Annotated in this window: 52 protein-coding genes; 25 read left to right on the plus strand and 27 right to left on the minus strand. The window is 65.1% G+C overall.

The features are described from left to right. Positions 1-159, plus strand: a 159-nt coding sequence (locus RCJ92_RS04940; RefSeq protein WP_446753936.1) for a 16S rRNA (uracil(1498)-N(3))-methyltransferase, incomplete at its 5' end; no start/stop codon positions are given. A gap of 125 nt (positions 160-284) precedes the next feature. Here RCJ92_RS04940 and RCJ92_RS04945 read toward each other — a convergent pair. Then, positions 285-1202, minus strand: a complete 918-nt coding sequence (locus tag RCJ92_RS04945) for a GerMN domain-containing protein (RefSeq protein ID WP_446753918.1) — start codon at positions 1200-1202, stop codon at positions 285-287. Between the two features lie 293 nt (positions 1203-1495). Here RCJ92_RS04945 and RCJ92_RS04950 point away from each other — a divergent pair, with 293 nt between their 5' ends. The 7 genes from RCJ92_RS04950 to RCJ92_RS04980 all read left to right on the plus strand — a co-directional run bounded on the left by RCJ92_RS04950 (position 1496) and on the right by RCJ92_RS04980 (position 9032). Continuing rightward, positions 1496-2500, plus strand: a complete 1005-nt coding sequence (locus tag RCJ92_RS04950) for a PhoH family protein (protein WP_249354253.1) — start codon at positions 1496-1498, stop codon at positions 2498-2500. Between the two features lie 46 nt (positions 2501-2546). Next, a complete protein-coding gene (ybeY, locus tag RCJ92_RS04955; RefSeq protein ID WP_054821529.1) occupies positions 2547-3020 on the plus strand; it encodes an rRNA maturation RNase YbeY in 474 nt (157 codons plus the stop codon). Between the two features lie 3 nt (positions 3021-3023). Then, a complete protein-coding gene (locus tag RCJ92_RS04960) occupies positions 3024-4319 on the plus strand; it encodes a hemolysin family protein (protein ID WP_138174029.1) in 1296 nt (431 codons plus the stop codon). Then, positions 4306-5268, plus strand: a complete 963-nt coding sequence (gene era / locus RCJ92_RS04965) for a GTPase Era (protein WP_138174027.1) — start codon at positions 4306-4308, stop codon at positions 5266-5268. Before RCJ92_RS04960 ends, era begins: the two co-directional genes overlap by 14 nt. A gap of 307 nt (positions 5269-5575) precedes the next feature. Next, complete coding sequence (leuA, locus tag RCJ92_RS04970; protein WP_138926226.1) at positions 5576-7318, plus strand: 2-isopropylmalate synthase; 1743 nt, start codon at positions 5576-5578, stop codon at positions 7316-7318. 140 nt (positions 7319-7458) lie between these two features. Further along, entirely contained in the window at positions 7459-8208 is a 750-nt protein-coding gene (gene recO, locus RCJ92_RS04975; protein WP_138174023.1) for a DNA repair protein RecO, read from the plus strand. After that, entirely contained in the window at positions 8205-9032 is an 828-nt protein-coding gene (locus tag RCJ92_RS04980) for an isoprenyl transferase (protein ID WP_446753919.1), read from the plus strand. Before recO ends, RCJ92_RS04980 begins: the two co-directional genes overlap by 4 nt. Before the next feature lie 36 nt (positions 9033-9068). Here RCJ92_RS04980 and RCJ92_RS04985 read toward each other — a convergent pair whose 3' ends face one another. Continuing rightward, on the minus strand, positions 9069-10103 hold the full coding sequence (locus tag RCJ92_RS04985) for an alpha/beta hydrolase (protein ID WP_446753920.1): 1035 nt from the start codon (positions 10101-10103) through the stop codon (positions 9069-9071). A 62-nt stretch (positions 10104-10165) separates the two neighbouring features. On the opposite strand from RCJ92_RS04985, the gene RCJ92_RS04990 reads away from it, so the two are divergent. Beyond that, on the plus strand, positions 10166-11230 hold the full coding sequence (locus RCJ92_RS04990) for a quinone-dependent dihydroorotate dehydrogenase (protein ID WP_446753921.1): 1065 nt from the start codon (positions 10166-10168) through the stop codon (positions 11228-11230). A 340-nt stretch (positions 11231-11570) separates the two neighbouring features. Here the strand turns inward: RCJ92_RS04990 and RCJ92_RS04995 are convergent, their stop codons facing one another. Then, complete coding sequence (locus tag RCJ92_RS04995; RefSeq protein WP_138174015.1) at positions 11571-12158, minus strand: DUF3043 domain-containing protein; 588 nt, start codon at positions 12156-12158, stop codon at positions 11571-11573. Positions 12159-12230: 72 nt separating this feature from the next. On the opposite strand from RCJ92_RS04995, the gene RCJ92_RS05000 reads away from it, so the two are divergent. The 7 genes from RCJ92_RS05000 (at position 12231) to RCJ92_RS05030 (ending at position 19137) form a co-directional block, all read left to right on the plus strand. Then, positions 12231-13640 (plus strand): M20/M25/M40 family metallo-hydrolase, encoded by a 1410-nt coding sequence (locus tag RCJ92_RS05000; RefSeq protein ID WP_446753922.1) that lies wholly within the window; start codon positions 12231-12233, stop codon positions 13638-13640. A 150-nt stretch (positions 13641-13790) separates the two neighbouring features. Then, on the plus strand, positions 13791-14165 hold the full coding sequence (locus RCJ92_RS05005) for a HesB/IscA family protein (RefSeq protein ID WP_054820879.1): 375 nt from the start codon (positions 13791-13793) through the stop codon (positions 14163-14165). 213 nt (positions 14166-14378) lie between these two features. Beyond that, positions 14379-15269 (plus strand): aa3-type cytochrome oxidase subunit II, encoded by an 891-nt coding sequence (gene ctaC, locus RCJ92_RS05010; RefSeq protein WP_138174273.1) that lies wholly within the window; start codon positions 14379-14381, stop codon positions 15267-15269. A 6-nt stretch (positions 15270-15275) separates the two neighbouring features. After that, a complete protein-coding gene (gene ctaD / locus RCJ92_RS05015) occupies positions 15276-16994 on the plus strand; it encodes an aa3-type cytochrome oxidase subunit I (protein WP_054820880.1) in 1719 nt (572 codons plus the stop codon). Between the two features lie 2 nt (positions 16995-16996). Continuing rightward, positions 16997-17398 (plus strand): cytochrome c oxidase subunit 4, encoded by a 402-nt coding sequence (locus RCJ92_RS05020; RefSeq protein WP_054820881.1) that lies wholly within the window; start codon positions 16997-16999, stop codon positions 17396-17398. A gap of 131 nt (positions 17399-17529) precedes the next feature. Continuing rightward, positions 17530-18312 carry a GntR family transcriptional regulator gene (locus RCJ92_RS05025; protein WP_138174011.1) on the plus strand — a complete coding sequence of 261 codons (783 nt, stop codon included), beginning with the start codon at positions 17530-17532 and terminating at the stop codon, positions 18310-18312. Positions 18313-18417: 105 nt separating this feature from the next. After that, positions 18418-19137: a hypothetical protein gene (locus RCJ92_RS05030; RefSeq protein ID WP_446753923.1), complete on the plus strand. Its 720-nt coding sequence runs from the start codon at positions 18418-18420 to the stop codon at positions 19135-19137. Between the two features lie 244 nt (positions 19138-19381). Here the strand turns inward: RCJ92_RS05030 and qcrB are convergent, their stop codons facing one another. The 4 genes from qcrB to ctaE all read right to left on the minus strand — a co-directional run bounded on the left by qcrB (position 19382) and on the right by ctaE (position 23682). Next, a complete protein-coding gene (gene qcrB / locus RCJ92_RS05035; protein ID WP_138926220.1) occupies positions 19382-21055 on the minus strand; it encodes a cytochrome bc1 complex cytochrome b subunit in 1674 nt (557 codons plus the stop codon). Between the two features lie 2 nt (positions 21056-21057). After that, complete coding sequence (gene qcrA, locus RCJ92_RS05040) at positions 21058-22107, minus strand: cytochrome bc1 complex Rieske iron-sulfur subunit (protein ID WP_138174005.1); 1050 nt, start codon at positions 22105-22107, stop codon at positions 21058-21060. 69 nt (positions 22108-22176) lie between these two features. Further along, positions 22177-22968, minus strand: coding sequence for a cytochrome bc1 complex diheme cytochrome c subunit (qcrC, locus tag RCJ92_RS05045; RefSeq protein WP_138174003.1), 792 nt, complete (start codon positions 22966-22968; stop codon positions 22177-22179). Between the two features lie 75 nt (positions 22969-23043). Next, positions 23044-23682, minus strand: a complete 639-nt coding sequence (gene ctaE / locus RCJ92_RS05050; protein WP_138174001.1) for an aa3-type cytochrome oxidase subunit III — start codon at positions 23680-23682, stop codon at positions 23044-23046. A 288-nt stretch (positions 23683-23970) separates the two neighbouring features. Here ctaE and trpD point away from each other — a divergent pair, with 288 nt between their 5' ends. Next, positions 23971-25044, plus strand: coding sequence for an anthranilate phosphoribosyltransferase (trpD, locus tag RCJ92_RS05055; protein ID WP_343830647.1), 1074 nt, complete (start codon positions 23971-23973; stop codon positions 25042-25044). Positions 25045-25141: 97 nt separating this feature from the next. Here trpD and RCJ92_RS05060 read toward each other — a convergent pair whose 3' ends face one another. Beyond that, complete coding sequence (locus tag RCJ92_RS05060) at positions 25142-25423, minus strand: Lrp/AsnC family transcriptional regulator (protein WP_054820817.1); 282 nt, start codon at positions 25421-25423, stop codon at positions 25142-25144. A gap of 162 nt (positions 25424-25585) precedes the next feature. Between RCJ92_RS05060 and RCJ92_RS05065 the strand changes: the two genes are divergently transcribed. Beyond that, positions 25586-26182 (plus strand): hypothetical protein, encoded by a 597-nt coding sequence (locus tag RCJ92_RS05065; RefSeq protein ID WP_343830648.1) that lies wholly within the window; start codon positions 25586-25588, stop codon positions 26180-26182. After that, positions 26179-26721 (plus strand): hypothetical protein, encoded by a 543-nt coding sequence (locus RCJ92_RS05070; protein WP_446753924.1) that lies wholly within the window; start codon positions 26179-26181, stop codon positions 26719-26721. Before RCJ92_RS05065 ends, RCJ92_RS05070 begins: the two co-directional genes overlap by 4 nt. Here the strand turns inward: RCJ92_RS05070 and RCJ92_RS05075 are convergent. From RCJ92_RS05075 to RCJ92_RS05085, 3 genes are all read right to left on the minus strand, one after another. Beyond that, complete coding sequence (locus RCJ92_RS05075; protein WP_138926216.1) at positions 26704-27084, minus strand: DUF3054 domain-containing protein; 381 nt, start codon at positions 27082-27084, stop codon at positions 26704-26706. The genes RCJ92_RS05070 and RCJ92_RS05075 overlap by 18 nt on opposite strands. A gap of 173 nt (positions 27085-27257) precedes the next feature. After that, positions 27258-28136, minus strand: coding sequence for a class II glutamine amidotransferase (locus tag RCJ92_RS05080; protein ID WP_446753925.1), 879 nt, complete (start codon positions 28134-28136; stop codon positions 27258-27260). Positions 28137-28735: 599 nt separating this feature from the next. Next, positions 28736-29095 carry an ArsR/SmtB family transcription factor gene (locus RCJ92_RS05085; protein ID WP_446753926.1) on the minus strand — a complete coding sequence of 120 codons (360 nt, stop codon included), beginning with the start codon at positions 29093-29095 and terminating at the stop codon, positions 28736-28738. Positions 29096-29410: 315 nt separating this feature from the next. Between RCJ92_RS05085 and zapE the strand changes: the two genes are divergently transcribed. The 6 genes from zapE (at position 29411) to RCJ92_RS05115 (ending at position 34098) form a co-directional block, all read left to right on the plus strand. Then, positions 29411-30469, plus strand: a complete 1059-nt coding sequence (gene zapE, locus RCJ92_RS05090) for a cell division protein ZapE (RefSeq protein ID WP_421015511.1) — start codon at positions 29411-29413, stop codon at positions 30467-30469. 5 nt (positions 30470-30474) lie between these two features. Further along, the gene (locus RCJ92_RS05095) at positions 30475-31116 is read left to right on the plus strand and encodes a peptide deformylase (RefSeq protein WP_446753927.1); all 642 of its coding nucleotides are present in this window, start codon (positions 30475-30477) and stop codon (positions 31114-31116) included. Continuing rightward, positions 31116-31952, plus strand: coding sequence for a putative RNA methyltransferase (locus RCJ92_RS05100; RefSeq protein WP_446753928.1), 837 nt, complete (start codon positions 31116-31118; stop codon positions 31950-31952). Before RCJ92_RS05095 ends, RCJ92_RS05100 begins: the two co-directional genes overlap by 1 nt. A 118-nt stretch (positions 31953-32070) precedes the next feature. Continuing rightward, positions 32071-32541, plus strand: coding sequence for an NfeD family protein (locus RCJ92_RS05105; RefSeq protein ID WP_054821414.1), 471 nt, complete (start codon positions 32071-32073; stop codon positions 32539-32541). A 114-nt stretch (positions 32542-32655) separates the two neighbouring features. After that, complete coding sequence (locus RCJ92_RS05110) at positions 32656-33579, plus strand: SPFH domain-containing protein (protein ID WP_138926210.1); 924 nt, start codon at positions 32656-32658, stop codon at positions 33577-33579. Between the two features lie 171 nt (positions 33580-33750). Next, on the plus strand, positions 33751-34098 hold the full coding sequence (locus tag RCJ92_RS05115; protein ID WP_054821413.1) for an RNA polymerase-binding protein RbpA: 348 nt from the start codon (positions 33751-33753) through the stop codon (positions 34096-34098). 192 nt (positions 34099-34290) lie between these two features. Here the strand turns inward: RCJ92_RS05115 and RCJ92_RS05120 are convergent, their stop codons facing one another. The 16 genes from RCJ92_RS05120 to RCJ92_RS05195 all read right to left on the minus strand — a co-directional run bounded on the left by RCJ92_RS05120 (position 34291) and on the right by RCJ92_RS05195 (position 53041). Next, positions 34291-35025, minus strand: a complete 735-nt coding sequence (locus RCJ92_RS05120) for a polyprenol monophosphomannose synthase (RefSeq protein ID WP_054821412.1) — start codon at positions 35023-35025, stop codon at positions 34291-34293. A gap of 369 nt (positions 35026-35394) precedes the next feature. Next, positions 35395-36996: an amidohydrolase gene (locus tag RCJ92_RS05125; protein WP_446753929.1), complete on the minus strand. Its 1602-nt coding sequence runs from the start codon at positions 36994-36996 to the stop codon at positions 35395-35397. 33 nt (positions 36997-37029) lie between these two features. Beyond that, a complete protein-coding gene (locus RCJ92_RS05130) occupies positions 37030-39807 on the minus strand; it encodes a DEAD/DEAH box helicase (protein ID WP_446753930.1) in 2778 nt (925 codons plus the stop codon). Positions 39808-39845: 38 nt separating this feature from the next. Further along, positions 39846-40604 (minus strand): twin-arginine translocase subunit TatC, encoded by a 759-nt coding sequence (gene tatC, locus RCJ92_RS05135; RefSeq protein WP_054821779.1) that lies wholly within the window; start codon positions 40602-40604, stop codon positions 39846-39848. A 74-nt stretch (positions 40605-40678) separates the two neighbouring features. After that, positions 40679-40897: a Sec-independent protein translocase subunit TatA gene (tatA, locus tag RCJ92_RS05140; protein ID WP_054821780.1), complete on the minus strand. Its 219-nt coding sequence runs from the start codon at positions 40895-40897 to the stop codon at positions 40679-40681. 35 nt (positions 40898-40932) lie between these two features. Continuing rightward, positions 40933-41292: a hypothetical protein gene (locus RCJ92_RS05145; protein ID WP_446753931.1), complete on the minus strand. Its 360-nt coding sequence runs from the start codon at positions 41290-41292 to the stop codon at positions 40933-40935. Beyond that, positions 41293-43305 carry a helix-turn-helix transcriptional regulator gene (locus RCJ92_RS05150; protein ID WP_446753932.1) on the minus strand — a complete coding sequence of 671 codons (2013 nt, stop codon included), beginning with the start codon at positions 43303-43305 and terminating at the stop codon, positions 41293-41295. A 95-nt stretch (positions 43306-43400) separates the two neighbouring features. Next, positions 43401-43796 carry an FKBP-type peptidyl-prolyl cis-trans isomerase gene (locus RCJ92_RS05155; RefSeq protein WP_138173973.1) on the minus strand — a complete coding sequence of 132 codons (396 nt, stop codon included), beginning with the start codon at positions 43794-43796 and terminating at the stop codon, positions 43401-43403. A 36-nt stretch (positions 43797-43832) separates the two neighbouring features. Further along, positions 43833-44762 carry an FKBP-type peptidyl-prolyl cis-trans isomerase gene (locus tag RCJ92_RS05160; RefSeq protein ID WP_138926206.1) on the minus strand — a complete coding sequence of 310 codons (930 nt, stop codon included), beginning with the start codon at positions 44760-44762 and terminating at the stop codon, positions 43833-43835. A 138-nt stretch (positions 44763-44900) separates the two neighbouring features. Then, the gene (pafA, locus tag RCJ92_RS05165) at positions 44901-46274 is read right to left on the minus strand and encodes a Pup--protein ligase (protein ID WP_446753933.1); all 1374 of its coding nucleotides are present in this window, start codon (positions 46272-46274) and stop codon (positions 44901-44903) included. Positions 46275-46364: 90 nt separating this feature from the next. After that, complete coding sequence (locus tag RCJ92_RS05170) at positions 46365-46550, minus strand: ubiquitin-like protein Pup (protein ID WP_138173967.1); 186 nt, start codon at positions 46548-46550, stop codon at positions 46365-46367. A 118-nt stretch (positions 46551-46668) separates the two neighbouring features. After that, positions 46669-48294 (minus strand): depupylase/deamidase Dop, encoded by a 1626-nt coding sequence (gene dop, locus RCJ92_RS05175; RefSeq protein ID WP_446753934.1) that lies wholly within the window; start codon positions 48292-48294, stop codon positions 46669-46671. Next, positions 48291-49970, minus strand: coding sequence for a proteasome ATPase (gene arc / locus RCJ92_RS05180; RefSeq protein ID WP_421015501.1), 1680 nt, complete (start codon positions 49968-49970; stop codon positions 48291-48293). The genes dop and arc overlap by 4 nt, the downstream gene beginning before the upstream one ends. A 127-nt stretch (positions 49971-50097) precedes the next feature. Then, the gene (locus RCJ92_RS05185; RefSeq protein WP_138174265.1) at positions 50098-51108 is read right to left on the minus strand and encodes a tRNA (adenine-N1)-methyltransferase; all 1011 of its coding nucleotides are present in this window, start codon (positions 51106-51108) and stop codon (positions 50098-50100) included. Between the two features lie 101 nt (positions 51109-51209). Further along, the gene (locus tag RCJ92_RS05190) at positions 51210-52331 is read right to left on the minus strand and encodes a site-2 protease family protein (RefSeq protein WP_396278538.1); all 1122 of its coding nucleotides are present in this window, start codon (positions 52329-52331) and stop codon (positions 51210-51212) included. Next, complete coding sequence (locus tag RCJ92_RS05195; RefSeq protein ID WP_446753935.1) at positions 52328-53041, minus strand: HAD family hydrolase; 714 nt, start codon at positions 53039-53041, stop codon at positions 52328-52330. Before RCJ92_RS05195 ends, RCJ92_RS05190 begins: the two co-directional genes overlap by 4 nt. Positions 53042-53108 lie beyond the last annotated feature (67 nt).

The following is a 53108-nucleotide window of genomic DNA, read 5'->3' on the forward strand; positions in this document are numbered from 1 at the left end:
CTGATCGTGGGTCCCGAGGGCGGGATCAGCGACGGGGAACTGGCGGTGCTCACCGCCGCCGGTGCCCGGGCCGTGGTTCTGGGCCAGCATGTGCTGCGGGCCTCCACCGCCGGCCCGGCCGCCCTGGTGCTGGTCCGTCACCTGCTCGGGGACCTGTAGGGGGCTTGGAAAAACTTCACCCAGCCATCGCCGGTGGACGCGATTTCGCGTCTGCCGGCGATGGGCGGGTTCGTGGTTAAGCGTGGTTCGCGGGGGCTTTGCGGCCCGGTTCTTTGGCTGCCCGGTTAGCTGACGTTGAACATGCTGGTGGTGCGCGCGATCTTCGCGCCCGAACCGTTGTTCTGGCCCCACAGGGTCACCCGGTATTCGCCGGGGGAGAGCGCCAGCTCGCGGCTGAGCGCCCCGTCCTCATCCAGCTCGGTGGCCTTTACCCGTTGGGCCTCGTCCACCGGCTGCCAGTCCCCGGCCGTGTTCTTGCGCTCCACCCGGTAGTACAGCCCGTCGCTGAAGGCGACGGATCGGGCGTTGAGCTTGACCTTCCCGGCGGCGAACTGGCGGGAGTTCTGCGGGTCGATGATCCAGATCGGGGCCATGAAGCTGGAGTTGCGTTCGTATTCGCTCTCCAGGCGGTAGTCGTCGAACACGGTGGCGTTCGCGGCCCCGTCCACCAGCAGGCGCAGCTTCGGCGGCTGGCTGCCGTTCAGTACCCCGGCGTTGGCGGCCGCGGCGGTGGCGGTGAACACCAGCTGCTGGATGCTGCGCTGGGCCAGGCCCTCATCCAGGCGGGCGCCAAAGACCTTCTTCGGCAGGTCCAGGGTGATCACGTTCTCGGAGCTGATCGACACCCCGATGTCGGTGCTGGGCTTCAGGTAGGTGAACCACCCGTCCTTGGCCGGCTTGTCGTTGAGCATGTAGCTGATGGCGTCGGTGACCGGGTCCCCGCTGGCCTTGGCCCGGGCGTACTCGCGGTACAGGTAGACCCCGTCATTATCGGCCTGCAGCCAGTAGACCGGGATCAGTTCCTTGTCTGAGGGGGTTTCCACCCAGCCCGAGGCCCTGGGCAGGCCCTGGTGGGCGCTGTTCGAGGTGTCGGGCATGCGGTGTTCCTCATTGCCGGTGCTCGCCCCACAGCCCACGGCGACGGCCAGGCCAAGGGCCAGGGCCGCCGCTGTTGCGCGCCGCGAAAACTTTCCTAGAGGCAATCAATACACCTATCCACATGGTCCACCTGTGACGTGGAACTCACCAGTAACATTTGTAGCTGACGGTTCAACACAATGCCATACCCAACTGGGCTAAAGGGCGAAAAACCGTACAGGATAGCGATCTGTAACCAAATCTATACCTTCAGCATCCAAAGTGAGGGGTAGATTTGGGGATTTATCCCACGGCGCATGCCCCAAAACAGCCTTCGCTCGCTAGACTGGAAGATGCAACATTTTCTCGTTTACGCCTAAGGGGCCCACAACACCGTATGCAGGTAGAAAAAGATCGGATGCCATCCGAAGCCGAACGCGCATCCCTGACCGTCACCTTCGACAATCCCGAGCATATGATCTCCACTCTGGGACCCAATGACGAGCTGCTGCGGATCCTGACCGGAGCCTACCCCTCGCTGGAACTGCGCCCCGCCGATTCCCGGCTGACCCTGCTGGGTGAACCCGGCCAGGTGCGCCGCGCCCAGCGGGTGCTGGAGGAGGCCCGGCAACTGGCCGGCCGCGGCTCGCGCATGAGCGTGGAGACCATCGAGCAGATCATCAAGATGGTCTCGGGCAACGGGGAGCAGTCCGCCTCCAATGTGCTGGGGTTGAAGATCCTCTCTGGGCGCGGCAAGTCGATCCGCCCCAAGACGGTGAACCAGAAGTCCTACGTGGACGCGATCGACGACTCCACCATCACCTTCGGCATCGGCCCGGCCGGCACCGGCAAGACGTTCCTGGCCATGGCCAAGGCGGTCGCCGCGCTGCAGGACAAGCAGGTCAACCGGATCATCCTCACCCGCCCGGCCGTGGAGGCCGGGGAGAAGCTGGGCTTTTTGCCCGGCACCCTGTCCGAGAAGATCGACCCGTACCTGCGCCCGCTCTACGATGCGCTGCACGACATGGTGGACCCCGAGTCGATCCCGCGACTGCTGGAGGCCGGCACCATCGAGGTCGCCCCGCTGGCGTACATGCGCGGACGCACCCTGAACGACGCGTTCGTGATCCTGGACGAGGCGCAGAACACCACTGCGGAGCAGATGAAGATGTTCCTCACCCGCCTGGGCTTCGGCTCGAAGATGGTGGTCACCGGGGACATCACCCAGGTGGACCTGCCGGGAAACGCGGTCTCCGGGCTGCGCCTGGTCACCGAGGTCCTCAAGGACATCGACGACATCAGCATCTGCCGCCTGGACGCCACCGACGTGGTGCGCCACCGGCTGATCTCCGACATCGTCTCGGCCTACGACCGCTGGGACGCCGCCCAGCGCCAGCCGCATCGTGAACGGCGTGGCAAGTGAACCCCGCCCACCGATTTAGCCTCCAGGAACCAGTGAGCAGCAATAGATGAGCATCGAAGTCAATAACGAAACCGAAGCGCAGGTCGACCTGCAGGCCGTGGAGAAGCTGGCACGCTTTGTGCTGGAGACCATGTACCTGCACCCCAGCACCGAGGTCTCGGTGGTGTTCGTCGACGAGGAGGCCATGAGCCAGCTGCACGTGGAGTGGATGGACCTGGAAGGGCCCACCGACGTGATGAGCTTCCCGATGGACGAGCTGCGTCCGGGCAGCGCCAACACCCCGGCCGAGAGCGGGATCCTGGGAGATGTGGTGATCTGCCCGGCCGTGGCCGCCGAACAGGCCGCCGCCGGCGGGCACAGCGTCCAGGACGAGGTGCTGCTGCTGACCACCCACGGCCTGCTGCACCTGATGGGCTTCGACCACGACGAGGAGGCCGAACGCGCCGAGATGTTCGGCCTGCAGCGCAAGCTGCTGGAATCCTTCCTGGGCCGCCCGGCCCCGAAGGAGACCGTGGAGTAGCCGGTGAGCACCGTTTTAGTGATCGCTGCCCTGATCTTCCTCGCCTGTGCGGCGGTTCTCACGGCAGCGGATTCGGCCTTTTATGCCCTCTCCCGCCACACGGCGGAAAAACTGCGCAACGACTCGAACTCCAAGGCGCTGACCCGGATCCTGGACGACAGCGAATCCCACGCCCAGTCCATCCGCTTCTGGCGGATGTGGTTCGAAACCGCTTCCGCGGTGGCCATCGCCCTGGTCTTCTCCCGCTTTATCCACAACATCTGGCTGGCCGGGCTGCTGGCCACCATCACCATGGCGGGGCTGGGCTTCGTGCTGGTCTCGGTCTCCCCGCGGCGCTACGGGCGGGCGAACGCGGCCTCCGTGGTGCGCAGCACCGCCCCGCTGGTGCGCCTGCTGCGCGTGCTGCTGGGCCCGGTGACCAACTGGCTGGCCTCCATCGGCAAGGCGCTGGCCCCCTCGGGCTCCAGCCATGAGGACACCTACCTGGACAAGGACCGGCTGCGTGACATCGTGGACCGGGCCAGCGAGGGCGCGGACCTGGAGGAGGAATCGGCGGAGCTGATCTCCTCGGTGATGGACCTGGAGGAAACCAATGTGCGCTCGGTGATGGTCCCGCGCACCGACATGGTCTACTTCGACGCGGACACCACCATCCACCGGGCCCTGGACTTGTTCATGGCCTCGGGCTTCTCCCGCATCCCGCTGGCCGGGGAGGACGCCGATGACATCCGCGGGATCATCTACCTCAAGGACGTGATCCGCGAGGTGCACGGGCTGCAGCGCGCCGAATCGCTGGGCGAACTGGCCCGCAAGGTGCGCTTCGTGCCCGAATCGAAGAATGCGGCCGAGCTGATGCAGGAACTGCAGCAGGAGTCCATCCACCTGGCCATCGTGGTCGACGAGTACGGCGGCACCGCCGGGCTGATCACCCTGGAGGACCTGCTGGAGGAGATCGTGGGGGAGATCGACGACGAATACGACCGCTCCCGCCCGGACGTGGTGGAAAACCCGGACGGGACGCTGACCGCCCAGGCCGGCACCTCCATCGACGACGTGGCCGACTTCTTCGACATGGACATCGAGGAGGAGGACGTGGACACCGTGGGCGGGCTGATCTCCAAGGCCCTGGAATCGGTGCCGGTGCTCGGCTCGGTGGCCGAGATCCACGGGCTGCGACTGGAAGTCGTCTCCCTGTCCGGGCGGCGCAACCGCGTGGGCAAAATTCATGTAGAGCGCCTGCACCACGGCGCGTCCGACCAGAGAGAAACCATAGAGGAATCACCCAATGGCAGAGACTAACAACCTTCCCGCCTCCGGCAGCTGGCCCGAGGACTTCCGTTCGGGCTTCACCTCCTTCGTGGGCCGGCCCAACGCCGGCAAGTCCACGCTGACCAACGCCCTGGTGGGGCAGAAGATCGCGATCACCTCCGCCAAGCCGCAGACCACCCGGCACACCATCCGCGGGATCGTGCACCGCCCCGACGCGCAGCTGATCCTGGTGGACACCCCCGGGCTGCACCGCCCGCGCACCCTGCTGGGGCAGCGGCTGAACGATCTGGTCGCCGAGACCCTCTCCGAGGTCGACGCGATCGGCTTCTGCCTGCCGGCCAACGAGAAGATCGGCCCCGGGGACCGCTTCATCGCCAGCCAGCTCGCCCAGCTCAAGCGCAAGCCCATCGTCGCCCTGGTCACCAAGGCCGACCTGGTGGACCGCGAGACCCTGGCCGCGCAGCTGATCGCGGTCACGGAGCTGGGCAACGAAAACTTCGGGCCCGACGGGTTCGCCGCGATCATCCCGGTCAGCGCCGTGAAGGACTTCCAGGTGGAGCAGGTGGCCAACGTGCTGGTCGAACAGCTGCCGCTGGGCCCGCCGCTGTACCCGGACGGGGAGCTGACCGACGAGCCGGAGAGCGTGATGGTCGCCGAGCTGGTGCGCGAAGCCGCGCTGGAGGGGGTGCGCGATGAGCTGCCGCACTCGCTGGCCGTGGTCGTCGAGGAGATGGCCCCGCGCGAGGGCCGCTCGAAGGAGAACCCGCTGGTGGACATCCACGTGAGCCTGTACGTGGAGCGGCCCAGCCAGAAGGCGATCGTGATTGGCAAGGGCGGCGCCCGGCTGCGTGAGGTCGGCACCCGCGCCCGGCAGGGGATCGAGAAGCTGCTGGGCACCAAGGTGTACCTGGACCTGCACGTGAAGGTGGCCAAGGACTGGCAGCGCGACCCGAAGCAGCTGGGCCGCCTCGGCTTCTAGCCCGCCGCCACGGGCTGCCGCGCCGGCGAACAACCCCTGTCCGACCTGGTCGGGCAGGGGTTGTGGCATGTCCGGGAAAGGCGCGGCGCACGGCCCGGCGTCCGGAATGTGACACAAACGTGCAACAACTGCGCCGCATCCCACCGGCGGTGCTATGTTTGAAAAATGCATTTCGAGCTACTACTGCTACTTAGCCGCTGCGAGGATCCAACGGACCGCTAGTGGTCCCACGGCCGACCCCTCGTCGCGGAGTTCGCCCTCATCCGGCCCCATACAAACAACCACCAATTGTCCAGGGGATACCGAAATGCAGAACATGCAAAAGCCTTCGAACATGCCAATCCACAAGTATGTTCCCTTCCAGGACCAGATCGAGGTCAACCTGCCCGATCGCACCTGGCCAGACAAATACATCACCAAGGCCCCGCGCTGGTGCGCGGTGGATCTGCGCGACGGCAACCAGGCGCTGATCGACCCGATGAGCCCCGAGCGCAAGCACAAGATGTTCGACCTGCTGGTGCAGATGGGGTTCAAGGAGATCGAGGTGGGCTTCCCCTCGGCCTCGCAGACCGACTTCGACTTCGTGCGCCAGCTCATCGAACAGGACCGCATCCCCGAGGATGTGACCATCCAGGTGCTCACCCAGTCCCGGGAACACCTGATCGAGCGCACCTACCAGGCGCTGGAGGGCGCCAAGCAGGCGATCGTGCACCTGTACAACTCCACCTCGATCCTGCAGCGCGAAGTGGTGTTCCGCCAGGACGAGGACGGGATCGTGGACATCGCGGTGCAGGGTGCGCGGCTGTGCAAGAAGTACGAGGAGCAGCTTAGCGGCACCAAGATCACCTACGAATACTCCCCGGAGTCCTACACCGGCACCGAGCTCGAGTTCGCCAAGCGCATCTGCGAGGCGGTGGCCGAGGTGCTGGAGGCCAGCCCGCAGAACAAGGTGATCCTGAACCTTCCGGCCACCGTGGAGATGGCCACCCCGAACGTGTACGCCGACTCGATCGAGTGGATGCACCGCAACCTGGCCAACCGGGAGTCGATCATCCTCTCCCTGCACCCGCACAACGACCGCGGCACCGGGGTGGCCGCCGCGGAGCTGGGCTACCTGGCCGGCGCGGACCGCATCGAGGGCTGCCTGTTCGGCAACGGGGAGCGCACCGGCAACGTGGACCTGATCACCCTGGGCATGAACATGTTCGGCCAGGGCGTGGACCCGCAGATCGACTTCTCCGACATGGACCACATCCGACGCACCGTGGAGTACTGCAACCAGCTGCCGGTGCCCGAGCGCAGCCCGTACGGCGGGGACTTGGTGTTCACCGCGTTCTCCGGCTCCCACCAGGACGCCATCAAGAAGGGCCTGGAGGCGATGGACGCCAAGGCCGCCGCCCAGGGCAAGGACATCAACGACCTGGTCTGGGCGGTGCCCTACCTGCCGGTGGACCCCAAGGACATCGGGCGCAGCTACGAGGCCGTGATCCGGGTGAACTCCCAGTCCGGCAAGGGCGGGGTCTCCTACCTGCTGAAGAACGACTACAACCTGGACCTGCCGCGCCGCGCCCAGATCGAATTCTCCGGGGTGATCCAGAAGAAGACCGACTCCGAGGGCGGGGAAGTCTCCTCGCAGACCATCTGGCAGGTCTTCCAGGACGAGTACCTGCCGGTGGCCGAGGGCAATGGCCTCAAGCCCTGGGGGTACTACAAGATCGCCTCGGCAACCGCCGAATCCGCAGAGGACGGCAGCTTCGTGCTGCACACCAAGCTGCTGGTGGACGGCGCCGCCCAGGAGCGCAGCGCCGAGGGCACCGGCCCGATCTCCGCACTGGTAAAGATGCTCAACGAGGACGGGGTGGATTTGCGGGTGCTGGACTACACCGAGCACGCGCTGAGCGAGGGCGGCAACGCCCAGGCGGCCGCCTACGTTGAATGCGCGGTCGGGGACCGGATCCTGTGGGGGGTGGGCATGGACGCGAACACCACCATCGCCTCACTGAAGGCCGTGGTCTCCGCGGTGAACCGCGCCATCCGCGACGCCAAGTAGCCCCACCGGCCAACGGCACGACCACCAACACGGCGCCCCGCAGCGTTGCAACGCTGCGGGGCGCCGTGCCGTGCGGCCCCAGCCCCGGGCAGGCGAGCCGTGGTGCGCGGGAGCGGTGCAAAAGTGCGATAATTGGGGGTGTGGCAAGATCTGGATTCGCATCACGCAGTTACCGCACCCGCGGCATTGTTCTGCGTACCCACAAGCTTGGCGAGTCCGACCGCATCATCACCCTGATCACCCCCAACGGGCTGGTCCGGGCCGTGGCCAAGGGGGTGCGGCGCACCTCCTCGCGGATGGGCGCCACCCTGGAACCGTTCATGGAAGTCGACGCCCAGGTGGTGATGGGCCGCAGCCTGGACATCATCTCCCAGGCCCAGCTGCGCCACCCCTACGGGCAAAAGCTGGTCGGCGACTACTCCGCCTACACGGTGGCCACCGCGATGGTGGAAACCGCCGAACGGCTGCTGGAGGCGGACGCCGACTCCACGATGCGCCAATACCGGCTGCTGCACGGGGCGATCGCGCTGCTCGCCCGCGGCAGCGTGGACCCCGGACCGATTCTGGACTCCTACCTCCTGCGCGCCCTGTCCGTGGCAGGCTGGGCCCCCTCCTTCACCGACTGCGTGCGCTGCGGTGAACCGGGTCCGCATTCGGCGCTGAACATCCAGCTGGGCGGCGTGGTCTGCCCGGCCTGCCGCCCGCCGGGCTCCACCTCCCCGCACCCGGTCACCGTCAGCTACCTGCAGGCGCTGCTGACCGGGGACTGGGACACGGTGGCCACCGCCGGGCCCAAGGCGCGCGACCAGGGCGCCAAGATCGTAGCCAACTACCTGCAGTGGCACCTGGAACGTGCCGTGAAGTCCCTACGCCATGTGGAGAGAACATGAAGAAGCTCGCCCCGATCACCGGCCAGCGCGGCCCGGTCAGCCCCTATGCGCACCCCCGGAACCCGCAGGTGCCCTCCATCCCGGCCGCCGTGCTGCCCCAGCACGTGGCGATCGTGATGGACGGCAATGGCCGGTGGGCGAACCAGCGCGGGCTGCCGCGCACCGAGGGACACCGGGCGGGGGAAGCCGCGCTGCTCGATGTGATGGCCGGGGCCGTGCAGCTGGGGATCAAGTACGTCTCGGTGTACGCGTTCTCCACCGAAAACTGGAAGCGCAGCCCCGAGGAAGTGCGCTTCTTGATGGGCTTCTCCCGCGACGTGCTGCGCCGCCAGCGCGACACCCTGAACTCCTGGGGCGTGCGCATCCGCTGGTCCGGGCGTGAACCGCGGCTGTGGAAGAGCGTGATCAACGAGCTGAAGGCCGCCGAGGAACTCACCGAAGACAACCTGGGCTGCCAGCTGACCATGTGCGTGAACTACGGGGGACGGGCCGAACTGGCCGACGCCATGATTCTGATGGCCCAGGACGTGCAGGCCGGACGTCTGAAGCCCTCCGGGATCAGCGAGAAAACCATTGGCCGCTACCTGCACGCCCCGGAACTGCCGGATGTGGATTTGTTCATGCGCACCTCCGGGGAGCAGCGCACCAGCAACTTTTTGCTCTGGCAGTCGGCGTACGCCGAAATGGTGTTCCTGGACGAGCTGTGGCCGGATGTGGACCGCACCACCTTGTTCAAGGCCGTCGCACAGTACGCACAACGCGACCGCCGCTACGGTGGCGCAGTGGACAAGCCCCAGCCCGAGGCCACACCGGTCCACAGCTAAACGCGTTCCGCCAGGGGAAACCTGGCGCGGCGCCGGCTAGCTTGCGCCCTGCAGCAGGTGCAGCCAGCGCCGGACCTTCGCATAGGATTCGGCGCGCGGCCCGGCGGATGAGGTGAACACGTCGTGCATCGCGTCGGTGATGATCGCATTGGTGATGAAGCTGCCCAGCTTCAGGCTGCGCTGGCGCACCAGGTTCACGTCCACCACCGAATCGGTGCGCTGCATCAGCGGATCATAGCTGGCCCCGAAGTGCGACTGGGCGCTGGTGAGCACCAGCACCGGCAGCTCCAGGTCCAGCCCCTTGGCCACCTTCGCGTGCGCCTCGAGCACCGTGCGCATCCAGCCCACGGTGGGACGGAACGCGTGCCGGGGACGCCACAGCGGGTGGATGTCCCATTCCCCGTGCCCGTCCTGGGAGAGCGAGAGCCAGTAGTGGTCCAGTTCGGGCAGGTGCAGGGTGCGTGTGGGGGAGCGCCGGGCCATCGCCTCCATCAGCCCCTGGGCCGGTATCCTCAGGAACTGGGTGCCCTGGAATTCCAGCCACGGGGCGTTGAGCACCAGCCCGGCCAGCCTGGCGGTGGACTGCTGGGCCCAGAGGCTGATGATCAGCCCGCCCAGGGAATGGCCCTGCACCAGCAGCGGCAGCCCCGGGTGCTCGGCCGTGAGCAGATCCGCGGCCGCGTCCAGCTCCTGGTGGTATTCGGCCAGGTGCTCCACATAACCGGGACGCTGGTGCTCGCTGCGCAGGCTGCGCCCATAGCGGCGCAGGTCCAGGGCGTAGAAACGGTAGCCGGCGGCCCGCCAGAATTCGGCCAGCTCGCGATTGTAGAAGTAGTCGCTCCAGCCATGGACACTGAGCAGGATGCCGTGCTCTTCCGGATTGCCCGGGGGCGGCTGCTTTGGCACATAGCGGACCAAAGTGCCTAACACCGGGCCCTCCCCATCAACGCCAAGGTCCAAGGTGGTGTGCTCAAAGTCCTCGCCCAACGGGTCGGCGGCCCAACCGCCGGGATCCGTGCTGGTCAAGAAATCCGGCCACTGGCTTGATGGAATACCGTGCAGACCGCTCATGGCACCAGCCTAGCCGGTAAAGAATTTGGCAAGCGCACTGGCCAGCGGCGAAAATTGAAACCATGCGCATCTACCCCCTGGTTTTCAAGCACGTCTTCACCAAGATGGATCCGGAGAAGGCCCACCACTTCGCCTTTGACGCCATCAAGCTGGCGCAGCGTGTCGGATTGAGCAAGCTGACCCGCAAGTTCTTTGCTCCCGACCCGAAGCTGCGCCGCACGGTGATGGGCATCGACTTCCCTTCGCCCTTTGGCCTGGCCGCCGGCTTCGACAAGGGCGCCACCGGCATCCTGGCGCTGAGCGACATCGGGTTCGGGCACGTGGAGATCGGCACCGTCACCGGTCAGGCCCAGCCGGGCAATCCGACCCCGCGGCTCTTCCGCCTGGTGGAGGACCGCGCGGTGATCAACCGGATGGGGTTCAACAACGAGGGCGCCGAGGTCGTCGCCGCCCGGGTGGCCACCGCCCGGCAGCAGCTGAAGGCCGATTACCGCCGGCACCGTCCGGTCGTTGGCGTGAACATCGGCAAGACCAAGCTGGTCAAGCTGGAGGACGCGGTCGGCGACTATCTGGAATCCACCCGCCAGCTGGCGAACCACGCCGACTACCTGGTGGTGAACGTCTCCAGCCCGAACACCCCGGGGCTGCGTTTGCTGCAGAGCGTGGATTCCCTGCGTCCGCTGCTGGAGCAGGTGGGGGCCAAGGCCGATGCGGTGGCCGGCCGGCACGTGCCGTTGCTGGTGAAGATCGCCCCGGACCTCAGCGACGAGGACGTGGCCGATGTGGCACGCCTGGCCATTGAACTGGAACTGGACGGCATCATTGCCACGAACACCACCATCGGTCGCGAGGGGCTGGTCAGTGACTCGGCGCGCGTCGAGGACATTGGGGCCGGGGGACTGTCCGGTGCCCCGCTGAAGGAACGCTCCCTGCAGGTGCTGCGCCAGCTGCGCGAACTGGTACCCGCCGAAATGGCGATCATCTCCGTGGGTGGGGTGAGCGATGCGAAGGACGTCAGGCAGCGTCTGGATGCCGGAGCGGACCTGGTGCAGGGATACACGGCGTTCCTGTATGAAGGACCGTTCTGGGCCCGGAACATCAACCGGGAACTGGCGCAGATGCTCTAGGAGTTCTCACCAGCTCGCCGTGCCCAGATACGGCCAGCCGAGTTGAAGATGACGGCGGGTGCCAGCGGGCACCCGCCTTTTCTTGTGCCCGGATACCGCCCGGGCGCCTGAGGCCGATTATCGGTAGTCCTCGGGGGAGCAGCGATACCGAGCTCAGGCCGTGCACAAAGCTTGCGGTTTGTACCGAGCGATACAAAGCTGTGGGCTTGTGCATAAAACGCGTGTTCGCCGGGCAGTCCTAGGCCGGAGGCACAAGGTGGGCATGATCCTCGCCCCAAGGCCAAAAAACAAGGAGGATTCCACTAGGAACCCTCCTTGTTTTAATGTCTGAGTGCTTGGATCAGCTCAGCTTCGCACCGCGCTTGACCTGCGGCTTGGGCAGGCGCAGCTTGCGGAACTGCATGCCGCGCATGAAGGCGTAGAGTCGGACACCGCGCTCGAGCTTGCCAAAGCGCTTGACCAGCTCGCGCTTGAGCAGCCATCCGGTGAGGATTCCTTCGATGATCACCACACCCAACACGATGTACAGGCCGAACTGCACGTAGACCTGCAGTGTCAGGTTCTGGCTGAACACCAGGGAGGCGACCAGGAACAGCAGGATGATGAACATCATGAACTCGCTGAACATCCAGCGCGAGTCGATGAAGTCGCGGGCAAAACGCTTCTGCGGACCCTTGTCACGCGGCATCAGATAGCGCTCATCACCGGTTTCATTGGCGATACGCAGTCGCTGCTGAGCCTCGATGCGGCGCTTGCGCTCCATCTCCTTGGCCTGCTTGCGGTCATTGGGCACCAGTGGACGCTGGTGGCGTGCCTGCTGCTGGCTGCGCTTCGGGGTCGGGCCGCTCTTGCGGCCATCGGGCGAGGCCAGCGTCTCTGGGGCCTGCTCTTGCGGGGGCTGAGGTTCTTCCTTCTTACGTCCAAACACCCGCCCATCCTATCGGTTCCGCGGCTGTGACGTGACATTGGCCGGACTTGATCGGTTGTTAGGCTTGGAAGCATGACTAGTAACACTTCGGCCGCAGCGGCCGCCCACGGGGTGGACATCGCCGGCCTGCGCGAGCACGTCGAGGCCAACTTCGAGAAGATCCTCACCGAACTGACCGAGCTGGTGGCAATCCCCGGCATCGCCTGGGAATCCTTCGATCCGGCAAACCTGGAGCAAAGCGCCCAGGCCGTGGCCGCACTGGTGGAGGCCATCGGGGTGGACAGCGTGGAGATCCTGCGCGAACCCACCGATGAGGGAACCATGGGCAGCCCGGCGGTGGTGGCCCGCCGCACAGCCAAACCCGGCAAGCCCACCATCCTGCTCTACGCCCACCACGACGTACAGCCCCCCGGAGACCCAGCGGACTGGAACACCCCGGCCTTTGAGGCCACCCGTGTCGGGGACCGGCTCTTTGGCCGTGGCGCCGCGGATGACAAGGCCGGCATCATGGTGCACGTTGCCGCGCTGCGCGCCGTGCTGGACCGGGTCGCCGACTTCGGTGTCGGGGTGACCTTCTTCTTCGAGGGTGAGGAAGAGGCCGGCTCCCCGTCGTTCCGCAACTTCCTGGAGGCGCATCAAGACAAGCTGGCAGCCGATGTGATCATCGTGGCCGATTCCTCGAACTGGGCCGTGGGCACCCCGGCGCTGACCTCCTCGCTGCGCGGCATGGCTGCCGCCGAGATCGAGGTTCGGTCCATGACGCACGCCGTGCACTCGGGCATGTTCGGCGGGCCGGTGCTCGACGCCCCGTTGCTGGCCGCCAAGCTGATCTCCACGTTGCACGATGAGAACGGGGCCGTTGCCGTACCCGGGCTCGTCTCCAACGACCACGCCGACGTGGACTACTCCGAGGAGCAGTTCCGCGCCGATTCGGGCCTGTTGGACTCCGTGTCCCTGGCCGGAACCGGCAAGATCACCGACCGGCTGTGGAATAAACCGGCGCTGAGCGTCATTGGAATGGATATGCCCAGCGTTGACCATTCCTCCAATACCCTGATCCCGCGCACGCGGTTCAAGGTGTCGATGCGCCTGGCACCCGGGCAGGACTCGGCAGCGGCGCTGAAGGCGCTGGAGGAGCATATCCTGGCCCAGGACGTGCGCGGAGCCGAAGTCTCCTTCACCGCCACCGAGGCGGGCAGCGCCTACCAGGCGGACCTGCATGCGGCGGCGAACGAAAAGGCGCAGTGGGCCCTGGCCCAAGCTTGGGGGACCGAACCGGTGAGCATGGGTTTGGGCGGATCCATCCCATTCATCGCCGACCTGCTCGAGGTCTTCCCACAAGCTCAAATCCTTGTGACCGGCGTGGAGGATCCGGACTCGCGGGCCCACTCGGCCAACGAGTCCCTGCACCTGGGGGACTTCAAGAACGCGATCGTCGCCGAGGCGCTGCTGCTGGCCCGGCTGGACAGCGAAGGGCTGTAGAGTCCGTCCGGCTATGAATCGGCTCATAGTGTGAAACAAACATGGGTGCGAATTCCCAGATGAGTCGTACGATAGAAACTAGAGGAGAGGTGCACATCTTCACCCCACGAACCGGGGCAGGGCGCACCACTGCAGTATGGGAGGAGAAACATGACTGCACCAGCAAATGATGTCAAGGGCGACGCCACCGAGTTGCCGACCCACGAGGTGAACCTCAGCGACGTGGCCGCCGAAAAGGTGCGCTCACTTCTGGACCAGGAAGGCCGCGACGACCTGCGTCTGCGCATCGCCGTGCAGCCCGGGGGCTGCTCGGGCCTGATCTACCAGCTGTACTTCGATGAGCGCATGCTCGACGGGGACCACGTGCGCGAGTTCGACGGCGTGGAAGTGATCGTCGACAAGATGAGTGTCCCATATCTCAATGGCGCCTCCATCGACTTCGAGGACACCATCTCGAAGCAGGGCTTCACCATCGACAACCCGTCGGCTGGCGGATCCTGTGCCTGCGGGGACTCTTTCCACTAAATCAGCGGGAACTAACACCTCTGTTCAAACGTTTAAGAAACTTTCGTTGGAACAGAGGTGTTTTTCTGCATTCAGGGGCTTGAGAGGGTAAGCTCTACATTAAGTAGTAAAACTATGTTTCGCTTCGTGGGCCAGCTCACGGGACACACTCGTAAACGCGGGATGACCTACGAAGACCACACATTCTGCACCAACAAAGAGGAAGGGCCGTCTGTGAGTTCGCAAGACCGAACCGGCAGTCGCGGATCTGCCAAAGCCAAAGTCATGGCTTTGGTAGGTACTGGCGCACTGCTGTTGACGGGATGTTCAGCGGAGGTAAAGCGCGGTTGGCTCCCGAACGTGGAGCGTGACACCACCAACCACACCGGGATGATTCAGGATCTATGGGTTAACTCGTGGATCGCTGTGACCGTGATCGGTGTTTTGACCTGGGGCTTGATGCTCTGGTGTGTCGTGGCCTACCGCCGCCGTAAGTCCGATACTGGCTACCCGCGTCAGATCAGCTACAACCTGCCAATCGAGATTTTCTACACCGCCATTCCGCTGGTTCTGGTGTTGGTCTTCTTTAGCTTCAACAACAACGTTGAAAAGGCAATCAACACCAAGGTCGATTCCGAAGTTGTCGTCGACGTCCGCGCCAAGCAGTGGGCCTGGGACTTCAACTACTCGTACGACGGCCAGGAGAAGTACTTCGCTGGCAAGCAGGCTCACCTGAACGAGGACGGCTCGGCCGGCGCCCAGGAGACCCTGCCGACCCTGTACCTGCCGGTCAACAAGACTGTCACCCTGGAACTGAACAGCCGCGACGTCATCCACTCGTTCTGGGTGCCGGCGTTCGTGCAGAAGCTGGACATGATTCCGGGCCGCACCAACTACATGTACCTCACCCCGCAGGTTGAGGGCACCTTCGACGGTAAGTGCGCCGAGCTTTGCGGCGAGTACCACTCCGAGATGCTGTTCAACGTCAAGGTCGTCAGCGAGGCCGAGTTCAAGGCCCAGATGGCGAAGCTGGAAGACGGACACCTCGGCGAGGAATATGACCGTCAGCCGAACAAGGTTAACTCCGTGGTCGTCGAGCACGAAGGACAAGGGGAAGGAGAGTAACCGGTCATGACAACTTTTGAATACGCGACCGATGATGTGAAGAGCATCAACTCGGCCGTCGTCCCGAGGTCAAAGGGACGCATCTTCGTTGACTACATCACCAGCACGGACCACAAGAAGATTGGGTACATGTACCTCATTTCTTCGTTTGTGTTCTTCTGCATCGGTGGTGTGATGGCACTGCTGATCCGTGCCGAGCTCTTTGAGCCGGGCATGCAGATCGTGCAGACCAAGGAACAGTACAACCAGCTGTTCACCATGCACGGCACCGTGATGCTGCTGATGTTCGCCACCCCGCTGTTTGCGGGCTTCGCGAACGTGATGATGCCCCTGCAGATCGGTTCGCCCGACGTGGCGTTCCCTCGCCTGAACGCCCTGGCGTTCTGGTTCTTCTCGCTGGGTTCGACCATTGCCCTGGCCGGCTACCTGACTCCTCAGGGCGCCGCGAGCTTCGGTTGGTTCGCTTACGCACCGCTGTCCAACACCACGTTCTCTCCGGGCGTCGGTGGTGACCTGTGGGTCTTCGGTCTGGCACTGTCGGGCTTCGGCACCATCCTGGGTGCAGTGAACTTCATTACCACCATCATCTGCCTGCGCGCACCTGGCATGACCATGTGGCGCATGTCGATCTTCACCTGGAACACCCTGATCACCTCGATCCTGATCCTGATGGCCTTCCCGCCGCTGGCAGCTGCGCTGTTCGCACTGGGTGCCGACCGTCGTCTGGGTGCACACATCTTTGATCCGGATAACGGGGGAGCGGTGCTCTGGCAGCACCTGTTCTGGTTCTTCGGTCACCCCGAGGTGTACATCATCGCGCTGCCGTTCTTCGGCATCGTTTCGGAGATCTTCCCGGTCTTCAGCCGCAAGCCGATCTTCGGCTACAAGGGCCTGGTCTTCGCGACCATCGCCATTGCCGCCCTCTCGGTTTCGGTGTGGGCTCACCACATGTACGTGACCGGTGCCGTCATGCTTCCGTTCTTCGGCTTCATGACCATGCTGATCGCGGTTCCGACCGGCGTGAAGTTCTTCAACTGGATCGGCACCATGTGGCGCGGTTCAATCACCTTCGAAACCCCGATGCTGTGGAGCATCGGCTTCCTGGTGACCTTCCTGTTCGGTGGTCTGACCGGTATTATCCTCTCGGCTCCGGCCCTGGACTTCCACGTGTCTGACACCTACTTCGTGGTGGCACACTTCCACTACGTTGTCTTCGGTACCGTTGTGTTCGCCATGTTCGCCGGCTTCTACTTCTGGTGGCCAAAGTGGACCGGGCACATGCTCAACGAGCGTCTGGGCAAGATCCACTTCTGGTTGCTGTTCATCGGCTTCCACGGCACCTTCCTGATCCAGCACTGGCTGGGCGTCATCGGCATGCCGCGTCGCTACGCCGACTACATGCCGGAAGACGGGTTCACCATGATGAACCAGGTTTCCACCGTGTTCTCCTTCGTCCTTGGCATCTCGATGATCCCGTTCTTCTGGAACGTTTGGATCACCCACCGTCAGGCCAAGAAGGTCACCGTTGATGATCCGTGGGGCTTCGGCGCATCGCTGGAATGGGCAACTTCCTGCCCGCCGCCGCGTCACAACTTCCACTCGATCCCGCGGATCCGCTCTGAGCGTCCGGCCCTGGACCTGCATCACCCGGAACTGAACGGACGTGCTACTCCGGAAAACCCGGTCGCGAAGATCTTCGGCCCGGCTGACCAGAAGGACAAGTAAGAATGAAAATTGAATCCTGGCTCTTCATGGGCGGAATCTTCTTCTTCACTCCGGTAGCCATCGTTTACGGCTACATGGTCAACTGGGAAGAATGGGTCGGCATGCTGGCCCTGCTGATGCTCGCCGCCATGTCCGGCATGGTCGGCTGGTACCTGAAGATGACCGCCAAGAACGTCGGCATCCGTCCCGAGGACCGTGTTGACGGCGAGATCCACGAGAACGCAGGCGACATCGGCCTGTTCGCACCGTGGAGCTGGTGGCCGCTGGTTCTGGCCTCGGCAGCTGGTATCAGCTTCCTGGGTCTGGCCGTTGGCTGGTGGGTCTTCTACATCGGTGCTGGCCTGGCCATCATCGGCGTGGTCGGCTGGGTCAACGAATTCAGCCGTGGCAAGCACGCTCACTAAGTAAACTGAGAAAGGACGACGAGTTTTCGAACTCGTCGTCCTTTCTCATTTAACCCAGCCGTAGCCGGGCGTTGTCGCCAGGCCTCCGGGATGGCGTTTAATGGGAGAAGACCCAGTGGAAGGAGCTGGCCATGCGCTACGCGCCGCAGCCGGCCGTCACGGCCCGCCTCGACCCAGAATCGAGCGAGAGCAAGTACCGGCAGATCCGACGCATCCTCAAGACCCACGCCAGGGAGTCGTGCGAGCCGGGCTTCAAGCTGCCGCCGGAACGTGAACTGGCCGAGCACTTTGGGGTCGCACGCAAAACCATCCGTCAGGCCATCGACGCGCTGGTGGACGAACAGGTCCTCAAACGCGTCGTCGGGATCGGCACGTTCGTGGTTCCGGAGAAAATGGATCTGCGGGTCCGTCTGCACTCCTACAGCGAGGACATGATGCGCCGCGGCATGGTCCCGGACGCGCACGTGCTGAAGTTCGACGAAATCAAGGCGTCCGCCCACCTGGCCAGCCAGCTGATGGTCGACGAGGGGACACCCGTGGTGCGCTTCAAGCGTCTGCTGCTGGCGGACGGGACCCCCATGAGCCTGGACGAGAACTACATGCCGGCCGACTTGGTCCCCGGTTTCGTCGACGGGCAGCCACCCTCGAAGCTCTACCAAACACTGCATGAGCGCTACGGCATCCTCTTGGAGTGGGGCGAGGATCAGGTCGAGAGCACGGCCGCCAGCCCCGCACAGGCCCAACTGCTGGCCGTGGAAGACGGGTTCCCGCTGCTGCAGATCACCCGCTACGCCTACATCGGCGAACGCCTGGCCGACTACTCGGTCTCGCTCTACCGTTCGGACCGCTACAAGCTCTTCGTACCGCTGCAGCGCCTGGGGACCCGCACGCCGCGTTATTCCACCTCGTTCTAGGGTTCCCCCTCCCGGCCGGCGTGCAAGCGCCTTCAAGCCCCTGGCGGGGGTTCTAGGGGGAACCGCCGTGTACATCTCGTTGCCGCAGCTGATAATCTCAGCGCCATGGCACGCCTTCTGCTGCTCTCGAGCATCTTTCTGCAACCGAGCGCCCTGCTGCCCTTGGCCGAACAGCTGACGGGCCGAGAACATCAAGTGGAGGTTCAGGGCACTGATCCCGGCGAAGGGGCCAAAGAGGCGCTTGAACAGTACTCAGCGGCGTTGGATGGCCTCCGTGGCAAGGTTGGGGCGGATCCCGTGGTCGTGATCGCCCACTCCAACGCGGGCGCCTATCTACCCTCCCTGCTGGACCGTTTTCCTGGAACCCCAGCCATCTTCCTGGATGCCATTTTGCCGCCGTTTGACGGCCGCTGCCTGGCGCTGGTGCCCGCGTCACTGGGAAAGCCCCTGCGGGGCAGGGCGGAGGCAGGCCTGCTACCGCGCTGGTCGCGCTGGTGGCCGCGGGAGAGCGTGCGGGCCCTGGTGAACAGTGATGCGGACTTCGCGCAGCTGGATGAGCGCTGTCCACGCGTGGCGGCCTCCTACGTGGATGAACGTCTTCCCCTGCCCGCAGGCTGGAGCGCGCAGGCGACGGCTGGATATCTTCTGCTGAGCGATGGTTATCTGGGGGACTGGGAGCGGGCGGTGTCAGCCGGGTGGCCCGCGCAGCGACTGCAGCTGGGGCATCTGGGATTTTTGCGGGATCCAGGGCAGGTCGCGCTGGCGTTGGATCATCTCAGTGAGCGCCTGACGGGTCGGGACGATACCGCTGGCGGAGTTCAGTAGAGGCTTTTCCCACACCGTAGTGCCAGTAGCGGTGTCGGTGGCCAGCGCACCGGTTTCCGTGCAGCGGCCTGAACCGATTCGCGCAGGGGGATCGGCGTCCGGCTGGCCGGCGGCTTGCTGAGCCGCCGCCAAGCGCTGGCCTTGGGCTCGCCATGGCGGGGTAGTGGCGAGTGGTTAAACGAAAACGGTGGGACCCGCTGGCTGCGGGTCCCACCGTTTTAGATGTGACTAATGCGTTTCGAGCTTACTTCTCGATGGATGCGCTGTCGGTTGCACCTTCGACCTCATGGTGGCCGTGGGCAGCATGTGCTGCTTCCAGCTCCTTCGGGGTGACCGGGGCGACGCGATCTTCGAAGAAGAACTTCGACCACTTCGCACGACGCTTCTCCTGGCGGGAGATGTGTCCTGCAGCATCCGGCTCGGCCGGGATGAACTTGCGGTCCTCGAAGTTGGTCAGATGGTACAGGGTGTACGCATCCAGCTCCTCATGCTTCTCCGCGAAGCCGCCCTCCGGCGACATCTGGATGGTGCCGGTCTCACGGCCGTGCAGGACGGTTTCCCGGTCCTTGCGCTGCAGCGAGAGGCAGATGCGGCGGGTCACGAAGAACGCGACGAACGGTCCCACGATGAACAGCACGCGCAGCCAGTAGGTCACGTCATTCAGCGACACATGGAAGTGGGTGGCCATCAGGTCCGAGGACGCAGCGGCCCACATGGTGCAGTACCAGACCACACCGGCCATGCCCACGGCGGTGCGGAACGGCGCGTTGCGCGGACGGTCCAGCACGTGGTGCTCGCGGTTGTCCTTGGTGACCCAGCGTTCGATCCACGGCCAGGTGAACATGACCGCGAACAGGATGCCTGCCGGAACCAGGGCCGGCAGCAGCACCGAGAGCACCAGGGTGTTGTCGCCCCATGGGAACGGAATGACCCATTCGAACGAGAAGTTGCCAAGCACGCCGGGCATCAGACGCAGGGCGCCGTCAACGAAACCGATGTACCAGTCAGGCTGGGTACCGGCCGACACCGGGGAGGGGTCGTACGGACCGTAGTTCCAGATCGCGTTGATCTGGAAGAAGCCTGCGATGAAGGCCACGATGCCGAAGATGATGAAGAAGAATCCACCAGCCTTGGCAGCGTACACCGGGCCAACCGGGAAGCCGACAACGTTGTTGTTGGTGCGGCCCGGGCCGGGGTACTGGGTGTGCTTGTGGGTGACAACCATGAACAGGTGGATAACCACCATCATGATGATCAGCGCCGGCACGACCATGATGTGCAGCGAGTACAGGCGCGGGATGACATCCTCGCCCGGGAACTCGCCACCGAAGAAGAACATCGAGATGTAGGTACCAACGATCGGCAGCGCCTTGATCACGCCGTCGATGATGCGCAGACCGTTACCGGAGAGCAGGTCATCGGGCAGCGAGTAGCCGGTGAAGCCGGCAGCCAGGCCCAGGATCAACAGCACACAGCCGACGACCCAGTTCAGTTCGCGCGGGCGACGGAACGCACCGGTGAAGAACACGCGCAGCATGTGCACCGAAACCGAGGCCACGAACAGCAGCGCGGACCAGTGGTGGATCTGGCGCATGAACAGACCGCCGCGCACATCGAAGGAGATGTCCATGGTGGACTGCATGGCCACCGACATCCCGGTGCCCTTCAGCGGCACGTAGGAGCCGTTGTAGACGATGTGGGTCATCGACGGATCGAAGAAGAAGGTCAGGAACGTTCCGGAAAGCACCAGCAGTACGAAGGTGTACAGGGCGACTTCACCGAACATGAATGACCAGTGGTCAGGGAAGACCTTGCGGCCGAATTCCTTGACGATGGCCGAACCACCCACGCGGGAATCCACGAAGTTGGTGATGCGGCCGGTGCGGGTCTTGGCAGTGAACTCAGCGTTCGTTGACATGACTAACCACGCTCCCAGTAGCTCGGGCCAACCGGCTCGTGGAAGTCACTGCGGGCTACCAGGTAGCCTTCGGAGTCAACCATGATCGGCAGCTGCGGAAGTGCGTGACCGGCCGGGCCGAAGATGACCTTGCATTCCTGGGTCAGGTCGAAGGTCGACTGGTGGCACGGGCACAGCAGGTGGTGGGTGTGCTGTTCGTACAGCGCGATCGGGCAGCCCACGTGGGTGCAGATCTTCGAGTAGGCGACGATGCCATCCACGTGCCAGTCCTCGCGGCCTTCCGAGATCTGCATCTCGGCCGGATCCATGCGCATGACCAGCACAACGGCCTTGGCCTTCTCGTTCAGCGGCTGCTCGGCGTCGTTCAGGCCTTCGGGAATCACGTGCAGGGCGGAGCCGATCTGCACGTCGGAGGCCTTGATCGGGGTGCCGGAGGGGTCGCGGGTCAGACGGACGCCGGTGTCCCACATGGTGTGGCGCAGCTGGTCGACCATCTGGTGGGCGGTCTTGCCCGAGCGCTCCAGGTCGCGCATGTAGAAAATCGCCGGGATCGGGGCCAGTGCCAGCGCACCGATCAGGGTGTTGCGAATCAGCGGGCGGCGCTTGATGCCGGACTCTTCCAGGATCGTGTCAACGATCTCGGCGGCGTCCTGGCGGTCCTCCTCGGAACGGATTTCGTGACGCTCTTCGACCAGCTCGTGGTCCGGCATCAGGGTACGGGCCCAGTGAACGATGCCCACACCGATGCCCAGCATCGCGAAGGTGGTGCCCAGGCCGAGCATGGCGTTCTGCACGCGCAGTTCGGCGAAGGTCATGTCGCCCAGGTGGCCCAGCACGAAGTAGGCCACGAAGAACAGCACGGTTCCGATGATGGAGATAATGAATAGCAGCGCTACTTGGCGCTCGTGTCGCTTGGCTTGGCGCGGGTCGCGGTCTGCGATGCGCGGACGGTGCGGTGGTAGACCCGGATCCGGGAACCGATCCTGAGCCACATCGTCAGCCTTAGCAACGGTGCCCGAGTCTTCGGGACTCCCGTGACTATGGTTGCCCATGTTGTCTCTCATCCTTCTCTCAAGAATTTAATGTACGTAGTGATGGGGTCGGCCGAAGCCGTGGGCGTCTTAGGAAGGACGCGAGGTCAACCAAACGGCGAAGCCGATGATGATGCCCAATCCGGCGGTCCAAACGAACAGACCCTCAGCCACCGGACCAAGGCCACCCAGGGCGGCGCCACCGGCAGTGCCGTTGGCTTCAATGGTCTTCAGGAAGGTGATGACGTCACGCTTCTCTTCGGGGGTGATGTTCGAATCGTTGAAGACCGGCATGTTCTGCGGTCCGGTAACCATCGCTTCGTAAATGTGCTTTTCAGAGACACCGGCCAGGGTTGGTGCGAACTTACCGCGGGTCAGAGCACCACCGGCTGCCGCAGCGTTGTGGCACATGGCGCAGTTGACGCGGAAGACGGTACCGCCATGGGCAGCGTCACCCTTCTCGGTGTCCAGGTACTCTTCGTCCGGGATCGCCGGGCCGGCACCCAGGCTGGCCACGTAGGCTGCGAGCTGCGAAATCTGCTCGTCATTGAACTGGACCGGCTTGATCTGGGCCTGCGGGCCCTGCATCTGCATCGGCATGCGGCCGGTGCCCACCTGGAAGTCAACGGAGGCTGCGCCCACGCCGATCAGGGTCGGTCCAGAGTCAGTGCCTTCGGCGTTCATCCCGTGGCAGGTCGCGCAGTTCGCAACGAACAGCTTCTGGCCTTCCTGGATGTCTGCAGCCGAAGCGGTCGCGGTGGCCGCCTTTGCTTCGTTGATGCTGCCCGCTGCAGTGTAGAGGCTGCCGGTGACCAGCAGACCAAACAACAGCAGAGCCACAGCGGCGAGCGGGTGGCGGCGCTTTTTCGAAAGAGCCTTCACTTTGCTGGTTCCTCACTTATTTCTTGGTGTGGTGTTGCCCTACTTCTATGGAGGCAACTGATGATTGTTAGTTGCCTACTTCAGGAAGTAGATGATCGCGAACAGGGCGATCCACACGACGTCAACGAAGTGCCAGTAGTAGGACACGACGATTCCGCCAGTCGCCTCGAAGTGGCCGAACTTCTTGGCCAGCATCGCACGGCTGATGATCAGCAGGAACGCAATCAGGCCACCGAGCACGTGCAAGCCGTGGAAGCCGGTGGTGATGTAGAAGGCCGAAGCGTAGGAGTTCGAGCTCATAGCCACACCCTCGTGAACGAGCATGGCGTATTCATATGCCTGGACCGAGACGAAGATGGATCCCATGATGAAGGTCAGGATGAACCATTCAATCATTCCCCACTCCTTGAAGTTGAAGACGCCACCGGAACGGCGGGCCTTGAACTCCTCGGCGCGGAAGACACCCATCTGGCAGGTGAACGAGCTGGCAACAAGAATCAAGGTGTTGGTCAGCGCGAAAGGCACGTTGAGTTTGGCAGTTTCATTCGCCCAGAGCTCTGGCGCGGCAGCGCGCAGGCTGAAGTACATGGCGAAGAGGGCGGCGAAGAACATGAGCTCGCTGGAGAGCCACACCATCGTTCCCACCGACGCCATATTGGGGCGGTTCGGTGCACTTGGCACCGGTGTATTTGGGGCATGAGTCGCAGTTGTCACACTGTCATTATGTCTCTAAACGGACCGAAGATACCAATGCAAAAGGCACGTGACAGTGGTTTTTTGCACCACACCTCGGCCACAAGCCCGGAAACTCGCGGAAGTAGCCGAGAAACTGTTTCTACAATTTGTAGAGCCGTGTCGCGCCGGGGGCCGTGTTGCAGGACTTAAGCAACGTGACTGTTCCTTAATTATCCGCTATTTTGCCCGGAATTCTGGGCTTTTGGTGTGACTCATGCGACGCAATGAAGTGGCAGCCCGGCGCGCTTCCTCATTAAGCTTGTACTCGTGTCAACGACCCAGTCTTCCCAAAAGTTCCCCACTTGGCCGAGCTTGCTTTCCGCCCTGATCAGCGGCCGGGATTTGCAGCGCGATGAGGCCGCCTGGGCGATGAATGAAATCATGTCCGGCAACGCCACCGATGTGCAGATCGCCGGCTTCCTGGTGGCCCTGCGCTCCAAGGGTGAAACCATCGCCGAATTGACCGGCCTGGTCGACTCCATGGTGGCCAATGCCCGCAAGATTCACATCGAGGGACAAACCCTAGACATTGTGGGCACCGGGGGAGACCGGCAGAACACGGTGAACATTTCCACCATGGCCACCCTGGTGTGCTCCGGTGCCGGGGTGAAGATGGTCAAGCACGGCAACCGGGCTTCCTCCTCATCTTCCGGATCGGCCGACGTGCTCGAGGTCCTGGGGGTGAACCTGGATGTTCCGGTGGAGCGCCTGCCCTGGGTGTACGAACAGTCCGGCATCGCCTTCTGCTTCGCGAACCTCTTCCACCCCTCCATGCGCCACGTGGCCGTGGCACGCCGCGAGCTGCGCATCCCCACCGCCTTCAACTTCCTGGGACCGCTGACCAATCCGGCACTGCCCTCGGCCTCCGCGATCGGCTGCTCGGATCTGCGCATGGCGCCGATCATGGCCGGCGTGCTGGCGGCCAGGGGAGCTCGCGGCCTGGTGTTCCGCGGCGAGGACGGGCTGGATGAAATGACCACCACGGCATCGAACCGCGTCTGGGAAGTACGTCAGGGCAAGGTCCAGGAGTTCATGTTCGATGCCAGCGAAGTGGGCATTGAGCGCACCACGCTGGATCAGCTGCGCGGGGCCGATGCCGTACACAACGCCCGGGTTGTGCACGAGGTCCTCAACGGCGCCGCTGGCCCGGTGCGGGACACCGTCGTGTTGAATGCAGCGGTGGGAATCGTCGCCTACGACGAGCAAGCTGAGGGCAGCTTCAATGAGCGGATTTCCGCGGCCATGCGCCGGGCCGAGCAGTCAATTGACAGCGGCGCTGCGGCGCAGGCCCTACAGCGGTGGGCTGAGGCCAACCAGAACGCAAAGCAGAGCAGCCGCTAGCTGCTCCCTGAACCACCGGAAACCAAAACGCGCAAGGCGTCTGCACAAGCCCTGGGGCTGATGCAGACGCCTTGCGCGTCTGTCGTGGAGGAGAGCGCTAGTCGTCCAGTCCCAGCGAGAAGGCCGCTTCCAGGTCATGGCTGGAGTAGGCGCGGAAGGCAATGTGGGTCTGGGTAGCGCGAACTCCGGGAACCTTGGACAGCTCATTGGGGATGACTGTGGCCAGATCGTCATGCCGCCGCACCCGGGCAATGGCGATCAAGTCCCAGTCACCGGCTACCGAATACACCTCGCTGATCCCCTCGATCTCCGAGATCTGCTGTGCGCATTCGGGGATGCTGTCCGTGGCTGTCTGGATCATGACGAACGCGGTGACCATGAGTACCTCTCTGGAGTGATGCGGAAGGCCAAAGCGGCCGAGAACCTAGATTAAGTCTAATCCACGGGCGTGATCGACCTCATTCGGGCGCCCCCCAGTAAATGACCGGTCGCACAAATCTATAGACTTGTGCGTTCGATTACAAAGTTGTAACCTTGTGGCATGATTGTTTTGACCGTTGATCAGCGCGGTTCCCGCAAAAGCGAGGACAAGGTTGAGCACTTGATCGAAAACGCCAACTCCACCGTCGGACCGCTGCGTCCGTTCCAGCGTACCGCCGGCGACGAGGTTCAGGGCGTCCTGGATCACGCCGGCGAAGCGGTACACCTGGCAGTCATGCTCGCAGCTTCAGGGGAGTGGAGCGTGGGAGTGGGGTTTGGCGAGGTGGAACTGCCCTTGCCGAAGGAGACACGGGCCGGGCGCGGCCCGGCCTTTGAACACGCCCGGGATGCGGTGGAACGCGCCAAGCGAGCAGCCGGCAACATCGCGGTGAGCTCCGCCCATCCAGAGACGGAGCGGCTCGAGGCGGAGCTGCAGCTGACGGCCAGCATCGTCGCCAAGCGCCGCAGCACCTCCTGGGAAGCCGGCCTGTTAATGGACCGGGGGATGACCCAGAGCGAGGTGGCCAAGGAATTGGGGATCACCCAGCAGGCGGTGTCCATGCGCCTGGCGTCGAGCCTGTGGTTTGAAACCAATCGCATGATGCTCGAATCGGCGAAGGCCCTGGGCAAGCTGATTGAGCCGGGGGAGAAGTCATGACCTGGGCGGCCTTCCTTCTCATGCTGGCCTCCACCGTGGTTGCCGCCGGCACGCATCTGCTCAAGCCGGCAAAGCGTCCCACGCCGCTGAAGGTTGGCCTGACGGTGATCTCCTTCGCCATTGCGCTGGCAGCGGCCATCGTTGCGGTGATCGCGATGCATGATCCCGATGCCGCGGCAGTGCCCTTTGTTCTGGTCGTCACCGCCTCGGTTGTCTTCGCCGTGGCAATCGGGAGCCCCTACACGGAGCTGGTCTTTCATCTGGCGGCCAATCACCACGCACGGAAAACCAAGTCGCCGGCGGGGGAGTCGCCCCTGCGCGGCGGACTGTGGATTGGCCTGCTCGAGCGCACGGCCTTCGTCTGTACCCTCTGGGCCAACTGGCCTGAGGGCATTGCCGTCATCTTGGCGATCAAGGGATTGGGCCGGTTCTCGGAACTGAAAGACCACAACGCGGCCGAGCAGTTCATTCTTGGTACCTTCAGCAGCAGCCTATGTGCGGCCGGGGCCTACGGGTTGGGCCTAATGCTGCTCGGCTGAGCTACGAGTCAGCAGGCGGGTCAACAGGCGACGGCCGATCAGGAAGACGCCAAGGACTACGGCGGCAACAATGATGAACGGCACCGCAGCGGTCGAGCCAAGGGCAAGCCGCAGGGCAATGCCAAGAGCCACGGTGCCAACCCAGACCAGAACGCCGGTAGGCCAAATGCGGTTGATAGTAAGCCAAGGACGGGAAATCAGCGTCATGGCCAGGTAGGCCAGCACAAAAGGCGCGGCCGTCTCGGCGATACCCGCCACGGACAGCGAGTGCTCGTGCGAGCGGCGCCCCAAGGCGGCAAAAATAACGACGAGAACCACATCAAGCAGAACCCACCATGGCCATGAGCGAACTTTGGCAGTCATGCCTCCATCTTAGGTCGCCCGCCACGCCCTGCCTGTCCGCGCACGCACCGCCACCGTGTTAGCTCATGCACATTGCAACCAGGGGAGTGGGACCGGTTTTTCCTGGCGCAGCCCCTGCCATCCTCGCTAGCGAGGCTCCGTCAGCGGCACCCAATCACCCTGGGCCAGAGCTGTTATGCAGTCTTCGGTGGATGTTGCGAGGCTGCCGCCTTTTGATCCAGGTGTTCCAGCTTCAGCAGGTGCCGCGGAGGTTCATCAAAGATGTTCTCGCTGGAAACCCGCAGGTCTTCACCGACCTGGATCAGTTCGCCAGATTTAAGCAGCCGCCAGTCGTCATGGTCGGTCATCTTCTCGGTGGCGACTATGACCACATGACGGTCAGCCAGGTCAGGGCTGTGCGTACGAATTCGACGGCTGTCGGCCACCAGGGCGTGGTCCTCACCGCTGCTCTGGGAAGTTCGGTCCAGGACATAGAGTTCGTGCGTCTCGGGATAGCGCACTGCCCACAATTCATCTGCCGTGGTCAGAATCATATTCAGGCTGTACACAGGCAGATTCTCGGCGATCCAGCCCAGGGCCGCCTTGATCCCGGCGCGTATATCGCCATTTGCCCTGCGGATCTCAGCAGTAATCAATGCAAAGACCCGTTCACTGTCGGTTTGGCCGCGCACCAGCGGCTCCGTGCCCAGTTCGCCCAGGCGCTCATCGAGGGCCTGCAGGCCCTCGACAATCCCATTGTGCGCAAAAAGCCGATTGTCTTCCTCAAACGGGTGCGTATTAATCTGCGTATGCGCGCCCGTGCTGGCATATCGGACATGGGCCAGGAACGTCTCGCTCTTCAGGTTCTTCGCTTCCTGGGCGAACTCACGGTCCTTCCAGGCCGTGAGTGGCTGCTTGTTCACGATGGCGTGCCCCGACGCGTCAAACGTGCCCACCCCGGTGCCATCCGGTTCATAATGGCTTTGAATCGCCAGGCTATTTGCCGCGTGCAGCAGCCAGAAGGTTGACCTCGCTCGATCGTTACCTGCGTGCATCCCGAACAAACGGCACATGTTCCTACCTTAAGTTCCCCATTGAATTGAACACTTTCTCCACCATGGAGGGATCAGACGGGAATATTCAAGGATGGCCGATTTCTTATCAGTTTCCTTTCATCTTCTGCGTGCACGCGAATCCGGGGTATGGCTTCTGGACACGGCGGAGATCGCGAAATGACCAGGGGAGCGTCCCCTAAAACCCGCGGCACCAGCGAACGCAAGGTGCCGGTGTTCCCACGCACTGTCATTGACCCCTTCGATGCACGCTTGTCAGTTCGTGACCCTGGGCATTCTCGTACGCGCATGCGAAGCCGAGGCCAACGCATCGTGCGCCATAACGTTGTGTAATGAATCCGATTGATCGTCAGCAAGCGCATCGAAGGTGTCTAAGCCGGGTTGTCTGATGGCCGATTGGTGCCACGTGATGGAAGCGTGTAGCAGGCGGCAAGAGGTCACCAAGGGGAGCCCCCAAGGGCATTCTGAAATCCTCTACTTTACATAATGTAGATTATCGGCTCTTTATGGAACTGAGGATTATCGGGGTAGTAACACCCATACCCGGGCCTGGGGTCGGCAGTTTCCCGCGCTGGGATGATACTGCCTGGATTCCGCCTTTAGTCCTCATCCTCGGGTTCCACATTTGCCACCTCGAGCCGGTAGTCCGCGAAGTTCAGCGTCTGCGCGATGAACTGCTTGAGCCGCTCGTCGCTCATGGAATAGACCATGTGCCGACCTTCCTTACGCGTCTGAAGCACACCCTTGGTTCGCAGGCGTGAGAGCAGCTGGCTGGCCACCGATGGGCTGACACCCACAAACTGCGACAGTTCCGACAGGGTGTGATCGGATGACGACAACGCCCACAGCATCTGCAGCCGAGCCGGGTCAGCCAACGTTTTCAGCACCGTCATCGACATCTCCAGCAGCTCGTTGGAAATGATCACATCACGAGCAGGTGTTACGGCATAGTCGGTCATTTCACTCACTCTCCCCGAACATCCACCGCAGTTCCATGGAGCCGATACCGGTTCCATGCACGCCCTGGTGCTACCCATTATGGGCACCAGCCCGCGATATGGCGAGGGGTCATCAGCAAATGATCTGCGGCACACCAGCGAGCAATAGTGCCGCCCACTCCCCTGACGTGAAACCGTTCTTGCGCTGTAAAAAGCGCTTTGACATAGCTATTTAGATTCTTTCTTGCGGGATATCAGACGACTGGGCGCTGTGGAGCACTGCGTGGGAGCACGGGTCTGATTTGAGTGGCCAGACGCTGCTGGCAAACTGGTGGAATGCATGCCTCTGAAGCCCCGACAGCCCTGGGACGAATTAGTTGCACCGAACGCCAACAAATGCTCACCCACTTCCTGGAACGCCAGGCCATTACCCCAGATGAATCCCAGCTGGAGCTAATGGGGGCACTATCCCGGCTGTTGGACCCGGGAGCCAATGAGACGGCACCGACCGGCTGCTACATCTACGGCCCACCCGGGCGCGGAAAAACCATGATCCTGGACGCCCTGATGCAGACCCTGGATCCAGCGAGCAGCGCACGGATGCATTTCCACGAATTCTTTGATGCGGTCAGTCGGGCCGGCGCTTCGGAAACCGGCCCCAAGGGATCAATCTTCATGCGCGGTCTGCAGCGCGAGCTGTCGGGTTTGGAGGTCCTGTGCTTCGATGAGTTCCACTGCGTTGAGCCCGGGGACGCAATGTTCATGGCGCGGCTGGTCGGCTACTGCCAAGAACACCGAATCAGGCTGATCACCACCTCGAACTACGCACCGGAACTCCTCTTGGATGACCCGTATTTCCACCATCTGATCGAGCCCACCATTGCCGTTGTGCGCAGCAGCTTCCTGGTTCACGAACTGGATCAGCGGCTGGACTACCGCACGGTGCCCACGACCGCCTCGGCGGCCAGCGGCTACCGGGCCGGAAGCCTGAACGTTGGCGCTACTCCCCCGGCCCCGACCACCCCGCGAACCACCCTGCCCATTGGCTACGAGGAGATCGAACCGGTGTACATGCAGGGCACCGGGCTGCGCACGTCCTTTGACCAGCTGTGCCGCACCCGCCGCAACACCCGTGACTACCTGGAGATGAGCCGTCGCTTCGAACACTGGATCATCACCGACATTCCCGCGGTGGCGGACATGCCCATGGATGAGCAGCGCCGATTCGCGAACCTGATCGACGTGCTTTACGACCACAACCGGGAAGTGCACCTGTACTGCGCGGATATCCTGCAGCCTCTAGGCCAGGCCCTGCAGGGCATCGAACGCGACCGGCTGCTCTCCCGCCTGGCCCAGCTGCCGGTTTCCGCAGCGGCTGGGCATCGGAAATACTAGGAACCATGGACTATAGCGAACTCGGCCCGGAGAAGTTGGGGCAGATCGTCGAGCAGGTGCTGCAGCACGCGCAGCAGAACGTGGCGCCCATCGTGCAGTTGGGCCACCCGGCCCTGCGCCAGCCGGCGCTGCCCTACGACGGCCAATTGGATGCGCCGACCCTGAACGAACTGCTGCTGGTCATGCGCCACACCATGCACGCTGCCCCCGGTGTCGGGTTGGCGGCCGTGCAGCTGGGCATTCCGCTGCAGCTGGCCGTGCTGGAAGACCGGTATCCAATCGACGCCGACGCCGCCCGCGAGCGGGAGCGCGAACCCCTGGACTACCTGGAGTTCATCAATCCGGGCTATACCCCGATCGGCGCGCGCCAGGCGGCGTTCTACGAAGGGTGCCTGTCCTTCAGCGGTTTCCAGGCCGTAGTCAGCCGCCCCACCGCCGTGCACGCCAGCTATCTGGACCGTGACGGCAACCCGCAGGAACGCGACTTCTCCGGCTGGCAGGCGCGCATCGTGCAGCACGAGATCGATCACCTGCGCGGCACGGTCTACATTGACCGGGCCGAGACCCGCTCCCTGGTCTCTGCCTCCGAGGCCTTCCGCTACCCGGGGTTCGACCTGGACCAGGCGCGCAGCCTGCTGGGGTTCTGATGCCATCCACGACTTTGCGTTGCCCGCTGTGCCAGTTTCCCCTGGAGCGGTTCGCTGACCCACGCCCGAGCCTGCGCTGCGAAAACGGGCACCGTTTTGATGCCGCCAAGCAGGGGTACTTCAACTTCCTGACCGGCAAGGGCACGAACTTCGTTGAGGACACCGCCCCGATGGTCGCCGCCCGGGCGGCCTTCCTCGAGGCCGGACACTACCTGCCGCTGGCCGAGGCCATCATCGCCGCCGCCAGGCTGCCGGAGGATCGGGCGCCGCTGCACCTGCTGGACGCCGGGGCCGGCACCGGCTACTACCTGGGCCAGCTGCTGCGCGCCGCGGACTCGCGTGCCGTGGATGCGGTGGCGCTGGACATTTCCCGCTATGCGATGCGCCGTGCCGCAAAACTGCCTTCCACCACGGCGCTGGTGTGGGATGTGTGGCGCACCCTACCCACAGCGGACGCCTCGCGCCAGGTGGTGCTCAACTGCTTCGCCCCGCACAACCCGGCCGAGTTCCGCAGGGTCCTTTCCCCCGGTGGCACCTGCGTGGTGGTCACCGCCCTGCCCACACACCTGCAGGAGATCCGCCAGGAGCTGCAGATGCTGGGAATCGCCCCGGATAAGGAAGAGCAGCTGGTGGCCCGGTTTGCTGGCGCCGGGCTGGAGCTGCTCGACTCGCGGGAGCTGAGCTACCCCATGGAACTGGACCCCATGGCGCTGTACAACCTGGCGTTCATGGGGCCGGCCGGGCATCACCTGGATGAACAGGCGCTGGCCGCCACCGTCGAGCGCCTGGGTCCGCGCCGGGTCACCGCCGCCTTCGGCATTTACTCATTCGGATAGTGCGAAACCAAATGTCCCCCTAAGTGACTACCGACATCCAGTGGTGTATGCGGCAGAATGGAGGCAAAGCCGACCGGACTGACGGGTCGGCTGAACTCGTAAACGAAGGTATGAGGCATTGAGTACAGCGCAATGGGTTCTAAGCAACGCCTGGGTCATCTGGCTCGCGGTGTTCCTGCTGTTGGCGATCGTGGAGATGCTGTCACTGGACCTGTATTTCATCATGCTCGGCGTTGGTTCGCTCGGCGGATTGGCCGTGGCCCTGGCGGGCGGCCCTGGCTGGCTGCAGGTGGTGGTGTTCGGCCTGGTGTCACTGGCAATGGTTTTGCTGGTGCGCCCGATTGCCATCAGGCATTTGCGCAAGGCGCCGGAGGGGTTCCGCACGAACATTGACCGGTTGATCGGCCAGGACGCACTGGTGCTCGAACCGGTCTCCCGGATCTCCGGGCGCGCCAAGATCGTCGGCGAGGTCTGGACGGCCCGCACCGACGTGGACCAGCCGAGCATGGATCCCGGCAGCTATGCCGTCGTCAGCCGCATCGAAGGGGCGACCGCCTATTTGAAGCTGAAGCCCGAGGCCGACCTTTAACACCCGTCAGCTCCCCCGGTGCGCCCCTTGACCGGATGCGCGGCCACGGCAGACCCGCCGGCCAGGGAGCAGACCAAAGACCAAATCATCAACGCACCAAGAAAGTGAGTACCCATGGAGTCCAATTCACTTGGGCTGATAATCGTGCTCGTGGTTCTGGCGATCTTCGTGATCGTCGTGCTGCTGCGCAGCGTGCGCATCGTACCCCAGGCCCGCGCCGGCATCGTCGAGCGCCTGGGCAAGTACAACCGCACCCTGAATCCCGGGCTGACGATCCTGATCCCCTTTGTTGACCGACTGCTGCCGCTGCTGGATCTGCGTGAACAGGTTGTCTCCTTCCCGCCCCAGCCGGTGATCACCGAGGACAACCTGGTGGTCTCCATCGACACCGTGGTCTACTTCCAGATCACCGAGCCGCGCGCGGCGACCTATGAGATCGCCAACTACATCCAGGCCGTTGAGCAGCTGACCACCACCACGCTGCGTAACGTGGTCGGCGGGCTGAACCTGGAAGAGGCGCTGACCAGCCGCGACCAGATCAACGGCCAGCTGCGCGGGGTGCTGGATGAGGCCACCGGCAAGTGGGGCATCCGCGTCTCCCGCGTCGAGCTGAAGGCCATCGACCCACCGATCTCGATCCAGGACTCGATGGAGAAGCAGATGCGCGCCGAACGTGACCGCCGCGCCGCGATCCTCACCGCCGAGGGCACCAAGCAGTCCGACATCCTCACCGCCGAAGGTGAACGCCAGGCCGCCATCCTCAAGGCCGAGGGTGACGCCCAGGCCTCGATCCTGCGTGCCGACGGCGAAGCCCAGGCAATCCAGAAGGTGTTCGACGCGATTCACGCCGGACGCCCGGACCAGGAGCTGCTGGCCTACCAGTACCTGCAGACCCTGCCGAAGCTGGCCGAAGGCACCTCGAACACGCTGTGGGTCATCCCCAGCGAGGTCACCGAGGCCCTGAAGGGCATCGGCGGCGCGCTGGGCGGCGTATCCGACTCGGCTCGGAAGAACGACTCGGGCTCCACGGGCGTCTAATACCCGGTTCCGCCCTATGATTCAGTCCCCAACGGCGGGATCCGGAAACGGGTCCCGCCGTTGGCACGTATAATGGTTATTTTGGGTGCCGGCCACTGGAGCGGGGAATCTTTTGGCCACACCGACCGTTGGAATGTGTAGCGTACACGAAGACCTCTCGTAAGGAGTAACATGAGCGATCGCAGCCTACGAGGCATGCGCCTGGGCGCACAGAGCATGGAATCTGAGGCAGGTGTAGAGCCGGCTGCACGCCAGCGCGTGGAATACCAGAGCGAGGACGGCGAACGCGTCTTCGTGGTGTTTGCCGCTGAAGCCGACATCCCGGCCACCTGGCTGACCAAGGCCGGCAAGGAAGCCAAGCTGGTGCACGGCGAAGCCAAGGAGGCCGAGCCGACCAACGAGAAGCCGGTTCGTACCCACTGGGACATGCTGCTGGAGCGCCGTTCGGAAGAGGAACTGGAAAAGATCCTGGCCGACCGCCTGACCCAGCTGCGCGCCTCGCGCGGCGAAGCGGTCTAGGACGCGTCCTTCCGCCACAAGCACACGGTGAGGCTGCCCTTCCCCACGGGGAGGGCAGCCTCACCTTTTGCGTCTCTGGCGCTGTGTTCCGCCTTAGGCCCAGGGCCGGCGGGGAAAGGAAAACGCCGCGCACCCGGGCCGGTGGGCCCGAACGCGCGGCGTCCTGTTCTTGGCGGCAAAGCGCCGCAGCGGCTACTTCTGCAGCTTGCCGGTCAGCTTCTTCCAGCGGGCCGACAGGCCCCAGCGGGTGACGTTCAGCATCGCCTCAACGACGATGTTTCCGCTCATCTTCGAATCCCCCAGCTCGCGTTCCACGAATGTCACCGGGACCTCGACGATGCGCATGCCCAGCATCGCCACGCGGAAGGTCATATCCACCTGGAAGCCGTAGCCGCGCGATTCGATCGCGTCGAAGTCGATGGCCTCCAGGGTTTCGCGTTTGAAGGCGCGGTAGCCGGCGGTGATGTCCTTCAGCGGCAGGCCCAGCAGGGTGCGCGAGTAGAAGCTGCCGCCACGGGAGATGATCTTGCGCGAGAGCGGCCAGTTGACCACTTCCCCGCCCTTGACCCAGCGCGAACCGATCACCAGGTCGGCGCCCTCGGCGCTGGCCTGCAGCAGGCGGGGCAGCTGTTCGGGCATGTGCGAACCGTCCGCGTCCATTTCCACGATGACGTCGTAGTCGCGCTCCAGGGCCCAGCGGAAGCCGGCGATGTAGGCCGCGCCCAGCCCTTCCTTGCCCTTGCGGTGCATGACGTGGATCTGGCTGTCCTCGGCCGCCATCTTGTCGGCCAGCTCGCCGGTGCCGTCGGGCGAGTTGTCGTCGGCAATGAGCACGTCGGCGTCCGGCACGGCCTTGCGCAGTCGTCCCACCGTCAGGGGCAGTGACTCCAGCTCGTTGTACGTGGGGATGATCGTAATGACGCGCACGCGGCACCTTTCTCGAATTCTGTTTGGCATCCCCGCCAGCTCGGTCCGGGGGAATTAGTCCAAATTCAAATTATAGTCACCCGGGCAGCGCTCAACCGCGTTGTGACACAGTTGATCCCCGGTGACTTCGGCCCTATCCCCCGCCGCACGGCAGGGAATGTTATCTAAGGTCACCGGGGATCAACTAGATGTGCTACGCCGCAGGGGCCCGGAAAGCGGCTCGCGGCGTGGCGCTGATCACCAGCCTAGTCCCCTACCCACCGGTTGTGTCAACCATCCGGTGACTACTGGATACACAAACTTGCGCCAAGTCACACATGCAATCAGCGCTTCCTGGCAGTTGCCTTTCCGGGGGCTTGGGGCGCGGTGCTAGGAGCGTACCGGCAGCGCGTCGAACAGGGTGATTCCGGCCCGCACGGTGCGCAGGCATTCGGGGATCTGCTCGTCGATGACCGGCAGCAGCGGGGTGCCGGCTCGGGCATCGGTGGACCAGGAGGAGATGCGCTCATCGGGCGTCTGCACGGCCAGTTCGGAGGCGCTCCACACCGCGAAGGTGGCCGGGGCGCCGATCACCAGCTGCCCGGTGTACGGGCTGGCCTGGCCCATGGCCCGGTAGGCGGAACGGGTCTGGGCCAGGAACGCGGCCCGGGCCGAGATCCGCCCGGCCGGCTGGTTCAGCCGCATCGCCGCCCGCACGGTCGCCCAGCCATCCACCTCGGTGACCGGGGCGTCCGAGCCGAGCACCACCGGCACCCCGGCGGAGAGCATCGCGGCCAGGTTGTTCATCTGCCCGGCCCGCTCCCCCAGGCGCTGGCGGTACATGCCGTGCTCCGCGCCCCAGTACTCGTCGAAGCGCGGCTGCATGGACACGGTGATCGAGTAGGCTAGCAGGCGCTGGCGGCTGGCCTCATCCACCATTTCGGCGTGCTCCAGACGGTGCCGGCCGGCCTGCAGCCGGGCCACCCCGATGCGTTCGGCGGCCAGGTCGAACCCGTCCAGCACGGTGTCCAGTGCTGCGTCGCCGATGACGTGGAAACCGGCCTGGGTGTTGGTTTCGCTGCAGGCAACCAGGTGGGCGGCGATTTGCTCCGGTTCCAGGAACAGGGTGCCGCGCTCACCCGGCGCGTCGGCGTAGTCCTCGCGCAGGGCCGCGCTGCGGCTGCCCAGCGAGCCGTCCACCTTCAGGTCCCCGCCCAGGCCCAGCAGCCGCGGCGAATCGAAGTCGTCCCCCAGCGCGCGGGCCTCATCCGCGCCGCCGACCGCCTGGCCCCAGTAGGCGTAGACCTCGGGCAGCTGCGGGTCATCCTCTGCCAGCAGCGCCTTCAGCGCCGGCTTGCCGCCCAGGTGTTCGGCGGCCATTTCCACCACCACCGCGAAGCCGCGGGAGGCGTAGTGCTCCAGTGCCCGGCGCTGGTGGGCGGACACCCGGGCCGGGTCGGCGTCCAGGGCGGCGGCGATCTTATCGCGTTCGGCGCCGTGCACCAGGCCCGGGGTGATGTCCTTGAGCTGCAGCAGCTCCAGCAACCGCTGGTTGACCAGGGCGCTGTGCTTGTCGATGCGGGCCAGGTAGTAGCCCTTGCCGCCGGCCGCGGCCTCCAGCTGCTCGGTGGCGGGCAGCGCCCCGGTGGCCCAGCGGGTTTCGTCCCAGCCGTGGGCGCTGATGATCTGCCCCTCAGTTGCCCCGGCCAGCTCCCGCAGCCGCGCAACCAGGTCCTCGGGGCTGCGGCCGGCGCTGAGGTCCTCACCGGACAGCACGGCCCCCAAATCCGCCAGGTGGGTGTGGGAGTCCACGAAGGCCGGGGTGACGAGCCCGCCCTCAAGGTCGATGACCTCATCGGCGCGTTCGGCCTGGCGGTCGGCGGCTTCCTCCCCGCCGATCCAGGCGACGGTGTTCCCGTCGATCATCATTGCGGTGGCGAACGGGTCGGCCGACGAGTAGATCGATCCGTTGCGGTACAGGGTCAGTGCCATGAATTCCTAGTCCTCAATCCGCACCTGTAGGTGCTAATCCAATACATTCGAGTAGGCCACCACTCCGCGCTTGACCAGGTCCACGGCCTTGCGCGCGTTCTTGGACAGCCTGGTGGGCAGGTCAGGGTTCTTGGCCAGCTGGTCCAGGGTGTCGATGACCTGCTTGGCCCAGCGCACGAAGTCCCCGGGGGCCAGATCGGCCCCGCGCAGGCAGGTGTTCAAGGTGGCGCCGCGCGCCCACTTGTACATCGGCCAGATCAGCCCGGACTCCGGCGGGGCGGTGGGTTCCAGGCCCTTGGCCTCCTCCACGTCCGAAAGCTGCGCCCAGGACTTGACCATCAGCTCCCACACCCCGGCCACCCGTTCGGTGGGCATCTTCGGGTCCGGGCGGTCATAGTCGCGCCGGGCCTGGTAGACCAGGGCGGCGGTGACGGCGCACAGCTCTTCGGCGTTCAGCGAGTTCAGCGCCCCGGTTTCCAGCACCCGGCTGGTCAGCAGGTCGCGTTCGCCGTAGATGCGGCGCAGCCGGCGCCCGGCATCGGTGATGACCGGTTCGTCGTCCTCGGCCTGCGGGGCGATGTAGCCGAAGTGCTCGAGCACCGCGAAGACCTTGTCGAACTGCTTGGCGATGGTGTTGGTGCGTCCGGAGATCTGCCGGCGCAGCCGGTCGGTTTCCTTCTTCAGCTTCCAGTAGCGTTCGGCCCAGCGGGCGTGTTCCTCACGGTCCGAGCAGTGGTGGCAGGGGTGGTCCTGCAGCTGGCGGCGCAGCCCCTCCACCTCGCGTTCGAAGTTGTCGCTGCCGGCGTAGTCGAACCCGGCCGCGTCCTTGCGCGGGGGCCGGTGCTCGTGGATGGCGTTGCGCAGCGCCGCGGCCAGGTCCTTGCGTTCCTTGGGCGACTTGCCGGTGAACGCCTTGGGCACCTTGATCCGCGAGACGATCTCCAATGGACCGCGCAGGTCCTCCACGGAGAGCCGGCGCAGCCGGGCTTCCTCGGTGAGCACGGTGTGCCGCGGGTCGTAGAGCGAGGTGTCCACCTCCACGATGACTGCCCGGCCAAAGCGCCGCGAGCCGGGCAGGTCCACCACGTCCCCGCGGATCACCGCCTGCATGGACTTCTCCGCCGCCGAACGGCGTTCGTGCTGGCGGTTGCGGGAGAAGTTCTTCTCCGCCGCGCTCAGCTTGCGGCGCAGCGCACTGTATTCCTGGAAATCCCCCAGGTGGCACTGCATGGCCTTCTGGTAGCCGGCCAGGGATTCCTCGCGGGACTGCACCTGGCGGGCCAGACCCACCACGGAGCGGTCGGCCTGGTACTGGGCGAAGGAGGACTCCAGGATCCGGCGGGTCTGTTCCCGGCCGAACTGGGCGAGCAGGTTGGTGGACATGTTGTAGGTGGGGCGGAAGCTGGAGTTCAGCGGGTAGGTGCGCTTGGAGGCCAAACCGGCCAGCGCCTCGGGTTCCACCTCCGGGTTCCACATCACGATGGAGTGGCCCTCGATGTCAATGCCGCGCCGCCCGGCCCGCCCGGTGAGCTGGGTGTACTCCCCGGCGCTGATCTGCACGTGTGCTTCACCGTTGAACTTCACCAGCTTTTCCAGCACCACCGAACGGGCCGGCATGTTGATGCCCAAGGCCAGGGTCTCGGTGGCGAAGACGACCTTGAGCAGGCCGCGGGCGAACAGGTCCTCGACGATTTCCTTGAAGATCGGCAGCAGCCCGGCGTGGTGGGCGGCGTATCCGCGCATCATCGCGTCCCGCCAGGACCAGAACTCGAGCACCTCCAGGTCATCTGAGGGGATCCGGTAGGCGACTTCCTCCAGCGCCTCGGCGATTTCCGCGGCTTCCGCGTCCGTGGTCAGGCGCAGGTCCGCCATCGCGCACTGGTGCACGGCGTTGTCGCAGCCCTTGCGGGAGAAGATGAAGAAGATCGCCGGCAGCAGCGCGGCCCGGTCCAGGGCGATGATGCTCTGCGGGCGGGTGGCGCGGGCCGCTTCGGGATGCGGCGGGGTGTAGCGGTCTCGGGAGCCGCCCCGGCGTCCGCGCCCGCCGGGACGGAAGGGCCGGGTGAGCTTGCGCAGGTCCGGGTTCACCGCCGCGCGGGACTGCTGCCCGGCGGTCTGGTCGAAGGAGACGTCTTCGGCGAACAGGTCCATCAGCTTGGTGCCGACCATGACGTGCTGGAACAGCGGGATCGGACGGTGTTCGGAGACGATGATGTCGGTGTCCCCGCGCACGGTGTCCAGCCAGCCGCCGAACTCCTCGGCGTTGGAGACGGTGGCGGAGAGGGAAATGATCTGCACGTTCTGCGGCAGGTGCAGGATCACTTCCTCCCACACGGCCCCGCGGAACTTGTCGGCCAGGTAGTGCACCTCGTCCATCACCACGTAGCCCAGCCCGTCCAGGGTGCGTGAGTCGGCGTAGAGCATGTTGCGCAGCACCTCGGTGGTCATCACCACCACCTGGGCTTCGGAGTTGATGGAGGTGTCCCCGGTCAGCAGGCCCACATTGCGCGCCCCGTGCACCTTGACCAGGTCCGAGTACTTCTGGTTGCTCAGCGCCTTGATGGGGGTGGTGTAGAAGGCCTTGCGGCCCTGGGCCAGGGCCTGGAAGATCGCGAACTCACCGACCACCGTCTTGCCGGCCCCGGTGGGGGCGGCCACCAGCACCCCCTTGCCCTGGGCGACCGACTGGCAGCCCTGCTCCTGGAACGGGTCCAGGTCGAAGCCGAGGCTGGCACGGAAGTCGGGCATCAGGGTGCCGCGCTCAACTGCCCGGGCCTTGGCCTGCTGGTAGCGTTCGGCTGGGGTGCTCACTTTGACTCGGTGTCTCCTAGGTTGGGGGTTGGCCGACTCTACTCCAGACGTTCCCCGCGAGCCAGCCGTTCATTCTCGGCTTCCTGCTCGGCAAGTTTCTTGGAGCGTTTGCGGTCGTTGAGGTAACAGATCAGGGTGGCTGCCGCGAAGGTGAGGAACAGCGGGCCGGCCAGGGCGAACATGGTGATCGCATCGCCGCCGGGGGCGGCCATCGCGGCGACCAGGGCGATCAGGAAGACGGTGATGCGCCAGTTCTTCAGGATCAGCCGGGCCGGCAGCACGCCGACCATGTTCAACCCCACCATCAGCACCGGCACCAGCATGGCCAGCCCGAAGGCCAGCAGCAGCCGGAAGATGAACGGCAGATAGTTGTCGATCGTCAGCAGCATCTCCGAGTTTTCCGGGGCCAGGCCGACGAAGAACTGCAGGGCGAAGGGCAGCACGTAATAGGCCATCGCGACCCCGCCCAAAAACAGCGGCACCGCGGCGGCGGCGAAGGAGTACCCGAGGCGGCGTTCGTTCTTCTTCAGTCCCGGGACGATGAACGCCCACAGCTGGTAGAGCCACACCGGTGAGGAGAGGACCAGGCCGATGAACAGCGAGACCTTGAGCATGATGTCGAAGGGCGACATCACCGCCGCGTAGTTCACCGAGCCGCCGGCGGCCAGGACCGGGGTGAACAGCAGGTCCAGGACCTCGTCGTAGAAGAAGAACCCGGCGACGGTGGCCAGGGCCAGCGCGATCAGCGCCTTGAACAGGCGGTTGCGTGCTTCGGCCAGGTGCTCCCGCAGCGCCATCCGGCCTTCGGGGTCCTTGGGCCGCCGTTTCTTCCGCCCGCTGGTATCTGGTTGTTTAGCCACAGAGATGAGTGTTAGGAGTTCTTCTTCTCGTCGTTCTTGGGGTCGACGAATTCGCCGTCGATGGTTTCGTTCTTGGCGTCGTCATCGTCCTTCATCTTGCGCACCTCGGACTTGAAGATCCGCAGCGACTGACCCATCGAACGGGCCATGCCCGGAAGCTTCGGGGCGCCAAAGAGCAGCAGTGCCAAGACGATGATGATGACCAGGTGCCATCCCTGTAATCCACCCATGGGATTTCCCTTCTTTTGTTGCCTTTAAGTCTACGTCAGAACAGGTGTACGTCGTACACGTTCTGGCGCTGGTTCCGGGCGTCACGGCGGGCCACCCGGGCGGCGCGGCGGGCCTCAACGCGCTCGGCCTTGCCCGTCTCCTTCAGCTGCCGGATCTGGTGCGGATCCCCGTGGGTCGCATCGGTGCCGCTGGGGTAGGTGCGCGGGCGCGGGGTGTAATTCACCACGGTGCCGGGTTGGGCCATATCGGAGGAGAGCTTGTCCGCGGCGTCGCCCAGGCTTTGCATGACGCTCATGCCGCGCCGGAAGAGGCGGAAGCCGGCCACGATGGCGGCCAGCAGCGTGGCCAGGATCAGCACGGTCCACACCAGGACCCAGAACCACCAGGGAAGCATCTATGAATCATCCTCATTCGTGTTGCGTTCGGCACCCAGCCAGGTGTTGACGTAGTCCACGGCCTCGGCGGGAGCGACCACAGCAATCCTACCCCCATGGCGGGCCACCAGCGGGGCGAGCACCGAGTAGTGTGAGAAACGCACCTTCGCCAGGTAGCCGCCGTCGATCTTCTTCGACCAGGCGTCGGGCTGGTACGCCTCGATCTGCGCCACCCGGCTCTGGTCGATGAACAGTTCAACCTGCGGATCCTGCTCGGTGGCCGCGTAGCGCAGCTGCGGCTGGCCGCTGTCCTCATGGCGCCGGCCCAGGGTGAAGTGCTCCCCGGTGGTGTTGGCCGCCAGGATCCGGTCCAGCCGGAAGGTCAGGATCTTTTTCCGGGTGCGGCACCAGGCGCGCAGGTAGCGCCGCTGCCCGTCCTCCACGAAGCGGATTGGTTCGATGTCGCGTTCATGGTGGCTGCCCGAGGAGAGCGAGTAGTAGTCGATGCGCACCACCTGGTGCTCGTGCACCGCCCGGGCCAGCAGCGCATCCGCGTCCTGCTCGCGCACCTGGTTCAGCGCAAAGCCCAGCGCCCCGTTCCACCCCTCGAAGCGGGCGACGGCCTCATTGAGCTTGGCCAGTGCCGAGTCCAGGGTGGCGCGGTGTTCAAAGTTCGGGATGCTGGCCAGCGCGTTCAGCCCGCCCAGGACCGCCACCGCCTCCATGGGGGCCAGCTTCTGCGGTTCGGCCAGCAGCGCCGCGTTGGAGATGGAGACCCAGTCGGTGTCCAGGTCCCCGTCGTTGACGTTGATCAGTTCATCGTGCTGCCCGCCGGGGACCCCGCACATCATGATCAGCGCGAGCTCCTGGCGCACCCTGGCCAGGCTGAGCTCGTAGCGTTCGGCCAGTTCGGCCACCGTGGCTCCGCCCTGGGCGACCACGTACTGGATCATGTCGATGTTGCGCATCACCTGCTGGGCGGTGGTGCCGCGCCCCGTGGAGCGCCGCGGCTGGTATTTCACCTCAAGCCCGGCGTAGCGTTCGGCCACCTGGCGCTGCATGGTGCGGGCCTGCTCCAGCAGGCCGGCCACCTGTTCGGCCAGCGCCTGCGGGCCGAGCACGCTCAGGTGCGGCCCGTAGCCGGCCAGTTCGGTGGCGAACGCCTCCTGGTCGGCGTAGGCGATCACCAGGGTGTCCCCCGGGGTGCCGGGTTCGGCTGGCGTGGTTTCCAGGGCCCGGGCGCGCAGCGGCAGCGCCGCCTCGGCGTGGATGCGCACCGTGGCCAGTTCGGCGTGGTGCTGCAGGTCGAAGTCCTGCAGCACCTGGGACATGGAGAACCCTTCGGGGCGCGGATGGTAGGTGCTGCCCTTGGGCAGGGTGGAAAGCGTAAAACTGCCGGTGATGCGCGAGAGGCGAAAGACCCGGCGCTCGTTGCGGGTGTGGTCATACCCAGTGAAGTACCACTGCCCGTAGCGCTGGCCGATCCCCCACACGTCCACGGTGCGTTCGCTGTGCTGGCCGCCGGCGTCCCGGTAGGTGAAGTGCACGCTCTTGCGGTTGAACACGGCCAGCGCACAGGCCTTGAAGTTCGGGTCGTCCATGGACAGCCGCGGCAGGTAGGAGCCCAGGTACGGGGCGATGTCCTCGGTGCTGGGCTGGGCGCCGGTGAGCCGTTCGGTGGCGCTGCGGGCCAGGGCCTGCAGCTTGGAGTCCTTCCACAGCGTGGCGGCCAGGGCGATCAGCGCGCTCTCCGCGGCGCTGAAGGAGATCGGCGGCAGGTACCAGTCGGTGGTGTCGATGCGGTAGTGCAGCACCCCGTCGTAGTCCTCGGTGACCAGGCGCAGCCCGAATTCGTTGCGGATCTCGTCCTTGGCCCGTTCGATCGCCTTTTCCCGGGCTTCGGGGTTCCCGCCCGGGTTCAGGTATTCGCCGATGCGTTCGGCGGTCCATTTGCGCTGGCTGGTGGACAGCGCGTAGATCAGGCTGGTCAGCCGTTCGGCCCTGCTGGGCCCTTCGCTCTGCTTTGTGCTCACGTGCCTACAATAGCCAATCCGGGTGGGGGTTTCGTGCAGGTTAAGCACCGCTGGCCCCGACGGATCGGGGCCAGCTGTGCGGGTGTGACCTGCTGCTACTTGATGCCCATCAGGTCCACGACGAAGATCAGTGCCTCGTTCGGGCCGATGGCCCCGGGGGCGCCGGCCGCGCCGTAGGCCAGCTCGGAGGGGATCTCCAGGCGGCGGCGTCCGCCGACCTTCATGCCCAGCAGGCCCTGGTCCCAGCCCTGGATGACCATGCCCACGCCGACCGGGAAGTCCAGGGTGGAGCCGCGGTTCCAGGAGGCGTCGAATTCCTCACCGGTGGACCAGGCCACGCCCACGTAGTGGGCCTGCACGGTGGTGCCCGGGGTGACTTCCGCACCGGTGCCTTCGATCAGGTCGGTGATGACCAGTTCGGTGGGCGCCTCGGTGCCCGGGAAATCGATTTCCGGCTTGCTGCGATCGTAGTTGCGTTCGCCAAACGACATGCGTGTCGCCTTTCTGTGGGTGATGATGGGCCGAGGTTATTCGGCGTTGGAGACCTTGGTCAATTCTACGTAGAACACCAGCGGGCCGGAGGGACCCTGGGTGGCGTTGTCGCCGTAGGCCATGTCCGAGGGGACGCTGAGCAGCAGCTTGGAGCCTTCCTTCTGCCCGCTCAGACCCTTGGTCCAGCCGGAGATGACCTGGGAGAGGTTGAACTTGGCGGTGTCTTCGCTGTCGAAGTTGCCGTCGAACTTCTTCCCGTCGGCCCAGGTGACACCGTGGTACTTGACCTCCACGTCGGAGTTCTCGGTGGCTTGCGCGCCCTTGCCCTCCTCCAGCACGTCCACGGCCAGGCCCTGCGGGGCCTGGGTGTCCTTCGGGATGCTGATCTTCGGTTCCTTCTCGCTGGTGTCCACGCTCGGCAGCTGCTTGGCGTCCTTCAGCTCCTTGACCTTGGACTGCTCCAGCACGGTGCTCGGGTCGCTGGCCGACTCGACGTTCATCACGATGATGCGTTCGGCGCGGGCGCCGTCCTCCGGCTCGGAGACGCTGCCGTCGGACTTCGGGTTGCCCTCCACGGTGGTGTAGGCGATCCAGGAGCCGACCTTGGAACCGATCAGGGTGTCGTACAGTTCGGGCATCTGCTGCTTCATGGTGTCATCGACCTTCATCGGCACCGCTTCGCCGGTGAAGTTCTCATCGACCTTCATCCCGTCGATGTTTTTGTAGATGCCGGACTTCAGCTTGATGGTCTGGCCCTCGGAGATTTCGTTCCCCTCGCCTTCGACCAGCACCTGGGCCTCGGACTTCTCGGTCAGCAGCGGGGCGTCGATCTTCACCGACGGTTCGCTGTTGGCGTCCGCCCCGGGCTTCACCTCGATCGAGTCCAGCGAGGTGCTGGAGCCGGCACCGCAGGCGGTGAGGGCGAGCACGGAGGCGGTGACACATACTGCCAGGACTTTGCGCACAGATTCTACTTTCGTAGCAGGTTCATCGTTTGCACCCCGCCGCAAGCCGGTGGCGCGGCGGGAGGACTTTTTCCAGATTAATGCGGGAATCTGTGAAAATTCTAATTCCCCGCTGGCTAAACCGGCGATGCGCGGCACCTAGACCGGCTGGCGCATCAGCTCGATCAGCTCATCGACCCGCGGATCTTCGGTGGCGAACGGGTCCTTGCACAGCACCACTCCCCCGGGTCCCTCCTCGTATTTCATGTGCACCCAGTCGGTGGAGTAGCGCCGGCCGGTGGCCCGGGCGGCATTGACGAACTTGGCCCGGATCGCCGCGCGGGTGCTCTGCGGCGGGTGGCTGACCGCGTGGCGGATCTGCTCGTTGGAGACCACGGTGCTGGCCATCCCGCGCTTCGCCAGCAGGTGGAAGAGCCCGCGGGCCGGGTCGATGTCGTGGTAGGTCAGGTTCAGTTGGGCGATCCGGTGCGAATCCATGCCCAGGTTGTGCTTGGCCGCGTACCCGGTAAGCAGCTTGTGCTTGATCGCCCAGTCGATGTCGGTGTCGATGAGTGAGAAGTCCTGCTCCTGCACGGCGGTGAGGGTGCGTTCCCACAGTTCCATGATGCGCGGGACCAGCTCGTGGTGGGCGCCGTGGCGGTCCAGGAAGTTCTGCACGGTCTCCAGCAGCTGCCACTGGATCTGCAGGGCGGTGGGTTCGTCCCCGCCCATCAAGCGCACCACGGTCTGCCCGGTGAAGTCGTGGGAGACCTGGCGGATGGAGCGGATCGGGTTCTCCAGGCGCAGATCGTGGTAGATCTCCCCGGATTCGATCATCCGCAGCACCAGGTCGGTCGCCCCGACCTTCAGCAGCTGGGTGGTCTCGCTCATCGAGGAGTCCCCCACGATCACGTGCAGCCGGCGGTAGAGTTCGGCGTCCGCGTGCGGTTCGTCGCGGGTGTTGATGATCGGCCGGGAGCGGGTGGTCGCCGAGGAAACGCCCTCCCAGACGTGGTCGGCGCGCTGGGAGAAGACGAAGCGGGTCTGCCCGTCCACCTCCACCAGGTGCCCGGCGCCGGTGAGCATCTGCCGGGTGACCAGGAACGGGATGAGCATGTCGGCCAGCCGCTTGAATTCGGTGCGCCGGGAGATCATGTAGTTCTCGTGGCAGCCGTAGGAGTTGCCGGCCGAGTCGACGTTGTTCTTGAACAGGTAGAGCTTGCCCTGGTGCCCGGCGTCGGCCAGGTCCTCCTCCGCCTGCTCGACCAGGTCCAGCAGGATCGCCTCCCCGGCCCGGTCGTGGGCGATCAGCTGGGGCAGCTGGTCGCATTCGGCGGTGGCGTACTCGGGGTGGGAGCCCACGTCCAGGTAGAGCCGGGAGCCGTTGCCCAGGAACACGTTGGAGGACCGTCCCCAGTCCACCACCGGCTTGAACAGGTGCCGGGCCGCGTCCTCCGGGGTCAGCCGCCGCCCGTCCAGCGGGACGTAGCTGAGCCCGTACTCGGTTTCGATCCCAAAGATCCTGCGGTCCACGTGCTGGTCCCTTCCGGCTGCCGGCACAGCCCTGAGTCAAAGTTGGTGGTGCGGCAGGCCGCTGCCCGCCGCAGGGGTGAAGGCCTGGGCCTACTGGCCGCCCTTTTGGACGAAGCCGCGCACGAATTCCTCGGCGTTGGTCTCCAGCACCGAGTCGATCTCGTCAAGCAGGTCATCCACCCCGGCTTCGGTGCCCTGGGTGTGTGTCAGGGCCTGCTCGACCTGCTGTTCCTGTTCCTGGCGGTTGCTGCGCGGGGAAATGCTTTCCTGGCTCATGGTTACTCCTTCTTCGTGGTGGCTGGTGGCGCCGGCGGGTCGGTGGGCCGCTGACGGGACAGCCGTTCTGCTTATGGAATTGGGGCCACACCGTGCCGGTGGGCGCTTGCTGCCATTGTCAGCCGACCGGGTGCTGCTTGGCCAGCTCACTAAGGAACTGCGAAATCTCCAGCTCGGCCTCGAACAGCTGGCCCACCTCGGCGCGGGTGCCGCGCAGCGGCTCGGGCAGCGGGATCCGCCGGACGCGCCGGGCCCCGGGCATGGACAGTGACAGCGCATCCCAGTTGGCGGCGATTACATGGTCCGCATAGTGCTGCAGCACCTTGCCGCGCAAGAACGCGCGGGTGTCCGCCGGCGGTTCAGAAACCGCCGCGGCGATCTGGTCCTGGCTGTACAGGGTCTCCATCATCCCGCGCGCGGCCAGCCGGTAGTACAGGCCCTTGTCCTTGCGCAGGTCAGCCCACTGCAGATCCATCAGCGCCACCTTCGGGTCATCCAGGCCCACCCCGTGCCGGGCGGCGAATCCGGTGATCAGCTGCTGCTTGGCCACCCAGTCCACGGTGCGTGCGGCCTTGGCCGGATCGGTGGCCAGCACCTGCAGGGTTTCACGCCAGCGGGTGAGGATCTCGGTGGTGTGCTCATCGGTGATCCCGCGTTCGGTGCAGTACGCCTCGGCGGCGTCCAGGTAGCGCTGCTGGATCTCGATGGCGCTCAGGCGCGCGCCCCCGCGCAGCCGCACGGCGGTGCGCAGCGAGGTGTCGTGGCTGATTGCCTGCAGCGCCCCCACCGGGTCGGCCAGCTCCAGGTCCGGGGCCTGGCCGGCCTCGATCAGCGAGAGCACCAGGTTGGTGGTGCCCACCCGCAGCAGCGTGGAGACCTGGCCCAGGTTCGCGTCCCCGATGATCACGTGCAGCCGGCGGTACTTCTCCCAGTTGGCGTGCGGTTCATCCCGGGTGTTGATGATCGGGCGGTTGATGGTGGTTTCCAGCCCCACCTCGGCCTCGAAGAAGTCCGCGCGCTGGGAGATCTGGAAGTCGGCGCCCCCACCGAGCTGGCCGCGGCCCACCCGTCCGGCGCCGCAGATGATCTGGCGGCTGGCGAAGAACGGGGTCAGGCCCTCAACCAGGCGGGCGAAGTCGATTTCACGGGGCACCAGGTAGTTCTCGTGCGCCCCGTAGGAGACGGACTTGTTGTCGGTGTTGTTCTTGTACAGCAGCAGTTCCCCGCCGCCGCGCTGGGCGGCGTGGGCGGCGGCCAGGCGCACCACCTCGTCCCCGGCCTGGTCGTAGAGCACCGCGTCGCGCGGGGTGGTGACCTCCGGGCTGGAGTATTCGGGGTGGGCGTGGTCCACGTAGAGCCGGGCGCCGTTGCCCAGCACCATGTTCATCACCACGTCGGTGGACTCGACCTCCTGGTACAGGGTGCGCCCGATGCGCGCATCCCCGCCGTCCAAGGCGATGGACTCCGCGTCCCAGACCTTGGTCTCCTCCACGGTGGGTTCCACGTCGGTCAGCTGGCTGGGGTGGGCCTGCTCGCGGCTGAGGGTGTAGCCGCGCGCATCACGCAGCGGGGTTTCGTCGCTGTAGTCCCAGCGGGCGGCGCGCCGGGCCGCGTCCCCGTGGCGCACCAGCTGGGCGTAGCCGTCCACGATCTGTGCGGAGAGCACGGTGGCGTTGGCCTTGGGCATGCCCGGGCGGATGACCCCGTACTCGGTCTCCAGCCCGACCAGCCGCCGGGCGCTCACTGGGCACCCCGCGCGTCGACCAGGGAGCGGATGTGGCTGATCTTTTCCCCCTTGCGCCCGGAGATCCGGGCCCAGTCATCCGGGTTGGTGGTGTTGGGCATGTCCTCGTGTTCGGCGAACTCCTCACGCACCGCGGCCAGCAGGTACTCCATCTTCAGCCCGCGTTCCCCGGTGGTCAGCAGCGCCTTGATGGCCCGCTTCTTGGCCCGGTCCACCACGTTGCGGATCACCGCTCCGGAGGCGAAGTCCTTGAAGTACAGGATCTCGGTGTCCCCGTTGACGTAGGTGACCTCCAGGTACTGGTTGGAGGCGTCGGTGGCGAACATGTCCGCCACGGTGCCGTGGATCATCCGCTGCACGGTGGCCTGCGCGTCCCCGCCGTCGGCGGCGACCTCGGATTCGTGCAGCGGCAGGTCGGTGGTCAGGTACTTGCCGAAGATCTCCGCGGCACCCTCGGCGGTGGGGCGGCGGATCTTGATCTTCACATCCAGCCGGCCCGGGCGCAGAATCGCCGGGTCGATCATGTCCTCACGGTTTGACGCGCCGATCACGATCACATTGTCCAGCCGCTCCACGCCGTCGATCTCGGCCAGCAGCTGCGGGACGATGGTGGTCTCCACATCGGAGGACACCCCGGTGCCGCGGGTGCGGAACAGCGAGTCCATTTCGTCGAAGAACACCACCACCGGGTCTCCGTGCAGCGCCTTTTCCCGGGCGCGGGCGAAGATCAGGCGGATGTGGCGTTCGGTTTCGCCCACGTACTTGTCCAGCAGCTCCGGGCCCTTGATGTTCAGGAAGTAGCTGCGGGCCTCGGTGCGCCCGGACTTCGCGGCGGCGCGGGCGGCCAGCGAGTGGGCGACCGCCTTGGCGATCAGGGTCTTGCCGCACCCGGGAGGCCCGTAGAGCAGGATGCCCTTCGGGGCGCTCAGCCCGTGTTCGCGGTACAGCTCCGGATGGCTGAAGGGCAGCTCCACCGCGTCCTGGATCGCCTCGATCTGGTTGCTCAGCCCGCCGATGTCGGAGTAGGAGATGTCCGGGACTTCCTCCAGCACCAGGGACTGCATGTCGGTCAGCTGCACCCGGCTCATGGCCAGCCCGGTGCGCGGGTCCAGGGTGAGCTGGTCCCCCACCCGCAGGTGCTCCTGGCGCAGCGGCTGGGCCAGTTCCACCACCCGCTGGTCATCGGCGCGGGCCATCACCACGACCTGGTGGTGCTCCAGGATTTCCTTGATGGTCACCAGTTCCCCGGTGTGCTCGTAGCCCAGGGCGGCGACGATCACCATCGCCTCGTTCAGCAGCACCTGCTGGCCCACGTGCAGTTTCTCGAAGTCCAGCAGCGGGCTGATGCCCACCCGCAGGCGCCGCCCGCCCTGGGAAATGTCCGCGGACTGCACGGCGGTGGATTCGATCCCGGTGCCCGCCTCGGGGTGCTGGCGCGGGTGCTTGGCCAGGATGGTGCCGTGGCTGAAGGGGGTGTCCCCGTCCTTTTCCAGGGCCGACTTCAGGTCGACGATTTGTTCGCGGGTGCGTTCGAGCATGGCCACCAGGCGCTGGTTGTTGCCGCTGAGCGTGGCCAGCTGCCGGTCCAGGTTGCGGTTCTTGTCCCGCAACACGTTGACCTGGCGTTCGGTCATGGACAGTCGTTCGGTCAGTTCCTGGTCATTGTGCTCGGACACTTGATCCCTCCCACGGCATCGGCAACGGTCAGCTGGCCCATTAATGGGTTTCCCGTCTTAGGTCATCCTACGGAGCAAGTACGCCGCACCGTAATCCGATGAGCGAATGTTGCCCACATACTGGAATCTACTCCTGTTCACGCACCCGTGCAGGGCGAGTTGCATCACGTGCGGCCCGGCGCAGCTTCTTGTCCGAGACCCCGCGCTCCCCCAGGGCTTCGGGCGTCCATTCGGATTCGTCGTGGTCCCTGGTCCAGGCCGAGACGTCCTCGGCGGCGAAGTTGTGCTCCTTCACCCGCTTGGCCTTCGGGATGCCCTGGGAGTCATCGGCCAGCCGGCGGGCGGTGATCAGAAACGCGGTGTGCGCCACCATCCGGTGGTCGGGGCGCACCGCCAGCCCGTCCACGTGCCAGCCGCGCACCAGGGTTTCAAAGCATTCGGGTTCGGTGAACTGCCCGGAGGCGCGGATCGCCTCGACCACCCGGGACATCTGGGTCACGGTGGCCACGTAGTTGGTCCACACCCCGCCGGGGGCCAGCACGGTGGCGACCGCGTCCAGGCATTCCCAGGGGCTGAGCATGTCCAGCACCACCCGGTCCACGCTGCCCGGCTCCTCCAGTTCGACCACCTTGTCCTGGAAGTCCCCGATGGAGATCTGCCAGGCCGGGTGCTCGCCGCCAAAGACGGTGTCCACGTTCCCGCGGGCAATCTCGGCGAACTCCTCCCGGCGTTCGAAGGAGTGCAGGAACCCGGTGTCCCCGATGGCGCGCAGCAGCGAGATCGACAGGGCCCCGGAACCCACCCCGGCCTCCACCACGCGGGCTCCGGGGAAGATGTCCCCGAACTGCACGATCTGCGCGGCGTCCTTCGGGTAGATCACCGCCGCCCCGCGCGGCATGGACAGCACGTAGTCCTTCGCCAGCGGGCGCAGCAGCTGGTAGCGATAGCCCTCCACGTTCTCGATGACCGAACCGTCGGGCAACCCGATGATCGCATCGTGTTCCAGGATGCCCTTGTGCGAGTGGAACTGCCCGCCGGCCTCCAGGGTGATGGTGTTGATGCGGCGCTTCTCATCGGTCAGCTGCACCCGGTCCCCGACCCGAAACGGTCCGCGGCGGGCGGCGGCCCCGTGGGGCATGCTGGCTTGGTTCTGGCTCACGAAATTGGCTTCCTTCTGGCTGATGCTGTCTACAGGATTGGTGTGCCCGGTGTGCGGGCGAAAAATTGCGGGTGGGCGGGTCAGCGCACGTTCAGGGCGCGCAGGATCTGTTCCTGGTGCAGCACCCCGACGATGTACCCTTCCTCGCTGATCACCGCGTATTCGGCGGTTTCCACGGTGGCCAGGTAGTGGATCAGGGTGTCCCCGTCCGAGTCCTGGGCGATCACCGCCCCCTGCCCCAGTGCCCGGCTGACCGCGGTGGCCGGGGTGGTGGGCCCGGCGTGTTCGGGCACCGCGCTCAGTGCGCCCTCGTCGACGACCGCGATCGGCATCCCGTGCGGGTCCACCAGCACGATCTGTCCGCCGCGGGCGGCCAGGCGCCGGCGCACGTCGGCGACGTTCACGGTGCTGAGCATCCCGCTGGCCGGGCTCATCAGGTTCCCGGCCTTCACCCCGGGCAGGCGCAGGCGCAGCTTGGCGTGGGCGATCAGCGCGCTGGTGGCCTGCCACATGAACAGGGCCACCATCACCCCGATCACCAGGGTGGTGGTCTCCAGCGCCCGGCCCATGACCAGCGGGATGACGGCGAACCACAACACGATGCCCACGGCGATCGCCCGACCCACCCACGCCGCCACGATGGTGCCGCGATCCTGGCTGCCGGTGGCCTTCCACACGGCCGATTCGACCAGCCGCCCGCCGTCCAGCGGCAGGCCCGGCAGGATGTTGAAGATGCCCAGCAGCAGGTTCGCGTAGATCACGAAGTTCAGGATCGCCCCGATCATGAACGTCGGTTCGAAGATGGTGGCCGCGACCCAGCCGATCCCGGCGATCACGAAGTTGCTCACCGGCCCGGCCAGCGCCACCAGCAGGGAGGCGCCCGGGGTGGCCTGGAAGGAGCCGAACTGGGTGTGCCCGCCCCACAGGGTCAGCACGATGTGGGAGTTGGGCCATTTGAAGTAGCGGGCCACCATGGCGTGGGCCAGCTCATGGATCAGCACGGCCAGGGCGATCATCAGCGAGCAGATGAACCCCAGCAGGTAGGCGGTGGTGGCCGGGATCCAGGCGGTGCGCTGCAGCTGCATGCCGAAGATCACCGTGATCACCACGGTGATGAAGAACCAGGAGTAGGCAAGGTAGACCGGGACCCCGGCGATCCTGCCCAGCCGGAGCCCGGGCGATTTCTCGTTCAGTTCGCTCACGCGTTGATCTGCTCCAACCAGGTGTTCAGTTGTTCAATGGACAGCTGCCGCAGCGATTCGCTGCGCCGCCACGGCCCCTGGCCGGGGTCGGTGGCGTTGGGGACCAGCACCGCGAACAGCCCGGCGGCGCTGGCCGCGGTGATGCCCGGCAGTGAATCCTCCAGGCCCACGCACTGGGCCGGGTCCAGGGAAGTCTCGAATTTTTCGCCCAGCAGCTGCAGCCCGCGCAGGTACGGTTCCGGGTCCGGCTTGCCGTGCTCCACCTCGTCCCCGGTGACGGTGACGTCGAAGTACGCTTCGGGCAGCTGGGCGAGGAAGTCCTGCACGATGCTGCGTTCGCTCATGGTCACCAGCGCCTGCGGGATCCCGGCGGCGGAGAACTGCTGGAGCAGCTCCAGCGCCCCGGGACGCCAGATCAGTTCGCGGCGCAGCCCACTGATCACCTCGGCGGAGAGCTCGTCAATGATCTGCCGCACGCCCAGCTGGACCCCGGCCTGCTGCAGCCCCCGGGCGGCGGTGGGCAGGGCGGCGCCGACCAGCGCCTCGGACTGGGCCTGGCTCCAGGTCCCGCCGTGGGCCAGCACCAGGCGCCGTTCGGCGGCCATCCAGTACGGCTCGGTGTCGATCACCGTGCCGTCCATGTCCCATAGCACCGCCTGGATGCGGTGGTCGGGGCGCGGGAGCGGGGCGTGCTCGTTGTGGCTAGGCATGTCTTGATTCTACGTGAACCGGGCCGGATCCCGGCCCGCCCCGACCGGCGAACGCCCAGGTGCGCGG

This window comes from Glutamicibacter sp. BSL13, from assembly GCF_052928425.1.

Excerpts from the sequence above, each read along its gene's own strand:
- RCJ92_RS04980 (WP_446753919.1), top strand. The coding sequence starts at position 8,205 with ATGAAGAAGCTCGCCCCGATCACCGGCCAGCGCGGCCCGGTCAGCCCC.
- RCJ92_RS05000 (WP_446753922.1), top strand. The coding sequence starts at position 12,231 with ATGACTAGTAACACTTCGGCCGCAGCGGCCGCCCACGGGGTGGACATC.
- RCJ92_RS05060 (WP_054820817.1), bottom strand. The coding sequence starts at position 25,423 with ATGGTCACCGCGTTCGTCATGATCCAGACAGCCACGGACAGCATCCCC.
- ctaD (WP_054820880.1), top strand. The coding sequence starts at position 15,276 with ATGACAACTTTTGAATACGCGACCGATGATGTGAAGAGCATCAACTCG.
- RCJ92_RS05115 (WP_054821413.1), top strand. The coding sequence starts at position 33,751 with ATGAGCGATCGCAGCCTACGAGGCATGCGCCTGGGCGCACAGAGCATG.
- RCJ92_RS05185 (WP_138174265.1), bottom strand. The coding sequence starts at position 51,108 with ATGCCCCACGGGGCCGCCGCCCGCCGCGGACCGTTTCGGGTCGGGGAC.
- RCJ92_RS05070 (WP_446753924.1), top strand. The coding sequence starts at position 26,179 with ATGACCTGGGCGGCCTTCCTTCTCATGCTGGCCTCCACCGTGGTTGCC.
- leuA (WP_138926226.1), top strand. The coding sequence starts at position 5,576 with ATGCAGAACATGCAAAAGCCTTCGAACATGCCAATCCACAAGTATGTT.
- tatA (WP_054821780.1), bottom strand. The coding sequence starts at position 40,897 with ATGGGTGGATTACAGGGATGGCACCTGGTCATCATCATCGTCTTGGCA.
- RCJ92_RS05065 (WP_343830648.1), top strand. The coding sequence starts at position 25,586 with ATGATTGTTTTGACCGTTGATCAGCGCGGTTCCCGCAAAAGCGAGGAC.
- RCJ92_RS05005 (WP_054820879.1), top strand. The coding sequence starts at position 13,791 with ATGACTGCACCAGCAAATGATGTCAAGGGCGACGCCACCGAGTTGCCG.
- qcrA (WP_138174005.1), bottom strand. The coding sequence starts at position 22,107 with ATGGGCAACCATAGTCACGGGAGTCCCGAAGACTCGGGCACCGTTGCT.
- RCJ92_RS05095 (WP_446753927.1), top strand. The coding sequence starts at position 30,475 with ATGGACTATAGCGAACTCGGCCCGGAGAAGTTGGGGCAGATCGTCGAG.
- RCJ92_RS05085 (WP_446753926.1), bottom strand. The coding sequence starts at position 29,095 with ATGACCGACTATGCCGTAACACCTGCTCGTGATGTGATCATTTCCAAC.
- RCJ92_RS05020 (WP_054820881.1), top strand. The coding sequence starts at position 16,997 with ATGAAAATTGAATCCTGGCTCTTCATGGGCGGAATCTTCTTCTTCACT.
- RCJ92_RS05110 (WP_138926210.1), top strand. The coding sequence starts at position 32,656 with ATGGAGTCCAATTCACTTGGGCTGATAATCGTGCTCGTGGTTCTGGCG.
- ybeY (WP_054821529.1), top strand. The coding sequence starts at position 2,547 with ATGAGCATCGAAGTCAATAACGAAACCGAAGCGCAGGTCGACCTGCAG.
- RCJ92_RS05170 (WP_138173967.1), bottom strand. The coding sequence starts at position 46,550 with ATGAGCCAGGAAAGCATTTCCCCGCGCAGCAACCGCCAGGAACAGGAA.
- RCJ92_RS04985 (WP_446753920.1), bottom strand. The coding sequence starts at position 10,103 with ATGAGCGGTCTGCACGGTATTCCATCAAGCCAGTGGCCGGATTTCTTG.
- RCJ92_RS05145 (WP_446753931.1), bottom strand. The coding sequence starts at position 41,292 with ATGCTTCCCTGGTGGTTCTGGGTCCTGGTGTGGACCGTGCTGATCCTG.
- era (WP_138174027.1), top strand. The coding sequence starts at position 4,306 with ATGGCAGAGACTAACAACCTTCCCGCCTCCGGCAGCTGGCCCGAGGAC.
- tatC (WP_054821779.1), bottom strand. The coding sequence starts at position 40,604 with ATGGCGCTGCGGGAGCACCTGGCCGAAGCACGCAACCGCCTGTTCAAG.
- RCJ92_RS04990 (WP_446753921.1), top strand. The coding sequence starts at position 10,166 with ATGCGCATCTACCCCCTGGTTTTCAAGCACGTCTTCACCAAGATGGAT.
- qcrB (WP_138926220.1), bottom strand. The coding sequence starts at position 21,055 with ATGTCAACGAACGCTGAGTTCACTGCCAAGACCCGCACCGGCCGCATC.
- RCJ92_RS05075 (WP_138926216.1), bottom strand. The coding sequence starts at position 27,084 with ATGACTGCCAAAGTTCGCTCATGGCCATGGTGGGTTCTGCTTGATGTG.
- zapE (WP_421015511.1), top strand. The coding sequence starts at position 29,411 with ATGCATGCCTCTGAAGCCCCGACAGCCCTGGGACGAATTAGTTGCACC.
- RCJ92_RS05125 (WP_446753929.1), bottom strand. The coding sequence starts at position 36,996 with ATGGCACTGACCCTGTACCGCAACGGATCGATCTACTCGTCGGCCGAC.
- RCJ92_RS05080 (WP_446753925.1), bottom strand. The coding sequence starts at position 28,136 with ATGTGCCGTTTGTTCGGGATGCACGCAGGTAACGATCGAGCGAGGTCA.
- RCJ92_RS05155 (WP_138173973.1), bottom strand. The coding sequence starts at position 43,796 with ATGTCGTTTGGCGAACGCAACTACGATCGCAGCAAGCCGGAAATCGAT.
- RCJ92_RS05025 (WP_138174011.1), top strand. The coding sequence starts at position 17,530 with ATGCGCTACGCGCCGCAGCCGGCCGTCACGGCCCGCCTCGACCCAGAA.
- RCJ92_RS05195 (WP_446753935.1), bottom strand. The coding sequence starts at position 53,041 with ATGCCTAGCCACAACGAGCACGCCCCGCTCCCGCGCCCCGACCACCGC.
- RCJ92_RS05100 (WP_446753928.1), top strand. The coding sequence starts at position 31,116 with ATGCCATCCACGACTTTGCGTTGCCCGCTGTGCCAGTTTCCCCTGGAG.
- RCJ92_RS04950 (WP_249354253.1), top strand. The coding sequence starts at position 1,496 with ATGCCATCCGAAGCCGAACGCGCATCCCTGACCGTCACCTTCGACAAT.
- RCJ92_RS05030 (WP_446753923.1), top strand. The coding sequence starts at position 18,418 with ATGGCACGCCTTCTGCTGCTCTCGAGCATCTTTCTGCAACCGAGCGCC.